The organism is Peptoniphilus lacrimalis DSM 7455, assembly GCF_000378725.1.
Taxonomy (GTDB): domain Bacteria; phylum Bacillota; class Clostridia; order Tissierellales; family Peptoniphilaceae; genus Peptoniphilus_A; species Peptoniphilus_A lacrimalis.
This window is the reverse complement of sequence record NZ_KB900376.1, coordinates 1-57,671: the sequence shown is the minus strand read 5'-3', so window position 1 is coordinate 57,671 and position 57,671 is coordinate 1. Positions and strand designations below refer to the sequence as shown.

Here is a 57,671-nt window from a genome sequence, read left to right as displayed (position 1 = left end):
CACAGTTAAAAACATTGCTAGACAAGGTGCAAAAGTTGTAGCACTTGCTGAATGGGATAAATCAAAAGGAAACTTCGCTCTTTATAACGAAGACGGAATTAACTATGAAGAATTATTTGCTTACAAAAATGAACACCACACAGTATTAGGATTCCCAGGAGCAAAAGAAATTTCTGCTGATGAATTCTGGACTGGAAAATATGATGTTTTAGTACCAGCAGCTCTTGAAAATGTAATCACTTATGATGTTGCTAAAAAACTTAATGTAAAATTAGTTTGTGAAGCAGCTAATGGACCTACAACTCCAGAAGGAGATAAGGGACTTGCAGAAGTTAATATTCCACTAGTACCAGATATCTTAACTAACTCTGGTGGAGTTCTTGTTTCTTACTATGAATGGGTTCAAAATCAATATGGATATTATTGGACTGAAAAAGAAGTTGAAGAAAAACAAGAAGCTGACATGATGAAAGCTATCAATGGAGTATTTGGTATAGCTGATGAATACAAAGTAACTCCAAGAGAAGCTGTTTATATGTATGGTGTTAAATCACTAGCTAAAGCTATGAAATTAAGAGGATGGTATTAATTCCTATTAATTTGAATTTTTAGAGACCGTTTAGGCGGTCTCTTTTTTTATGTTCTAAAAGTTATATATTTTTACTAACAAATTTTTTATGAAATAAACAAGGGCAAAAGTGAAATTGAAAATAATTATATAAAATAATATTATTATAACAAATTTTCTAATATATAGATTTATTTTTTGGGATATGTCCTATGAAATCCATAGAAAAATTTTAAATAAGAAAATAGGATAGATTTTATAGATTTTTTTAAGGGAGAGGAGAAATAAAAATGGGAAAAAAGAACCTGTGGTTAGTAATAACAATTTTAGCATTTATTGCACTCATAGCTTCAATATATATGCCCTATAAAACGGGGAAAACTGAATATGCATGGATCATCGGTTCAATGATTTTTGGTATAGGAAGTGGAGATAAGTATAAAAAGTTAAAAAATAAATAAAATAAGTCAAATTTATCTGACTATTAAAAATTACTGGGACTAACAAAAGATGGATATAAATGTGTTTAACTCAGGATAAAAGAGAAGTAAAATTTAAACAATTCTAGAGATAGGGATGTTTTTTAGTTAGTTGATGGTATCCTATTAAAGGACATATTCAAACATACAAGACTTTTTAGAAATATAAATTTTTATTCATACCGACAGCTAAAGCCATATGTAGAGTGTAGTGCTGATGTCAAAAATAAGATTATAGGTTATAATAGTGTTGAAAATAGTAGCTTTTAGGATTTTTAGAGGGTTTTGTATGAATTTTGAAAAAATTGTAATTAGTTTATTACCTATAGCAGGATTGTTTTTGTCTTTCTTTTATAAGTATAAAGCAAATGGAAATATCAGTAAGTATAGTGGATTTAGAACAGCATTAAGTATGAAATCAAAAGAAAACTGGAATTATGCCCATAAGTATGCAGCTAAACTTTTTCGCATATATACTATATTTTTTATATTACTAAATATTATAATAATATTTAGTAATAGTCTAACCAATACAACTATGACAATCATAGTTGTATTGCAAATGCTATTCTACTTCATCATTGGATATAAAGTTAATAATGCTTTGGCGAAAAAAGAAAATATTTAGAATCTATAAGAATTAAAAAAAGATAAAGTTATGTATATTGAAAATGAAAAAATAAATCGCTAATACAAGGTGACGACATTGAGTCTAGGGGTGTAGGATTAATTCTTATAATTTTAGCTGCTAATGCAATTGTTGTATGAACACAAATGTAAATACAATTATTAATGCTAATGTAATAGTGAAGGTAGCGGTGGATTCAATTACAAATTAACGAATATAAAAGATTATAGTTTATGATGAAAATCTTAAAGTAATATTTAAATCTTCAGTTTAAGTTGAAATAGAAAATTGACAAGAATAAAAACTAAATATTCAATCAAACCAACAGAACCCGACATACCTCTTAAAGCGGTGTAGATCGGGTATTTTGATTGCAAAAAAGCCCCGACATGTATGGTAAGGGCTTCTTCATTAGGAATTATATCATAAAGATTTAAATATAGAATAGTGACAAATACTTGAATAAAAACTGAACAAATACTTGAATGGAAAGGCTAAACACTAATTTAAAAACATGTCCCATATGGAATTATTTCTAAATAGATTTGAATTATATGACCTTACACTTTAAAATATACTTAGATTAAGTTCCAAAACGGAAATAATTCTAAATAGGAAGAGGCGTAGGCGTATGGAAATAAAACGTGATTATTATTTAGATAAATTAATACGAAAAAAAGACAATGGGTTCATTAAGATTATTACAGGAATAAGAAGAAGTGGCAAATCTTATTTGCTTAATAATCTATTTTATAATTATTTGACCCAAAGTGGAGCTGATGAAAACCATATTATAAAATTTGCCTTTGATTCGGCTAGGGATTTATTAAAAATTGGCGAAAATTTAATGGATTTAGATCTACTAAGTGGTGAAAGATTAGTAGATCCTAAAAAGTTTTTAGACTATATTATGAGCCAAACGAATGACAGCGAAAAATTTTATATCCTCTTAGATGAAGTTCAATTGCTTAAATCTTTAGAGCAAGTCTTAAATGGATTTTTGCGTCAAGATAATTTTGATGTTTATGTTACTGGGAGTAATTCTAAATTCTTATCTAAAGATGTCATTACTGAATTTGCAGGTAGGGGTGATGAGATCCATATTATGCCCCTTGTATTTTCTGAATTTCTTCAAACTTATGATGGCGACAAAGAAGATGCTTTTGCTGAATATCAAGTTTACGGCGGTTTACCCGCTGGAGCTTTAATGAAAATAGATGAAGATAAGATGAATTATCTAAAGGAGTAATAGAATTAAGGAGAACACTTAATCACTGTTTTAGTGATATATGTACTTCTTAATTCTTTTTTATTTAAGAAATTAAGAGGAAGGAGGAAAAAGTGAGGAATTTTGAAAAGATAACAGCACTCTATGATAGATTAAGTCGAGATGATGAACTAGAAGGAGAAAGTAACTCAATCGTTAATCAAAAGAAAATCCTTGAAGAATATGCAAGTAAGAATAATTTAACCAACATCATCCATTTTACAGATGACGGAATAAGCGGAACACAGTTTGACAGACCAGGCTTTATGGAAATGATGAATGGAGTAAATACTGGAAATATCGGTTGTATCATCGTAAAGGATATGAGTAGACTCGGCAGAGATTATCTCAAAGTCGGTCAATGTATGGAGATATTAAGACAAAAGGGCGTAAGACTGATTGCTATCAATGACAATGTAGACAGCTTTTACAGAGAAGATGATTTTACCCCTTTTAGAAATATTATGAATGAATGGTATGCAAGAGATACTTCAAGAAAAATACAATCTACATTTAGATCAAAAGGAGAAAGCGGAAAGCATACGGCAAGCACTCCACCTTATGGCTACATCAAAGATGAAAAAGACAAAGATAAGTGGGTTGTAGATGAAAAAGCAGCCGAGATAGTAAGACGAATATTTAACCTGACCATGCAAGGTAATGGTCCGTATCGAATAGCAAAAATATTGGAAGCAGACAAGATAGATATACCCGCTTATCATCAACAGAAATTGGGATATGGACTACATCAAAGCAAAAATTTTGAACATCCTTATCGTTGGTGCAGTTCTACCATTGCAAGTATCTTAAAGAAAAAAGAATACTTAGGTCATACAGTCAACTTCAAAACAAGAAAGCATTTCAAGGATAAGAAAAGTAAATATGTATCCGAAGATAACTGGCTGATATTTGAAAATACCCACGAAGCAATCATAGACCAAGAAACCTTTGATAATGTGCAAAGGATAAGAGGAAATGTAAAAAGGTATCCTGATGGTTGGGGTGAATATCACCCACTGACAGGACTAATGTATTGTGCTGATTGTGGTAGTAAGATGTATGTTCATAGGACAAATAATTACAAGAATATCCCTTATTACAATTGCAGTAATTATAAGAAAGTACCTTGCGGAACGCTATGTCCATCAGCTCATAGGATAAAAGCAGAAGTAGTCATAAACCTTATCCAAGAAATATTAAAAGATATAAAAAATTATCTTGATGAAGATAATGAAGCATTTATTCACTCCATTCAAAATGAAATGGAAGAAAAGGAAAAGGCACATATAGAAAAGAAAAAGATAAGATTAACAGAAAGCCAAAACAGGCTTCAAGAGCTGGAACGATTGATGTGCAGAATTTATGAAGATATGATTTTAAATAAGATACCGAATAATCGCTATGAAATTTTAAATAACCAATATGAAACTGAGCAACTCACGTTAAGTAAAGAGATTAGAGACTTAGAGCTTGTAATATCAAGATATGAAATGGAAACAGATAAGGCAAGAAAATTCATATCCCTTATTAGTCGTTATGAAAACTTTGATAATCTCACAAACACAATGATAAATGAGTTTGTAAAGAAGATAATCATTCATGAAAGAGATAGGAAAGGCAGTCAAACATCAAAGCAAAAGATAGAAATATATTTTAACTTCATAGGAAATTATGAAGTGCCAAAAGAAGAGTTAAGCGAAGAAGAACGATCAAAACTTGAGGAAGAAGAACGAAAAATTAAAGAGAGAAGAGACAGACTTCATCAAAATTATCTAAAGCGTAAAGCAAATGGAAAACAACAGGAGTATGAGGAAAGGTATAAGGAAAGTAGAGAACAGAAAAAACAGGAGAAGCTAAAGAGTTTAAGAAAAGACTATGAAAAAGCATAAAATAACAAGATTAAAATCAATTGACAATTTGTCAGTTTAGATGTATTATATAAATAATAGGAGGTATAAAATGAGAGATGTAAAAGAACCTGAAATACGACGTGCAGAGATTATGGATGCTGCAATGATACTCTTTATGGAGAAAGGATATACTAATACAACAACTCAGGATATAGTTGATAAAGTAAATATATCAAGAGGGTTGTTATATTATCACTTTAAGAATAAAGAGGATATCTTATATTGTCTTGTAGAACAATATTCAGATAGACTACTGAAAGATATTTATATTATTGCTTATGATGAAGATAAAACTGCCATAGAAAAAATCAGATCTTTTATAGATGTCACAATTATATCTTCAGAAAATATTTCAGCAGAGGGTACAGTGCTACAAAAAACAATTGACCTTAAAGAAAATCAATATATGATAGATAAGTTATCCCATAAGCTTGTTGAAAAACTGACAATATATTTTGAAAAGATTATAAATCAAGGAATAATGGAAAGAGTTTTTTCTGTAAAATATCCATTAGAAACAGCAGAGTTGCTTATGACAGCTTATGTTTTTGTTTCAAATAACATAAGTATAAGATATTTAAAGGAAGAACCTGTTGATAACTACTTAAATGCATTTAAGATAATGCTTGAACAAAGCTTAAATACGAAAAAGCTCTTTAGTAATTAAAAAAGAATAGAATGTTTGCAAGGAGAATAATTTGCCGATAGCTACTGATACACAAGTTATCGGTTTTATTTCAAGGAATAACTGACAAATTGTCAATGGAGGTGGAAATTATGTTAGAGATAAAGAATTTTAGTAAATTCTATGGGAACAAAAAGGCTGTTGAAAACTTATCCATTTCAGTACAGTCTGGAGATATTTATGGATTCATTGGTGCAAATGGAGCCGGAAAAACTACAACGATAAAAGCGGTAGTTGGAATTCATGATTTTGAGAATGGAAGTATAACGATTGACGGGCATTCTATTAAAGAAGAGCCTGTTATTTGTAAGAAAATAATGGCATACATTCCGGATAATCCGGATTTATATGAACATCTGACAGGATTTCAGTACATCAATTTTATTGCTGATTTATTTGAAGTTTCTACTGAAATACGCAGAGAAAGAATTCAGAGATACGGCGATTTATTTGAAATGACGAAACATCTTTCGGGAATGATATCTTCGTATTCACATGGCATGAAGCAAAGAACGGCGATTATTTCTGCACTGGTGCATTCTCCAAAGTTACTAATTTTAGATGAACCTTTTGTTGGACTTGATCCGAAAGCAACTTTTCTACTAAAGAAAATAATGCACGAATGCGTATCAGATGGAGGAGCTATTTTCTTTTCAACACATGTATTGGATGTTGCAGAAAAATTATGTAATAAAATTTCAATTATAAAAAATGGAAAGTTAATTGCGAGCGGAAATACAGAAGAAGTCAAAGGCAATAAATCTTTGGAAACTTTTTTCATGGAGGTGCAGGATAATGAGCAAAATTTGGATACTAATTAGAGCACAATTGATAAATTTCTTTCCGATCAACGAAATGAAAGAGCCGGGAAATAAAAAACAAAGTTCAATTGTTATTGCAAGTTTTGGAATAATAACTCTTGCTATATTTTTCTTTGTTTATAATATCATAACAGCCAAAACATTGGTACAACTGGGACAGCAGGAGTTGATACCGGCATATATGGTATCGGTATCAAGCTTTGCAATGTTATTTTTGACAATATTTTATTCGAATGGGATTTTATTTGGCAGTCGTGATATGGAAAATCTTTTGTCATTGCCTGTAAAAAGTTCGGATATTATAAGCAGCAAGTTTATGTTTATGTATTTATTGAATTTTTTAATAGGATTGATGTTTATGCTTCCGGGGGGAATTGTTTGGGTGTTAAACGGAAGTTTAAATGCATTACAGATTATATTGTATTTTACTTCCATAATTTTTGTTCCGTTGATACCTATGTGTATAGCAGCATGTATGGGAATCATTATTGTTGTTGCTTCATCTTTCTTTAAGAGAAAAAATGTTATTGCTTTAATTTTTTCATTTGCAATGATAGGGATAATTGGATATATTGCAGTGTCAGCTATGAAATCAGGTAATGAAAATAGTATTGGGATTATGCTTTCTAAGCAAATTACCGGATTGTACCCGTTATCTAAGCTATTTATGGAATACTATAATTTTCCAATTTACATTGGAGTAGGATTATTTATTGTTCTTTCAATAGTATTTTTTTATATATTTGCCAAAGTGGTTTCATTGAAGTATGGGTTGCTTAATACTCTTGCTAAAACAACAACAAGATATTCTGACAACAAAAATTCGAATAATAGAAAATCAGTATTTTTTGCCCTATATAAAAAAGAAATGGGACTGTTTCTAAATTCATATATGGCAGTATTGAATGCAGGTCTTGGTGTAATACTTTTATGTGTTTTCAGCATATTTCTTCTTTTTAATTCTTTACAACAAATAGGGGAATATTCGGGAATCGAAAATGTTAATGAATATCTTTCAAATTTTGCTCCGATGTGTATTGCTTCAATGTTTTTACTTAGTTGTCCGGCAGCATTTTCCATATCTTTAGAAGGTAAAAATGTTTGGATTTTGCAAAGTTCTCCTATTAGGGTAAAAACGATTTTAAATTCTAAGATTGCAGTAAATCTTACGCTTCATTTAATTGGATATATTGTTTCTATGTTTATATTTTTGCTAAAGCTTGATATGGAAATTATTCAAACCATCAGCTTAATAATTGTTCCTATTTGTTATTCCATTTTTATAACAGTGATTGGAATTTCTTTGAATAAAAAATTCCCTAACTTTGAATGGGAAAGTGAGATGATGATAGTAAAACAGAGTATGCCTGTTATTTTATCTGCAATTATTGGAATGGCTGCATTAGTTATACCAATTCTTTTCCATTGGTTTTTGCATTTTTCTATAGTACCTACATTATTGGGAGTAGCACTTATTTTGCTCGTTATTGCGGGTGGCGTTTATATAAAAACTTGTAGATTAAATTTTTAGTTTAAGGAGGAGATGTTCTATGAAAAAAAGATTTTTAAAAGATGTATTGGTGTTGATAGGGATAATGTTTGTAATATTTATTGTTTGCATATTTCTCCCAGAGAAAATTCCTGTTCATTTCAATGCAAAAGGAATCCCCGATATGTTTGCTAATAAATATTATCTTCTATTTGCTGCGGTTATTCCATATTCTGCATATTGGAAATTCGTACGAGGAAGAAAAAACAGGAAAAGCTAAAGGTTTTGAAAAGAGCAGGGATACCGGGAAAAGAATATGAGCGTATTAGCAATAGCTAATAGTGATCGAATAGTATGTAGGTAATTCGAAAAATTTCAAAATAGAATTGACATTGTTTGCGAAAGGTAGTACAATCTATTTAGAAATAAATCGAAATAGTTTTATGACGAGCATTAAAATAGATTAGAAGAGGTAAATTTAGTGGGATTTCCGAATACATTTAAAGCATTAGCAGATCCTGTGAGGCGTGATATTTTACTTTCCTTAAAGCAAAAATCACTTACAGCGGGAGAAATTGCTGAAAAATATGATTTATCTAACTCAACCATATCTTATCATTTATCCTTACTAAAAAAGGCAGAGTTGGTAACAGAGAGAAAGTACAAGAATTTCATATACTATGACATAAATATATCCGTATTTGAGGAAATGATAATTTGGTTATCACAGTTTCAAGGGGTGGAAAATGAAGAATAAAAAATGGTATGTGGTAATAATACTGCTTAGTTTTTCGGCAAGTATCTATCTATTAACTACTGGAAACCGAGAAATTGGTTTTTATAAGTTGTATATATTACCAATAATAGTTTCAGCATTTAGCATAGGCTTAGACATTATAGGTGGAAGACTTGCGAAAAAGGATAGGCTGCCACATAAATTAATATTGCCAATTGCAATGAGCGTTCCTGTGCTATTTGCCATATCACAATATGGGAAGTATATTCTTGATCAATCGAATGAAAACTATACTCAGGAAATAATGCATGTATTAGTAGCTTTAATTATTATCGCAGTTGGAAATTATTTGCCTAAAACAAAGCCAAGTCGGTTTATAGGTCTAAAATTTTTCTGGCTTTTAGATAAACCTGTACTATGGTTTAAAGTGCATAGGTTGGCAGGTTATTTGTGGATTTTATCTGGAGTTTTGATGCTCTCTTTTGGAGTTTCAAATAAATGGTTTTGGATAGTGGGTTATGCAACGCTGCTATATGTCATTCCGTTGATATATTCCATTGTGTTATTAAAAAAAGAAAAGGAGGAGAAAAATGAAATCATCAAAGATTAAGCACCTGATTATCAGTAGTATTTTATGTTTAGCCACAGTTGGCATTTTCTTGGTATTTGGTAAAAATTTACCTGATGTAGTACCGGTACACTGGGATTCATCTGGAAATGTTAATGGTACGATTGCTAAAACTTATTTAACTTACGGAGCTCCATTTGCATATTTACTTATTAACTTTATTGCATTTGCGAAGTTTCAAGGAAGTGAAAAAGCAACATGGAAATACTATCTTGTACCATTAAGTGTAATAACAATTAGTTTCTTGGTAATATTTTTAGCTTTGAGATAAGAACATAGTGCAGAGTAAAATAGCTCCAGACAGATTATTCTGCTGGGGCTATTTTTAGGAGGAATTATGCTGAAAATAAGTAATTTTTCGAAAACCTATAGTAATGGTTATGTTGCAATTGCTAACTTAAATTTAACAGTAGAAGCGGGTGATATATATGCTTTTATTGGCTCTAATGGTTCAGGTAAGACATCAACTATAAAGGCTATCGTGGGAATCCATGATTTTGATGGTGAAATCATTGTTAACGGTAAAAAAGTAAACAGAAAAAATGAAGTTTATAAAAAAGATATTGCTTATATACCGGATAATCCGGATGTATATGAAAACTTGACAGGATTTCAATATGCCAATTTTGTATCTGATTTATACGAGGTCGAAAAAAATATAAGAGAAGAAAAGTTAGAATATTTCTCAAACTTGTTTGAAATGAAATCCTTTCTAAACAATAGAATTTCATCCTATTCACATGGGATGAAACAAAAAATTGTAATTATCTCAGCATTGATTCATTCCCCTAAGTTATTAGTAATGGATGAGCCTTTTGTGGGATTAGATCCTAAATCATCATATTTACTAAAAGAAGAAATGAGAAAATTAGCGAGAAATGGTGGAGCAATTTTCTTTTCAACACATGTTTTAGAAGTTGCAGAAAAGTTGTGTAATAAGATTGCCATGATAGATAATGGACATTTGATTGTTGAGGGGGAAACAACAGAAATATTAAAAAATTCTGATGGATTAGAGCAATATTTTATGGAGATGATTAAAAAATGAAAAATACTATCATACTTGTAAAAAATCAAGTTATTAATCTCCTTAATATCGGAAACGAAGAGAGAAATAAAAAAGAAACATTGATATATACTTCATTAAGTTTATTTTCTGTATTTTTGTTGGTTTGTTTGTATAATTTTTTTTCAATAAAATCGATTATAGAAATGGGTTTATATAAGTATGCTGTATCATATGGGGTCTCCATATCATTTTTCTTTGTGGTTTTAGCAACGATTTTTAAAAGTAATTCTATTTTCTTTTATAACAAAGACTTTGAAATGCTTAGTTCTTTCCCGATAAAAAAATCTGAAATCATTGCAAGTAAGTTTTTTATACTATATTTAATAGATTTAATTATATGCGAAAGCATATTGTTACCGGATGTGATGTTATTAGTATTTAAACAATACATCTCAATTGAGCTATTTTTTATTTTTTTGGTAACAAGCATAATTATCCCTATCATCCCTATGTGTGTAGCTTCTGGTTTAGCGATTTTAATCGAGATGTTAGGTAGTTTATGTAAAAGAAAAAATATTGTGAATATCATATTATCATTCTTGCTTTTCATGGGATATTTTATAGCTATATCAATGAATCGTGGGGTGAAATATTCAGCGTTAGAAAAAATTATTGAGAATAAGCTTATAAAAATATTTCCTTTAGCAAAGTTATTTTATATAGGAGAAGGTTTATACATTGGACTTGCTATTTTCGTGTTAGCTTCAGCTGTAATATTCGGTTTGTATTGCACTTTGACGATGAAAAATTATGATAAAATACACCTATTTCTAAATAGAAGTTTTCAAGGGAAAAGAGATGCTAACTTAACTATTAAGATAAAGACACCATTTAGAGCATTGTTTGAAAAAGAATTGAGACGGTATTTAGGCTCAAGCAGTTATGTAATAAATACTTCTTTGGGAATTATGGTTTTGTGTTTTGTATCGTCTAGATGTATTCTATTTGGAATTTCTAATATAGAAAATCTGTTTGAAATAAGCTCATTGGAATTAATCCTTACTCAATACGGATCATTGGTCATTGCTTCGTTTCTAATAATGTCATGCACTACATCATCCTCTATATCGTTGGAAGGCAACAACCTATGGATATTGCAATCATCACCAGTGTCTATTGTAAAAGTTGTAAACAGCAAAATAGCAGTAAATATCTTAATACACTTTATAGGATATTTTTTCGCAGTTACAATGATTTTCTTGAAAGTTAAATTAAATGTGATTCAAATGATTTTGGTATTGGTTGTTCCGATATGTTACTCGTTATTTATTTCTGTAGTAGGACTGTATCTTAACATAAGATATATGAAATTAAAATGGAATGATGAGATAAGTGTAATAAAGCATAGTACAGCAGCCATACTAACCAATTTTATTGCAATATTTATGATTGCAGTTCCTGTTATAATGATGATTTTCTTGCATTTGTCATATCAAGTAACGATGCTTATAATATGCACCTTAATGCTAATTGTTTGTCAAAAATTATATAGAGTTACTCTATCTGTAAATTTGTGCAAGTGATGCGAAGAAAATACTCATGACTTAATAGTAAAACTAAATACAGAAATAATTCCAAGAGGACCTTTTACGCCAAAGTGTAGAATTGTACCGAGGGAGAATTACAATAAATAGAAAAAGGAGATGAAAACTATGAAAAAATATCTTGGAATGGCATTAGTTTTAATCACTATTTTGTCATTAACTGCATGTGGTAGTAATAAAAAAATAAATCTACCAAAAGCCGAAGAAATAAAAGAAATTGAAATTATGAAAAACACTTCAGAAGATCGTTTGAAAATTGAGAATCAAGATGAAATAGCAGTCATCATTGCAGACATTGAGGGAAACACCAATGATACCGGTAGGGAAAGTGTTAACGATCAGCCCACAAATATTAATGATTATCTTATCTTTAAATTCCATCACAAAAATGCAGTAGATAGTCCAAGCATAGTGTATTTATATAAAGACAAAAACATTAGCTATATTGAACAGCCATATTCAGGTATTTGGAAATTAAGAGAAGAAATATTTGATAAAATCAGTGGTAACATGATTAAATAATGATAATCAACAAAGCCATGCTTATCGAGCTTTGCAAGTTATGAGTTTCTATTAGATGAAATCCGTAAAACGTCTACTAATACCTTAGAGTTGGAAAAGAGCTTTTCATCTATACTAAAATTAGCTGAAAAAATAGGAAAATCGAAATGAATATGATGAAGTTGTTTAATAAATTGAGGATATTCGTGAGCAAATAAAAAAAGAAATAGCTAAGTTAATAACCACTTATTATGAAATCCTGAAATTGCAAATATGTCATCAATTGAGATACTGGTAACTTTCTTTATATCTCTCACCAAAAGCTCTAGCAATTTTATTTTGAAGAGATTCATCTAGGTAATTATAAAAATAAGATATATTTCCAAAAGTAAGGAAATTTACAAGAACCAAAAGAGGAATAATGTCATGCTTTTTTATATAATGCTTAATAGATTTCTTACCATTTGAATTTTCATTTTCTCTACTTATGGCATTGGATAATGTTCATATATTTTTCAAAACATAATTTAGTTGATGCTTTTATGTAGAATAATTTTCAATTTTTAATTAAGGATATAGTCCATCTCTGTGTAAGTCTGAAAATTACAAGCACAGGATGTTTTCAGAAGTTTCTCAAAACGGGGCATAGAAGAAAAAATCACAATTTTATAAATACTGACAGCTCAAGCTAGCTTGAGCTTATTTTTAATCATTTATTTGAGGCTTTTAATCCCTAAATTTCAACTGTTTAACCGCAATGAAAAAAATTTTTCAAAACCTATTGATTAATTAAATAAAAGGAATATAATCATATTGTTGGCGTAATTTTATTTTAAAGGAAGGGGAGAAGTTTGAAAGAGAGCATAGATAGTATAATTGCCATAGACAATAAGACTAAGGAAATGGTTAACAAAACCAACAAAGAAATCTTTGATCTCAGAGAAGATTTACAAAAAAGGATTATTGATATGGAAAATAAAACTCTTGAACAAGCAAAGGACCTTGCAAAGAGTAAATATAATGAAATCACAAAATCATTTGAAGATAAAGCTTCCTTAATTCTAAGCGAGAACAGAAAGAGGCTTAAAAAAGTTGAAGATGATTACAACAAGGAAGAAAACCATTTAATTGATAAGGCTTTAAAAATTATCTTAGATGAGGATGATTATGAGTAATTTTGTAGCTATTAATGCAAAAATTGATGCTATGTATTCTAAACTTTTAAGCCCTGAGGACTTTGAACCTTTAATTTCAACAAATTCTTTTAAGGATACTGTTGAATTTTTAAAATCGAAGGAACTTTTTAAAGACTTAAATTTTGGAATGAATACTAATGAAGCTGAAAGTGCTTTAGATACGTTTTTGTATGAGCAACTTAAAAGACTTATTTCTTATTTAAGCGGTCCTTATAGGGATTTTCTTAATGAATATATTAGAGTAAAGGAATATAATGACCTTAAGAAAGCTCTTAGATTTCTAGTAAGAGATAGAAACAAGGAAACTTATGAGTTTTCGTTAAATGGTAAGACTTTTGATATTGCCGATATGGATTTAAAAACTTTTGTTGAGAAGTGTAAAAATTCTATTTATTATAGAACTTTAAGAACCTACATTGATGAACCAAGTGATCAAATATTGTTCTATATGGAAATGAACCTTGATAAATTGTATTATACAAGGATTATTGAATGCGTAAAAGCCTTTTCCAAAGAAAACAAAGAAGAGTTTACAGAAATTTTTGGCAGAAAAATAGATATAGCAAATATTATTTGGATTTATAGAGGTTCTGTAAATTACAAATTGTTAGATGAAGAACTGATAAATTTTATAATATTTGGTGGCAAATACTTAAATTTCCAAACTTTAAGGGAATTATCGCATCTCGATAATATTAAGGGTTTTAAATCTATTCTTAGTAAGACACCTTATGATTTTTTATTTAATGAGAATGGAGAAACTATAGCAAATGTTTCTGTTAGCGCCAATAGGCTTTGCTATGACTTTGCGTGCAAAGAATTCAGAAAAACTCACAGTAATTTTGGTCATTTATTGAGTTTTATAGTAGTTTTTGAGGCCCAACTTAGGGATATTAAAATCTTTATGGAAGCCCAAAGACTTGATATTGGCAAAGGTAAAGTTAGTGATTACCTTGTAAATGTAAGGAAGTGAAATTATGGCAGTTGAAAAAATGAGAATGATGAATGCCATGGCACCTTTAGATAATATGGATAATATAATATTGGATATTCTAAAGGTAAAATCGGCTAAATTTGTTTCTTCTCAAGCACAACTAGATGAAAATAATTTTGTATTCAGTCTTGAAGATGAAAGAAATCTTGAAAGGAATATAGAATTAAACTATATAACAACCTTTAAAAGTAATATTAAAAATCAAGAAACTGTAAAAAGAGCCAGAGAAATTATGGAATTTTTGCAAATTGATAAAATTGATGAAGAATTTCTAGATAAAATTGATTTATCTATTGATTTTGAAAAGTTTTATCAAATAATGCGAGAAAAAATGGTTAAATCTACAGAAACTCGTGAAAAGTTAAAGGCTGTTGAAAGTATAGAGGAAAATTATAAATTATTTAAAAATGTTAATTTAGATCTTTCTGAAATCTCCAACATGGAATATTTTACAGTTAGATTCGGGATTTTAGATAAAGATGGAAGGTTAAGGCTAAAAAAATCTTATGATACTATTGTTGCTATGATTTTCCATACAGCAACTATTGACAACAATGAAATCTATCTTGCTATTTATCCTAATGATATGCAAAGCGAAATGGATAGGGTTCTAAAGTCATTAAACTGGAGGGACATTGACCTTTCTGTAAATGAAAAGGGAACAGCTAAAGAAATTCTTCTTAATTTAAAGAAAACTGAAACAGATTTAAAGAAGGAACTTTTTGATATTGAATCTTTTAAGAAAGATTTGTATACAAATAAGAGGGATAAATTGATGGTTACTCTTGCTTCAATGCTTGTTTATGAAAAGATTGAAGAGGTTAAAAAGTATTTAACAAAGAGTAAAAAGTACTTTTATATGTCCTGCTGGGTTGGGGTTTCTGATATAGATAAACTGGCTAATATATTATATGCTTATGATGATGTAAGTGTAGCTTTTATTGAGCCGGAAGACAGTGTAAATCCACCTACTAAATTAAAAAACTTAAATTTTTTTAAACCCTTTGAACTTTTAATAAATATGTATGGAACTCCTAATTATCGTGAAATTGACCCAACACCTTTCTTAGCGATTACTTATATGATACTCTTTGGAGCTATGTTTGGGGACTTAGGTCAAGGGGCTGTGTTTTTTATAGGAGGAATTCTTTTAGCAAGAAAAAGCAAAAACTTTGGAGAACTTTTGATGAGAATGGGTCTTTCATCATGTATATTCGGTATTTTATACGGTTCAGTTTTTGGAAGAGAAGATATATTAAAAGGTTTATGGTTTAAACCTTTTGATAATATAAATAAAACTCTTGTTATTGCCATTTATTTTGGTATAGGTCTTTTATTTATATCTTATATATTGGGAATTGTTAATAGGCTTCTTAGAAAGGAAACTTTTGATGCCATATTTGACAAGGAAGGATTTATGGGAGTCATAATATTCTTTGCTATGATTAATATAGGCATGAATGTTATGGGAGCTCAAGGATTAATTAATAATGGTGTTTCCTTAGCTTTGATAATATTAGCTCTTGTGCTTATGATTTTAAAGAGGGCTATAAAATCTGCGGTAACTAAAGAAATACCTGAAATTTCTGCTGGAGATTACTATATAGAAGGAGCGTTTGGACTTCTTGAAGCACTTTTATCTACAATGAGTGGAATTATTTCTTTCATAAGGGTTGGTGCTTTTGCTATTAACCACGTTGGTTTATTCTTAGCTTTCCAAACTTTAGCTCAAATGATAGGTAAGTTCCCAGGAAATTTATTAATTTTAATTTTAGGTAATATTGTTATAATATGCCTTGAAGGTCTTATTGTATTTATTCAATCTTTAAGACTTGAATATTATGAAATGTTTAGTAAATATTATAAGGGTGATGGATATGAATTCCGCCCAGATTATGTAAATTTAAAAGAAAATTAAAGGAGAGTATTATGGAAAAATTAATGATTTTATCAATTTTAGCCTTAGTTGCTATATTCGCAAGCACAGGTTATGTAATTCTTTCTAAACAAAAGAAGTCACAAAAATTTATTAGAGCTTTTATCAGACTTAACTTGATTATTTTTGTACCAGTAATTGTATTTGGAGTTATCACTTTAGTTCCAGAAATTACTAGAGCAGCAACAAATGCACCTCAACAAGGTAGCGGTTTAGGATTTTTAGCAGCAGGACTTTCAACAGGACTTGCTTCAATTGGTGCTGGTCTTGCAGTATCACAAGTAGGTGCCGCAGCAATTGGTGCTATTTCTGAAGACTCATCAATTTTAGGTAAGACTATGATTTACCTTGGACTAGCTGAAGGTATTGCAATTTACGGACTTATTATTTCTATAATGATTTTAGGTAGACTATAATGAAATCTATACTTCTATCTGACAGCAAAGATATAATAACAGGTCTTAGGTTGGCTGGAGTCAAAGGAGTATATTGCAAGGATAAAGAGGACCTTAAGAAGAATTTATATGCAGCTACTCATGATAATAATATTGGAATAATTATTTTAACACGAGGAGTTGAAGATAAAATCCAAGATGAGCTAATAAAAGTTAAAGAACAAAAAATGCCTCTTGTAGTTACAATTCCGGATTTGAAGAAGGGATTGGAAAAAGATTTTATTCTTAAATATATTAAGGACTCCATAGGAATTAAAATAAGTTGATGAGGTTAATATGATTTTACTAGAAAATAAAATTACAATTTTCACACATATGGTTTATGCCAAAAAAAGTGAAGAATGTAGAAAAAAATTAGAGGATGAAAAGAATTTATATAATCAAAAACTAAAAGAAAAAGAAGATGAGCTTAAAAAAACAGCTTCTGAAATTGTAAAAAGAAGAGTTGATCTAGCTAACAAAAATGGTTATGAATTAGTCTCAAAAGCTCATGAAGAAAATCGTATTGCCGAACTTTTTGAGGCTGAAAGACAATTAGATCAACTTTTGGAAAAGGTAAGGATAAGATTAAAAGATTATACAAAAACAGAAAATTATAGCGAGTATGTCCTTGGCACTTTTGCTAAAGCCTTAGAAGATTTAGATGATGATGAAATCTATGTGTATTTGAGAGATGCTGAGAGCGATGCTTTAAAAGACAAAATATTGGAAGAGGCTAAACGCCATAATATTTCAGTGGAATTTAAAAGATTGCCTGAAAAATTAATTGGTGGATTAATAATTTCTGATAAAAATGGGAACTACGAAATAAATCTGAGTCTATCTGAAAAAATTGAAGATAGTCGTTATAAGATTGGTTCAATGTTACATTTGATAATGAAAGAGGTGGAAGATTGAATACAGCTTATATAAAAAGCGTTGATGGCCCCGTAGTTGTTGGTTACAACATGAAGGATTTTAAAATCCGTGAAATGGTTGTAGTAGGTGAAGAAAAGTTAATTGGGGAAGTTATATCTATAGAAAAAGACTTGGGTACAGTACAAGTTTATGAAGAAACACAAGGCTTAAGAGCTGGAAGTCCAATAGTTTCAACTGGGGCTCCACTATCTGTAAAACTTGGTCCTGGTCTGATATCAAATATTTTTGATGGTATTGAAAGACCTCTTACAAATATTAAAGATAAGCATGGCAATTTTATGCCAGAAGGTATAGGCTTAATTTCTCTTGACACCGAAAAACTTTGGCAAACTCACTTCCTTGTAAAGGTAGGAGATAAGGTTAGTCAAGGTCAAATATTTGCTGAAGTTCCTGAAACAGATATAATCACACATAAAGTTCTTATACCAATTGGAGTTGAGGGAGAAGTTGTTTCAGTAAAAAGTGACGGTAAATACAATATAGAAGAAGAAGTTCTTATAGTTAGGGACAAGGAAGGAAATGAAATTTCTGTAAAAATTAGCCAAGATTGGCCAGTCAGAGTTCCAAGACCATGCTTAGAAAGACTTCCAATAAATAAGCTTTTAGTTACAGGACAAAGAATTTTTGATGTATTTTTCCCTTTAGCTAAGGGTGGTACAACAGCAATACCAGGAGGATTTGGTACAGGTAAAACTATGACCCAACACCAAATTGCAAAATATTGTGATGCTGATATTATTGTTTATATCGGTTGCGGTGAACGTGGTAATGAAATGACAGAAGTTCTTGAAGATTTTCCAAAATTAATGGACCCCAACACTGGTAAACCTTTGATGTCAAGAACAATTTTAATTGCAAATACATCAAATATGCCAGTAGCTGCCCGTGAAGCCAGCATTTATACAGGGGTAACTATCGCTGAATATTTTAGAGATCAAGGATATCACGTTGCTTTAATGGCTGACTCTACATCACGTTGGGCTGAAGCTTTAAGAGAAATTTCTGGACGTTTGGAAGAAATGCCTGCAGAAGAAGGATACCCAGCATATTTACCATCAAGGGTTGCAGAGTTCTATGAAAGAGCTGGTTATGTGGAAAGTTTTTCAGGACATGAAGGTTCAGTAACACTTATTGGTGCTGTATCTCCAGCTGGTGGGGACTTTTCTGAACCAGTTACTGAAAACACAAAAAGATTTGTTAATGTATTTATCGCCTTAGATAAAGACCTTGCCTACGCAAGACACTATCCTGCAATTAACTGGATGAATTCATACTCACAATATAATGATGCACTTAAAAATTACTATGATATAAATCTTGATGGTGATTTACCTAAATTAAAGAATAAATTTTTAGACCTTTTGCATCAAGAAGCTAAATTAAATGAAATTGTAATGCTTGTTGGTGAAGATGTATTACCTAATGAATCAAGGTTAGTGCTTGAAATTTCAAGAGTGGTAAAGGTTGGATTTTTACAACAAAATGCTTTTAATGATACAGATACCTTTGTGCCTTTAACTAAACAATTTGAAATGCTAAAAACAATTGATCTTCTTTATGAAGAAGGTAAAAAAGCATTATCTGAAAATATTCCAATATCCATAATCAGAAATGACGAAATTTATGGCGAAGTAATTAATATGAAATATAATATTGGAAATGACCAAATGGATAAGTTTGTAGAATTAAATAATAAAGTTAGAAGTTTTTATTCCAATCTTATGGTGAAGTATGAGGTGACGGAATGAAAAAAGAATATTTTACACTAGAAAAAATTGAAGGCTCATTGATCGAAGTTACAAATCTCCACCAAGTTTCTTATGGAGAAGTTGTTAAGATTAAATCAAAAACCACAGATGAAACACAAGTTGGTGAAGTCGTAAAAATTGATGACAACAGAGCTCTTGTTCAAGTTTATGGAACAAATATGGGAGTTTCTGGAAATAATACTGGCTTGGAATTTACGGGAGTTCCCTTTGAAGTTCCTCTATCTAAAGAAATATTAGGTCGTGTTTTTAACGGTATTGCAAAACCAATAGACAGAGGTGGAGATATTTATTCAGGTAAATTCTACAATGTTAGTGGTAGACCTATTAATCCAGTAGCCAGAGAATATCCAAGAAACTTTATTCAAACTGGTATTTCTTCAATTGATGGACTTATGACTCTAATTAGAGGTCAAAAACTTCCTATATTTTCAGGATCAGGACTTGACCACAATCAATTAGCAGCGCAAATAGTTAGACAAGCTAAAATTTCAGGAGATAAAAATGAAAATTTTGCCATAGTTTTTGCTGCAATTGGAGTTAAACATGATGAAGCTGATTTTTTCAGAGAAGCTTTTAAAAATGCCGGAGTTAATGAAAGGGTTGTAATGTATATCAATTACGCAGACGATCCTATTATGGAAAGACTTATAACACCAAAATGTGCATTGACTGCTGCTGAATATTTAGCTTACGAAGAAAATACTCATGTGCTTGTTATTATGACAGATATTACATCATATGCTGAAGCGCTTCGTGAAGTTTCATCAGGTAGAGAAGAAGTTCCTTCTCGTAAGGGTTATCCAGGTCACCTTTATTCAGATTTGGCTGCTTTGTATGAAAGAGCAGGAATGATAAAGGGAATTGATGGTTCAGTAACTCTTATACCAATTTTGACAATGCCCTCAGATGATATTACACACCCAATAGCCGACTTGACAGGATATATTACAGAAGGACAAATAGTTCTTTCTCGTGACTTACAAGGAAGCGATATTTATCCACCTATTAATATTCTACCTTCTCTTTCAAGATTAATGAAAGACGGTATAGGTGAAGGATACACAAGAGAAGACCATGCAGATTTATCTGCCCAACTTTTCTCATCTTATTCTAGGGTTCAAGATGTTAGGGCTTTGGCTCAAATTATTGGACAAGATGACTTATCTGATGGAGATAAGAAAGTTTTGGAATTTGGAACAGCTTTTGAAAAGGAATTTTTATCTCAAAAACAAGATGAAAATAGGTCTATTGGTGAAACACTAGATTTAGGTTGGAAATTGCTTAGAATTTTACCACGTGAATATCTGGACAGAATCAGCCCAAAATATGTGGAAAAATATTTAGGTGATGAAAATGGCAACTAAGGTAGTTCCTACAAAGGCTAATCTTTTAGCAATAAAGGCTCAACTTTCTTTTGCAAGAAAAGGTTATGAACTTTTAGACAGAAAAAGAACTGTTCTTATTAAGGAAATAATGGAATTAAATAAAAAGGCCGAAAATTTGCAGGAAGAAATTTCAAAGACTTTTGATAAGACATATGATTCTTTAAAATCAGCAACAGTATCAATGGGTAGTGAGCTTCTTTCTGAAATTTCAAAAGATGTGGCACCTGAAGAAGATTTTGAAATTATTAATCGTTCAGTTATGGGTGTTGATATTCCTGAAATAAAGTTTAATAAGAAAAAAGTTAAAACAGAATATTCTTTCCATGATTCAACTATGGATTTAGATGATACTTCTATAAATATGCAAAATTTATTGTATTTAATTTATGAATTGGCTCAGATTGAATCTTCATGTATAAGACTTGCTGATGAAATTAAGAAAACAGTAAAAAGAGCTAATGCCTTAGACAAAATTCAAATTCCGAGATTTGAAAATACAGTAAAATATATTGAAGATATTTTAGGAGAAAAGGAAAGAGAAGACTTTTTTAGAATGAAGAAAGTTAAGAAAAGAAAAAAAGTAGTACAGAACTAATTTATTAAAACTAAAAGTTATGTTATAATCTATGGCATGCAAGATTTTGCATGCTATTTTTTATAATTTTTTAAGGAGAAGATATATGCTTGATTTAACTAATATTGTTAAAAATATTAATAGTATTTTGTGGGGACCACCTATGATGATAATATTGCTAGGTTTTGGAATTTTCTCCACTATTTATTTAGGATTTCCTCAGTTGAAAAGGTTGCCTATAGGTTTTAAATCGACGTTTGGAGGAATTTTTAATAAGAAAAAAACTAAAAAAGGCTCAATGTCATCTTTTCAAGCCTTGGCAACAGCAGTAGCTGCTCAAGTTGGTACAGGAAATATAGGTGGAGTTGCTGCCGCCATTTCAATGGGAGGTCCTGGAGCAGTTTTTTGGATGTGGATGACAGCAATTTTTGGTATGTCCACAATTTCAGTAGAGGCAATTCTTGCTCAAAAATACAGGAGAAGAAGAAACGGTGATTTAGTAGGTGGGCCTGCTTATTATTTATCACAAGGTCTAAAAAATAAAGGTTTTGAAAATCTAGGAAAGTTTTTAGCAACAACTTTTGCAGTTTTAATTGTTGTTGCCCTAGGCTTTGTTGGTAATATGGTGCAATCTAATTCCATAAGCCTTGCATTAGCAGAAGCTTTTAATATGCCTGCAATTATTATAGGTTTTGTTATTTCTGTTTTTGCTGCATTTATTTTTATAGGTGGAATGGGAAGAATTGCAAAGTTTGCAGAAACAGTCGTGCCATTTATGGCTGTAATTTATTTATTAGGTTCAATAGTTGTAATGGTAAGATTTTCAAATATGATTGGTCCTACTTTTAAAGCAATTTTTGAAGGTGCTTTTTCATCTAAGGCACTTTTAGGTGGAGCTACAGGTATTGCTGTTAAAACTGCCATAAGATATGGGATTGCAAGAGGACTTTTTTCCAATGAAGCTGGTATGGGTTCAACACCAAATTCTCATGCGGTTGCCCATGTTGATCATCCAGTAATACAAGGCTGCGTTGCAATGATTGGAGTTTTTGTTGACACTATGCTTGTATGTACTGCAACATCAGTGGTTGTAATTGCAACAAAGACTTATCAAATAGACAGCCTTCAATCTGTAATGATTACAATGGAAGCTTTTAAAATTGCTTTTGGAAAAGTTGGTTCATCTTTCTTGGCAATTTCTTTAACATTCTTTGCCTTCACCACTCTTGTAGGTTGGTATTATTTTGGAGAATCAAACATTAAATTTTTATTCAAGAAAAAAGTTTATTTGAGAATTTATCAATTTTTGGTACTTTTATTTATAATTTTAGGCTCAGTATTAAAAATTGAATTAGTTTGGGAAATGGCGGACATGTTTAATGGTCTTATGGTAATACCAAATATAATAGGTTTATTTATTTTATTAAAAGAAGTTAAAAAGATATATAGAGATTTTGACATAAGAAATAACAATGGAGAGATTTTATCATATAATTATTTATATGAAGATTAATTATCTGTAAATATTGATTTTATAGGAATTTGTAAAATAATATTGAAGTTTCTATTAATTTATTATATAATATTTCTGATGCCGAGAGGCGACTCTTTTCTATGAGAGGAGGGATATTTTGTCAGAAATTAGGGTTGGAGAAAATGAATCTTTAGACAATGCTCTTAAAAGATTTAAGAGACAATGCGCCAATAGTGGAGTTTTAAAAGAAGTTAGAAAAAGAGAACATTACGAAAAACCAAGCGTAAGAAGAAAGAAAAAATCTGAAGAAGCGCGTCGTAAAAAGCATAGATTCTAAAGAGGGTGAATTATGTCTATAAAAGACAAGTTAATGGCAGACCTTAAAGATGCAATGAAGAGCCATAACAAATTAAGAAAAGATGTTATAACTCTAATACGCTCAGCCATTAAACAAAGAGAAGTTGATGAACGTATTGAGCTTACTGACGAAGATATTCTCACAATTATATCAAAGCAGTTAAAAGAGAAAAAATCATCAATTGAAGATTTCAAAAAAGGAAATAGGGAAGATTTAGTAAAACAAACTGAAGACGAAATGAAAATTCTGTTGGAATATTTACCAAAACAGCTTTCCCAAGAAGATTTAAAAGAAATTGTAAAAGATGCAATTGATAAAGAAAATATTTCCTCAATGAAAGACATTGGAAAATTGATGAAAGCTGTCATGCCGCAAGTAAAAGGAAAGGCTGACGGTAACGCTGTTAATAAAATAGCAAGAGAATTATTAAATTAACCTAGGAAAATATCCTAGGTTTTTTTATTATAAGTATTAATCTATTGGTGTTATTGCTTCTAATATATTTCCGTCTGGGTCATAAAAATATAAGGCTTTACTTTTTCCCATACCATACTTTGTAGAATCAAATTCTTGAGGACTAGACATAGTTTTTACGTTTTTTGCTTTGAGCATTTCATAAAATTTTTCTATATCCCAAACTTCAAAACATAACTCTGAAATTGAAGTTTCAAATAAACTAGGACTTCTTTTTGTAATTGGAGTTCCAACAAACTCAATAAGCTCTATATCGGCTGGAGAATTTTCTTTTGAATAAGAAAGATATCCTACTTTTGCGTAAATATTTTTCTTTTGGAAAAGCTCATCTGAAGAAGCTCCCTCCATCACCATTTGACCCTTGTAGTATAAACCTAATATATCTCTATAAAATTCTATAGACCTTTGTAAATTTGTAACTGTAAGACCTATATGACTGACTTTTCTAATATACATAAGTAACCTCCTTATACGCTTATATTATAGTTTATAGATAATGATAATTGTTAAAAAACTTAATATATTTTAAAGTAAATTGATAAATTTTGGATTTTCAAATTGCCCTTGGAATTAAAATAAATTTATTACATATATGATTGTCTTATATTAAGGGGAAATATAGTGGTAGGAATATTAGATAATATTTTTAATTTAATATGGATTTTTCAAAACTATAGATACTTTTTTTATTATTTACACATTGTAACAAGAAAATAATATATAATATCTATTAGAATAAAAATTTCTTAGAAGGTATTTTTTATGGGTATAAATAAATAGGAGGTTTATATGAAGAAGTTTATAGCAATTATTTTAATGCTAATTTTTGCAGTTTCTTTTTCAAATGTTTTTGCCCAAGAAATTTTTGACAAGGATAGATCTTATACCTTATCTTATGTAAGCTCAAAAAATTATAGTGATCTTAGTTCTTCAAATAGAAATAATGAAGATAATTCTTTAGCAAACACTTTAGAGAAGCTACTGCTAAATAGAAATGTTCATAGAATTTTACTAACTATTGCCATGATGGCTATTGTCTTTGAAATTTTTAGTCCAGGGTTTGGTCTAGGTGGACTCATTTCAATAATAAGTATATTCCTATTCTTTTTAGGTACCTTTTCGGCAGGAAGTGCTAGTATAAGCAGTTTTGTTATGTTTATGGTTGGTATCATCCTTATCTTTATAGAACTTTTAGTCCCTGGTTTTGGTCTACCCGGTATTTCAGGTATGATTCTTTTAGCCTTAGGTTTAATTAATTCAATGGGAGATTTTACCTTTGCCCTAGTATCTTTGGCTATAGCTTTGATAATTTCCTTAATTCTTGGATTTATACTTTTTAAATTGGGTTATAATTTGAAAATTTTAGACAAATTTTTACTAAAAAAAGAATCTTCAAGCGAACAAGGTTATTTAAGCGTTGATAGTCCTTGTGTAAAAGTTGGAGATATTCTTTTAACTATAAGCCCTTTAAGACCTGTAGGAAAGGCAAGACTTATAAATAATAAGGAAGATGAAAGATGTAAGGGAGAATTTGAGGTTATTTCTTCAAATTCTTATATAGATAAAGATGAAAAAGTTGTTATAATAAAAATTAGTGGTTCAAAAATTTTTGTTGAAAAAAATTGATTAAAGGAGTGTATATGACTAATATTTTTCAAGTTGGTTCTTTAGGAATCATAATCTTAGTGTTCGTATTTTTAATAATGTTTTTTTCTTTTGTACCTGTGGGACTTTGGATTACGGCATTTTTCTCAGGTGTAAGAATTAAAATTTCTGATCTTGTGGGTATGAAGTTAAGACGTGTAAGACCATCAAGGATTGTAAATCCATCCATAAAGGCTACAAAAGCAGGTCTTAACCTTGATATTTCTGGTCTTGAAGCCCACTACTTAGCAGGAGGAAATGTAAATACTCTTGTAGATGCCTTAATTGCTGCCCAAAGAGCAAACATACCTCTTCAATTTGAAAGAGCTGCAGCTATAGATTTGGCTGGTAGAAATGTTTTGGAAGCTGTGCAAGTTTCTGTAAATCCAAAAGTTATAGAAACTCCAAATATTTCAGCGGTTGCTCAAGATGGTATTGAAGTTATTGTAAAAGCAAAAGTTACAGTAAGGGCAAACATTGATAGACTTGTCGGTGGAGCTGGAGAAGAAACTATAATAGCTAGAGTTGGTGAAGGTATTGTAACAACTGTAGGTTCTTCTAAATCTTATAAATCAGTTTTGGAAAATCCAGACACAATTTCAAAAGTAGTTTTAGAAAAGGGACTTGATTCTGGAACAGCTTATGAAATTTTATCAATTGATATTGCAGATGTAGATGTAGCTAGAAATATAGGTGCTAGGCTTCAAACAGACCAAGCTGAAGCTGATAAGAGAATTGCTGAAGCAAAGGCTAGCGAAAGACGTGCCATGGCTCTTGCTCGTGAACAAGAAATGAAGGCTGAAGTTGAAGCTATGAGAGCTAAGGTTGTTGAAGCAGAATCAGAAGTTCCTATTGCAATGGCACAAGCTTTAAAATCTGGAAATTTAGGAGCTATAGATTATTATAAGATTAAAAATTTAAATTCAGATACAGATATGAGAAATTCTATCTCTAAGACCAGTGATAAAACTAAAAAGGAAAATAAATAATGCCAAAAATTTCAATTTTTTTAATTATTGTTGCTTACGCTTTTTCTTTGTCTAACATTTTAAAGAAGTCGAAGGCGAGAGGAAGAGTAAAAACATCTTCTAAGGAAACAGAATATTCCAAAAAACTTAAAGAAAATAAAGAAAGAGAAATAAAATTCTCATCTGAAAGTGCTAAAAGAAATAGGGAGATTATAAAGAGCATTTCTAAAAATCCTATTCTTACAAATAAAAAACTTCAAAAAGAACCACGAAGTCCAGAATATAATAGTGCATTTCAAGAGTTGAAGGACATCTTATCTCATGGAGTTGATTCAAATAGAGAAATGGCACATGATTTTGTTAAAAATTTATTTGAAAAGAAGGAAAACAGTAATGTAAAAAAATTTGACAATAAGGAATATTTGAGAAAGGCCCAAGAGGAAAAAAATCAGATAAAGGCATACTATGACCAGTTAGAAAAAAAAGAAGAAGCTTACAAAATGGAAATCAAAAAAGCTTCTGATGACGTTGAAGTTAGTGGAAAAGATAGTGAAAAAACTGATTCAAGGGAATTTGATTTGCATTTTTTGGATTCAGACCTGGCCAATGCTGTTATTATAAAAGAAATTTTAGACAAGCCTTTGTCTTTGAGATAATTTGATACAAATTTCTGATTAAATAAGTTTATTTGGCGGACTTTTCTTTAGGACAACCCTTGAAAAAAATAATTAATTTAATTTTCTATTTAAAAAAAGTAGCAGTTTCATATTGCTACTTTTTTCTTTAATTAATTATCTATTTATGATTTTTTAAAAAACGCCTTATATCTTTTATTAGATATAAACTTCCACACCACAATATTAAATCTTTTTTAGAGGAGAGCTCTAGAGTTTTATTAACTGCTTTTTCTATATCAGTTTCCATATAAATTTTCTTATCAGTATAAGATTTAAAAATGTTATATAAATCATTTATATCTGATTTTCTATCAGAATCAATGTCTGTTAAAACAACTGTATCTGCATATTTTGCCAATTTTTTTATTATTTTTTCTCTTTCTTTATCCCTTAATATTGAAAAGCCAAGAATTAATTTTTCATAATTAAATTTATTTAAGTTTGATATCAGAGAATTTATAGATTCTTCGTTGTGAGAGCCATCCATTAAAATCAAAGGTTTATCTGATATGATTTCTAACCTTGCTGGGTTTGTTGTCTTATAAATTCCTTGCCTTATTTTTTCATCATCAAGTACAAAAAAATTTTTTAAATAGCTAAGTATTGATAGGGCAAGAGATGCATTGTAGACTTGATGTCGACCAATTAATGATGTCCTAACATTTTTATATTCTCTAAAAGAAAATTCATTTCCATTTATATCCTCATTTATAATATTAATTTCTGAAAAATCAAACTTGTAAATTTCAGAATTATTTTCATCGGCAATTTCTTTTAACTCTTTGTAAACTTCTTCTTTTTGGGGGTACAAAAAAGTTGGTCTAGATTTTTTTATTATTCCTCCCTTATTCCATGCAATTTCTTTTAAAGTTTTTCCTAAGAGATTTGCATGGTCAAGGGATATGCTTGTAAAAGCACTAAGTAGAGGTGATTTCATAACATTTGTTGCATCAAATCGTCCACCCATGCCAACCTCAATAATTGCAACATCAACTTTTTTTTCATAGAAATAAAGAAAAGCTGCTGCAACTTGTATTTCAAATCCTGTTACATACTTATTAATTTTATCCATTTCTAAAACAATTGGATAAATTTTTGCCAATACATTTTCATAATCTTCATTTGAAATTTTTTGTCCATTTATCTCAATAGAATCATTAATATCTGTCATATAAGGAGATGTAAAAGTTCCTACCTTATAATTATTAAGAAAAAGAGCATTTTCAAGGTAAAATACTAATGAGCCTTTGCCATTAGTACCACTTATATGGATAGTTTTAATCCTATCTTGAGGCTTATTTAATTTTTCTAGAAGAAAGGCTACATTTTCAACAGTAAAATCCACCATAGGTGTTTTTCTTTCTATTAACCATTTTATATATGTCATATTAACCTCTTTTACTTGTTTTAATTTTTAGTTTATTCTATAATGGATATTAACAGAGTAGGTAAAGAGCGTCAAGTGCTAAGAGATGGGTAGTTGCTCTTAGACGAAAAGCAGAGTCTTATGATTCTTTATTGCGACCGCTGTTTAGCTCTGTCTTATTTTTAAGAAAGGAGCTTTTTTTATGCAAAGACAAGTCATGTCTACAAAAACTTTAACAAGATCAGCTATTTTAGTTGCTCTTGCAATTATTTTAACTAGGTTTTTGTCTGTGATGCTTACAGAAAATTTGAGATTAGGAATAGGTTGGATGCCAATTGTTCTTACAGGTACTTTATACGGTCCCTTTGTCGGAGCTATTTGTGGTGTAGTTGAAGATTTATTAGGGATTATTATTAATTCTCAAGGAACAGTGCATTTTGGTTTTACTTTATCCGCAATGCTTACAGGCTTAATTCCAGGACTTATTTCCTACTATTTCATGAAGAATAAGTCAGATAATCTAGTTATTGCAGTTTCGTGCATAGCAGTAGCTATAATTGTTCATTGTCTATTAAATACCTTATGGTTATCACAATTATATGGCAATGGATTTTTAGTCTTGCTACCAACAAGGGTAGTAAAGGTTGCTATTGAAACATTTTTGGTTATTGTTACTGGACAAATTACAAACAGATTATTAAAAAAAATATATTGATTTATATTAAAATAATAAGTGGGTGGCTCTTGTCACCCTTCTTTTTATATCTTTTTATCAAATTGTGAATATCATAGCTTTGGCATAGGATATTTAATTTTTTATCAGAGTATTTTTATATATAAGCTTTATAATTTTCTTTTACAAAAATTTAATTTAATAATTATGTAAATTTCTGTTTCTTTTTTTTCATTTTAAGTATATATTAGATAACAGGGAGTTTTATTGAATGAAAAATAAATTGTTTAAAATTTTTAAAGCTATTATTAAAAGATGGGTGAAAAAGCCAGAACTTATTATATCCCTATCTTTTTTAATTTTAATTTTAATAGGTGCGATTCTTTTGGCATTACCTATTGCATCCAAAAATGGAAAATCAATAGGCTTTATTAATGCCCTATTTACATCAGCATCCGCATCTTGTGTTACAGGGCTTGTTGTAGTTAATACAACTTCGTATTGGTCAGTTTTTGGAAAGTTTGTAATTATTTTACTTATTCAAATGGGCGGTCTTGGAACAATGCTTATCATTTCTTTAGTATCTTTGATGTTAGGAAGAAAGATAGGACTTACTGAAAGACTTCTTATTAAAGAAGGGGCAGGACTGGATTCTTATAGCGGCATAGTTAAATTATCAAAAAATATCATTATATTTTCTTTAGTGGTAGAATTTATGGGAGCTTCAGTTTTATATATAAGACTTAATCAAATTTATGGTGCTTTTACAGGCTTAATATATTCTTTATTCCATTCTATCTCAGCTTTTTGTAATGCTGGCTTTGATATTTTTGGAAATTCCTTAGTAGACTTTAAGGGAGATCTGGTAATTAATTTAAGTATTGCATTTCTAATAATCATTGGAGGTTTGGGATATTCAGTTTTTTATGATGTATATAAGTCTAGAAGATTTAGAAAATTAGCCCTACATTCTAAAGTGGCTTTAACTATTACAGCATTTTTGATATTATTCGGGACAATTTCATTTTATCTATTGGAATATAAAGAACCATCTATGCATGGATTCACACAAAAAGAAAAAATTTTGTCTTCGTTTTTTATGTCGGTAACTTCAAGAACGGCTGGTTTTAATTCTCTTAATATAGGATTAATGAAAGGTTCATCAGTTGTTTTAACAATTTTACTAATGTTTATTGGTGCTTCACCGGCATCAACTGGAGGAGGTATTAAGACAACAACTTTTGGGGTTTTAGTTATGAGTACTTTCTCGGTTTTAAGAGGAGATGAAGAGGTTTCAATTTTCAAAAAGAGAATACCAATGGAAGTAATTTTAAGATCCATTACAATATTCTTTTTAGCTTCAGGTATTGTTTTATTTGTATCAATGGTTATAACTCTTATAGAGGGTGAAAAATTTTTCTTCCTTGATATACTTTATGAAACTGTTTCAGCCTTTGGTACTGTCGGTATTACAAGGGGGATAACTCCATTTCTTTCAAATATTTCAAAAATAATATTGACGTTTTTAATGTTTATAGGTAGAGTTGGTCCAACTACTGTAGCCTTGGGAGTATTGAAGAGAAAAAATAAAAAATTAACAAAATATGCAAAAGGAAAAATTATAGTGGGGTAAAATATGAGAAATTTTGTAGTAATAGGCTGTGGAAGATTTGGTTCCACAGTTGCTAAAAGATTATATGAATTAGGGCAAGATGTAATGGCAGTTGATAAGGATGAAGAATTAATCAATAGAATTGCGCCTAATGTTACAACAGCAGTTGTCTGTGACGTTACAGATGAAAATGCTGTAAAAGAATTGGGACTTTCCAATTTTGATGTGGCGATAGTTAGTGTTGCCCAAAATTTAGAGGCAGAAATCCTAGCAGTTTTATCTTGTAAAGAGGCTAACATAAAAAAGATTGTTGCAAAAGCATCTAATAACAGGGCTGGTGAAATCTTATCCCGTGTAGGTGCAGATAAAATAATAGAGCCAGAAAAAGAAATGGGGCATAGGTTAGCGGATATTTTATCTGGAGAAAATATTATTGATTCTATAGAATTTTCTAAAGATTATTCTATTGTTGAAGTTGAAGTTGATAAAAATTGGATTGGAAAAAAATTAATGGATCTGAAGTTTAGGGAAAAATATAAATGTTCTATACTTTTTATTCAAAGAGAAAAAGAAATGTTTGTTAATCCATCCTTTGACTTCGTTATAGAGGGTGATGATTTAATTACCGTTTTAGGTGAAAATAAATATATAAACAAAATCAAGAAAACCTACTAAAAAATCAATTTAGTGGCTTTATTACCTTGAAATATCTTTAGAAAAGGGTTAAAATAACCCTTATACATTTTACTTACTGAATAAATTTTATAAAGGAGGAGATTATGATTAAAGGGAGAATGACTAAAATCTTAGTCATTGGTTTTGCACTTTTCGCCATGTTTTTTGGGGCTGGAAATTTAATTTTCCCACCTTATCTTGGCTTCATAAGTGGTAGTAAATGGGGACTTTCTACCCTAGGATTTAGCATCGCTGATGCGGGCTTTGGTCTTATTGGTATTATAGCCCTGGCTAATTTTGATGGTGATATAATTAAACTTGGTTCAAGAGTTAATAGAAAATTTGCGGTGGCAGTATCTTTAGCAATAATTCTTTGTATTGGACCTTTTCTTGCAATGCCAAGAACAGCAGCGACATCTTATGAAATTGCAATAATTCCAATATTTGGTGATTCTTTTTCTAAATATCTTTTTTCCTTTATTTTCTTTTTGGTATGTATTTTATTAACAATAAGAGCAAATAGAGTTGTAGATATTGTAGGGAAATTTTTAACTCCAGCTTTACTTGTTTCTGTAGGAATTTTAATTATAAAAGCTTTCATTCATCCTGTTGGACCAATAGCTGATAAGGCTCTTGTAGATGGTGTAATAAGAAAGGGCCTTCGTGACGGCTATCAAACTATGGATGCACTTGCAAGCTGTATGTTTTCCCTTGTAGTTATCGGTGAAGTTAAAACTTTAAAATTAAATGACAAAAATAAAGAATTTAAAATGACAATTTTATCCGGTCTAACTGCAACTATTTGTCTAGCTCTTGTATATGGAGGTCTTGCTCATATCGGTGCAACTTATTCAGGAAATATGCTTGTGCCTATTGATATAGATAATACAAAATTATTAGTAGATATTACTAACAGAGTTTTGGGTACAGTTGGCGTTTATGTAATTGCAATAATTGTTCTTCTTGCTTGTTTAACTACAGCAATAGGACTTGTATCAGCCACTGCTTCTTATTTTACTAATCTATTAAATGGAAGATTTTCTTATAGGCAATTAGTTGTAGTTGCAGCAGTTGTTAGTGGATTCATATCAGTTTTGGGAGTTTCTGAAATTATAAAAATTTCTGCACCAATTCTTGAAGTAATATATCCTTGTATTACAACTCTTATAATTCTTGGTATGTTTAACAAGTGGATAAAATATGATTTAGTTTATCAAATTCCAGTATATATTAATTTAATTTTGGGATTTTTGGCAGTTCTTGTTGAACGTGGAATTTCAAGCCCCTTGCAAAAACTTTTTGACATATTACCTTTAACAAAACTCGGTTTATATTGGGTTGTGCCAATGATAGTCGGTGTATTAATAGCTCTTATAATTTCAAAATTTAAAGAAGGCAAAGCAGAAGAAGCTTAAAAATCAAATATAAATATCAACGGCTGGTCTATAAAAGACTCAGCCGTTTTTTTAAAATTCTAAAAATTCTCCTATATTATTTTTTATAGCTTTTTTATATATCTTTTCTCCAACAACAAGGTCTAAAACTGCAGTTCCTACTGCTTTAAACCAAGTTATTTCATCATCATTTTCTCTAGGTTTTTTATTTCCTTTTATGAGTTGACCTATTTCACCAGTAATTTTATCTTTAGAAAATTCTCCCTTATTTATAGGAATAATAACATCACCAGATTCAGATAAAACAGCATCATAAGAATCAAAATAGATTTTTGAAGATTTTTTTAGAACTTCTACAGGAGTTTCCTGAGCATCAGGTGTATAGGAGCCTATAGAATTTATGTGAGTTCCTTTTTTTATTAGCTTGCCATCAAAGCTAGGGGTTTTTGAAGTAGTTACAGTCGTAATTATATCGGCTTTAGGTACAATATCGTTAGGAGATTTTATAGGCATTATTTTTACATCAAATTTATCTTTGAATTTTTCTTGCATTTCAAAAGAAAATTCTTGAGCACGTTTGAAATTAGTATCAGATACATAAACTTCTTCAATTTGACGGACTGTCAAGACAGCTTCAAGTTGGGATTGAGCCTGACCGCCTGTACCTATAAGTAAAAATATTTTTGAATCTTTTCTTGAAAGATATTTTGATGCAACTCCAGACATTGCCCCTGTTCTTAATCTTGTAAGTATAGTTCCATCAATAATTGCTTTTACAAAACCTGTTTGTGCATCTAAAAGAATCATAGTTGAAGGAGCCGAAGGTAAGTTTTTATTAATATTTTCAGGATAAATTGAAATAATTTTTTGACCAGAAATCTCTTCTTCAGGTATATAACCAGGCATATATAAGGCTTGACCTTTGTATTTTTTTATATCAACATTTGTCCTTAAGGGAATATTTGCATTTTTATCTGAAGTGATAACAAAAGCTTTTTCGTCTTCTTCTATAACTTCTTTCATGGAAATAGCCCTAAGAATATAATCTTTATTTAAAAATAATATTTTCATATTTCCCTCCTTAGTATTATAATAACTAAAGAAGGGAAAATTGTAAAATTTTTCTTGATACTTTTGGCTATTTATGCTATTATACTTAAATGTAACCGCACAGAAAAGGTCAAAAATTTTACCTTTATGGCGAGTCTTGTAATGAGGAGGTGCTACAATGTACGCAGTAATTGAAACAGGTGGTAAACAATATAGAGTTTGTCAAGGTGATAAGATTAAGGTTGAAAAACTTGATATCAAAGAAGGAGAAAAAGTAACTTTTGATAAAGTTTTAGTTATTTCTGATAATGGTATTAAGGTTGGAAAGCCATACCTTGAAGGAGCAAAAGTAGAAGGCAAAGTTCTTTTACAAGCAAAAGATAAGAAAGTTGTTGTTTACAAATATAAAGCTAAGAAGAATCAAAGAAGTAAGAAAGGACATCGTCAACCTTTCAGCCTAGTTGAAATCGAAAATATAGGTTAATGACTAAGATAAAATTTTTCAAAGAAAAAGATTATTATTACGGCTTTAAAGCTAGTGGTCATGCTGATGGTGGAGAGTATGAAAGAATAGTTTGTGCAGGAATATCTGCCCTTACTGAAACTTTTTACTTTTCCTTAATAGAGCTTTTAGGTTTTCGTGATGAGGACATAAAAGAAGAAGTCAGCGACGGTTTTTTAAGCATAAAAATTTGTGAAAATTATATAGATGATAAGGTTCAATTTGCTTTTAAGTATTTAATTTTAGGACTTAAGAAGATAGATGAAACTTATCCCCGTTATTTAAAATTGGAGGTGTGATATGATAAAGTTTAATTTGGAACTTTTCTCTTCTAAAAAGGGAGTTGGTTCTTCTAAGAATGGTCGTGATTCTAATGCTAAAAGACTTGGTGTTAAGAAGGGTGACGGTTCTTATGTGCTTGCAGGCTCTATCCTTGTAAGACAAAGAGGAACAAAAATAAACCCAGGAGAAAATGTTGGACGTGGTGGAGATGACACACTTTTTGCTAAGGTTGATGGAAAAGTTTCTTTCGTAACTAAAGGTAAGGGCGGAAAGAAATATGTCAATGTTTTTCAAGAAGATGTTGAACTTGCATAAACATTCAATATAATATATGAAATATTTAGTTAAATTAGTATTAGGGGTTGTCAAAAGGCGACCTCTTTTTTTCACTAATATTTAACAGGTCTTTCACAGTTTAGAAATGGTATTGTTGTATACTTATATAAATTAGAAGGAGTCATAAATGTTTATAGATAGTGCAAAAATAAGATTAAAGGCAGGACGAGGCGGAGATGGAGCCGTAGCTTGGAGACGTGAAAAGTATGAACCTGCAGGAGGACCTCATGGAGGAGATGGAGGACGAGGCGGAGATGTAATAATTAAAGCTGACGAAGGCCTTCATACCCTAATGGATTTTAGATATAAAAGAGAGTATAAGGCCCAAAATGGGGAAAACGGAATGAACAAGTTAAAATATGGTAAGGCTGGAGAAGACATTATCTTAAAAGTACCTGTTGGAACTTTGGTTAAGGATGAAGAAACAGGTGGAGTTATTTATGACTTTAAAAATAAGGATGATGAATTTGTAATTTGTCACGGTGGTCGTGGAGGTCATGGTAATGCTAAATATAAAACTTCTACTAGACGTTCACCGAATTTTGCTCAAGCTGGAACCAAGGGTGAAGAAAGATCAGTTATTTTAGAACTAAAACTTCTAGCTGATGTTGGTCTTGTAGGTTTTCCTAATGTTGGAAAGTCTACGCTTTTATCCCAAGTTAGTAAAGCAAGACCAAAAATTTCAAATTATCATTTCACAACTCTTACACCTAATTTAGGTCTTGTCAGCTTAGGACCTGACGAATCTTTTGTTCTAGCAGATATACCGGGTTTAATTGAAGGAGCAAGCCAAGGTATTGGCTTAGGAGATGAATTTTTGAAACATATAGAAAGGACAGGAGTTTTAATTCATGTTTTAGATGTTTCGGGCTCTGAAAATAGAGATCCTTTAGAAGACTTTTACAAAATCAATGAAGAATTATATAATTATAATGAAAAACTTAGAGATAAGACTCAAATTATATTTGCAAATAAGATGGATATACCATCAAGTAAGGAAAATTTAGAAAAATTAAAAAAAGCCTTATCATCTAAGTATCAAATAATAGAAGGTTCTGCTGCAACGGGAGAAAATGTAAAATTATTAATGCAAAAGGCCTACCAATTGGTTCAAGAAAAGGGAATTGATTATAAGACCTATGATAAAGCTTATGTAGAAAATAAAGTAAGAGAAGAAGCAATTACAGTTAGAAAAGAAAATGATGATTATATCGTTGAAGGACCATATATTGATAAATTAATGAGATCTACCAATTTTAATGATTACGAATCTTTGAAATATTTTCAAGAAAATTTAAGAAAAAATAATGTTATTGAAAAACTGAAAAGTCTTGGTATAGAAGAAGGTCAATCAGTAAATATTGGTGGCTATGAATTTGAATTTTTTAACTAGGAGATGTATATGTTAAGAGGCAAAGATAGGTCTTATTTAAAATCTTTAGCAAATAATTTGGACCCTCTAGTTCAAATAGGAAAATTTGGGCTTTCTGAAAGCCTTTTTGATCAGTTAGATAAGTCTTTAGAAGATCATGAGCTTGTAAAGATAAAAGTTTTAAAAAATTCTCCAGTAGAAGCTAAGGAGATTGTGCAAGAAATACTTGAAAAAACAGGTGCTGAATTTGTTCAACAAATCGGTTCAAAATTAACAATTTATAGGCAATCAAAAGAAAATAAAAAGATTGAATTTGGAGAATAAAATGGAAAAGATAGGTATTTTAGGTGGTTCATTTAATCCTATTCATTATGGACACTTAATGATAAGTGAATATTTAAGGGATGAATTAAATCTCGATAAAGTGATTTATGTGCCTACAGGATATTCACCCCATAAAATAAACAGTATAAGCGCAGACATTAGATATAAAATGGTAGAAATAGCAATAAAAAATAATGAAAATTTTCAAATATCTGATGTTGAAGCTAAAAGTGGGGAAATTTCTTATTCTGTAAATACAGTCAAGAAATTAAAAGAAAATCATCCTGGAGAATATTTTTTTCTTATAGGTTCAGATACGATTTTTCAACTAAAAACTTGGAGAAAATTAGAAGAGCTTTCCAAGGAAGTTCACTTTGTTGCTGCCTTAAGACCTGAATACCTAGAAAGAGATAAAATTGATGAAGAAATTAAATTTTTGAAAAAAAATTTCAACACCCAAATTACCATTATAAATGGACCCTTGTATCAAGTTTCTTCTACAGAATTAAGGGATAGGATGAAAACTAAAAAATCTGTAAGGTATCTAATTCCTGATGAAGTAATAAGATTTATTAGGGAAAATAATTTATATAGAGATGAGTAAATTGGATTATAAAAAATACGAGAACAATATATTAGAAAGAGTTGGAGAAAAACGCTACAAACATATGCTTAGAGTTGCACAAAGTGCAAAAATGCTTGCTCAAATCCACAAAGAAGATGTAGAAAAAGCTGAGTTGGCTGGATATTTGCATGACTGTGCAAAGTTAAAAAATAAGGAAGATTATCCACGACTTTGCCAAGAATTTGGTCTATCATTAAGTCAAGATATGAAAAAAGCTCCTGCTATAATACATGGATTTTTAGGAGCAAAACTTGCAGAAAAATTATATGAAATCAAAGATATAGATGTATTAAATGCAATTTCTTACCATACAACAGGAAGAGAAAATATGTCGACTTTGGAGAAAATAATATTTTTAGCAGACTATATAGAGCCAAAAAGAGATTTTCCTCAAGCAAAGCAAGCAAGAGAAATTGCCAAGGTTAATCTTGATAAGGCTATGTTTTATGTTTTAGATGAAAACATAAAGAATTTAATCGAATTAAAAAACTATATTGCTTTAGATACAATAAAAGCAAGAAATTATTATTTGGAGAAGAATGAATGAAAAGTTTTTTTAAAGCTTTCTTTACTACTATTTTTATAGTAGTAATTTTAGGAGCTGGTCTGATAGGTCTGTATTTATACAGTTTAAGTAAAAATGAGGATGCAAAAAATTTAAATGATTTTCAATTTTTGGTATTAGGTGTTGATTCCTTGGATTCAAAAAAGGCCGAGAATACAAGGTCAGATACGATAATGGTTGTAAATTTTAATTTGGAGAATAATTTTCTAAATATAATTTCTATACCTAGAGATACTTATGCTGAAATTCAAGGATATAAAAAACAAAAAATAAATCACTCCTATGCTTATGGTGGAAGTGAATTGACACTAGATTCTGTAAATAAACTTTTAGGCACAGATATAAAATATTATATGACAATAGATTATAAATTTGTTATGGATATAGTAAATGCCATGGGAGGAGTTGAGGTTAATGTACCATTAGATATGGACTACGATGACCCTACAGCTGATCCACCTTTATCAATTCATATTAAAGAAGGACAACAAGTTTTAAAAGGTCAAGATGCAGTAGGTTTTTTAAGATTTCGTAAGGGGTATAAATCAGGTAGTGACTTGGAAAGATTAGGAAGTCAACAAGCTTTCTTGGCAGCCTTATTTTCTCAAATGAAAAATCCTAAAACTCTAGTTAAAGCTCCACTTTTATATAAAGCATATTTAAGTGACACTCAAAATAATATACCGAAAAGTTTATTATTAAAACTTGCAGTTTCAGGTTCAAGACTTTCAATGGAAAATGTAAAAGCAACAACACTTCCAGGTTATCCTAAATATATAAATAGAACATCTTATTTTATTATGGATGAAAATCAAGCCCATGAACTTTTAAAAGCGACAAATTTCAAATAATAAGGAGGCTAACTTGAAGGTAGAAGATAAGTTAAGAATTATTAAAGATTCTTGTAAGGAAAAAAAGGGAATAGATATAAAAGTTTTAGACATCAAGGGACTTTCTTCAATTGCTGATTATTTTGTAATAGTTTCAGGTAATTCAGTAAGGCAAGTTTCTGCCTTAGCCGATGAAATCGAAGAAAAAATGGATGAAAAAGGAATAAATCTTGAAAATATTGACGGAAAGACTACATCAAGATGGATACTCCTTGATTATGGCGATATAATCGTTCATGTTTTCCATAAAGATGAAAGAGAATATTATGACATCGAAAGACTTTGGTCTAAAGATGAAGAAGAAAATGGAAATTTCAAATTAAAAGAAAAAGAGGATAAGTAAAATGAAAGTAATTCAAACACAAAAAGCTCCAGCAGCAGTTGGACCATACTCACAAGCAATTGAAGTTAATGGACTAATTTTCACATCAGGACAACTTCCAATAATTCCTGAAAGTGGAGAATTGATTAATGATGACATTAAAAAAGCAACAGCAAGGTCTTTAGAAAACATAAAAGAAATATTACAAGAAGCTGGTTCATCCCTTGATAAAGTTGTTAAAGTAAATATTTTCTTAAAAGATATGAATGACTTTTCAAGTGTAAATGAAGTTTATTCAAAATATTTCACTACAAACAAACCTGCAAGATCATGCGTTGAAGTTTCAAAACTTCCAAAAGACGGCATAATCGAAATAGAAGCAGTAGCTGAAAAATAATTAGACTCCTAAGGAGTCTATTTTTTGTGGAAAATCGAAGAATAAAAGTTAAAAATATAGTAGAGTAAAGTGGTAAAAAAACATTTGACAAATCAATATAAAAGTGGTACATTTTTAATAAGCATATAGGTTAATATCTGAATGCAAGGGAAGCGTTTGTATATAATTATTTGGTGTATATAATTGAAGACTAATTAAAGTGTATATTATATCTACAAATTACGGTGTAATATTTTGGGGTATGTAATGGGAAAAGTTTATCTAAGAACAGAATTAAGTAATAGCAATTCAATAGTACCTATAAACGGCATATATATATATATATATATGAGTTCTTATGCTCAAAATCAATATTGGAAATATTTTAGCTCAGCATTATTGTGTAAAAAAATAATAATGCTGAGCTTTTTATATACAAAAGGAATAATATTAGGATTAATAGGGGTGAGGAAATGGAAAAATTGAAAAAAATGTTCTCCTTTATCCTAGCAATAGTTTTAGTGGGACAAGTTTTTATTGAACCTGTTGCAGGATATGAAAGAGATGATAAAGACGTACATATGGAAAAAAACTTTACATACCTTTTGGAGATGAATAATAAAAAGATTGTAGAGGCAAGGGAAGGTGTTTATAAAGTTGATCTTAAAAGAATTAATTATGATTCAGGTTATAATTATGCTCTTTTAATTTCTTGGATAGTAAATAAAAACACTGCACCGGGTCAAGTATTTTCTATTAGCCTACCAAATGATTTAGAGCTTAATTTAAATGGCAAGGCTCAAGATGAAAGAGGAACTTTTTTAGGACAAGTTGTTGATGGAGAAAAAGCAATTATTAATCTTTATTATAATAATGACAAAATCAACTTCTACCTTACCGAAGAAGGCTATGAAGCTTCCAAGATAAGAGAGCTTTTCGGCACGGATATTTTGCTTAACATAAATGCAAGAAAAGAAATAGATAAAACTGAACTTATATATGAAGTGGAGTCAAAAGAAGGGTTTTACTATGAGTCAAGCGATTTGGTTGATGAGATAGAATATGATAAACTTTTTTCAACAGAAGACCAAGTAATCATAGAAGAACCTCAAGGTGTTGAAATTATAGAACCTCAAGAATCCACAATGAAAATTGAAGTTAAGGATGAAAATAATGAGAATACAATAGAGGAAAAACCTAAATTTAGTATTTTTACAAAAAATAAAAAAGATTATAAAAATTCTAAAGATGTTTCAGATAACTCACAGGAATTAAAAACCAGTTCACTTTTAGAACCTAAAAAAGAAAAAGTAATAGATTCGATAATAGATAATAGTGAAGAAGTAAAAAACGAGTCTTTAATAGAAGACAAAAAAGTTTCAGACTCCATAATAAGTAAAGAAGAAGCTAGTGAGAGTATTGTAGATTCTTCAGATTCCATAATACAACAAGGAGTTTCTGAAGATAAAAATAAAATTCTTAATTCTGAAAAGTCTTCTGACGAGCTTGTAATAGAGTCAAATTCTAAACCTATTACAAGGAATAGAAATCTTGATAATGAGTCTTTAGATATTGAAGAAAGACCGATTAAATTTGAAGATGCACATAAAAATGAGCCTAAAAATTATAAAAATTCCTTAGATAGAAATGATTCAAAAGATTTAGAAGACTTTAATGTAACTGCTGAAGAGCAAAATCAACAAAACAATTTACAAGAGAAAGAAAATAAGGAAGAGATATCAAAACAAGATACAGAAAGCTTACAAATAAAAAATTCAACAGATATTGTTCCCTCACCAAGAAAAGATTTGTTGCTTATAACAAGAGATGCAAGAGACAATCTTCTCGGTGTTTCTGAATTGGCTAAAAAAAGATATATATACACCCTAAGAAAAACTGTGGATATACTTGATGTTAAAGGAATGACAAGAAGTGAAGATAGAATAGTTGGAAACTATCTTACAGACGATGAGGGTAAATTAGTATTTCCAGATTTATCCGATGGACGTTACACCTTTATTAAAGAAGGAGAGGGTCCGTTTGGGAAAAATTTCACAGTAAAAAATGGTTTAGTATATTACGATGGTAAAAATTTAGCTGAAAGTATAATTGATATATCTCCTAAATCAAAAGCTTTTCAAAAGATTGAGGAAGAACAAAAAGATTATAAAGCTAAAGGGGGTTTTTCCACTATTGAAATTGAGCTTGTTGGGAAAAATGGCAAGGTTATTGATCCAACCGGAGCGGTTTATTCGCTTTATAAAGTAGGAGCAGATGTAGAGGAAAAAATTGATACTTTAACTTGGAGTACACCAGCTAAAATTTTAGACCCTAAAGATATTTTAAATAAGGCGATAAATCCTCTACAAATAATAGAAGAACCTAAAGTCGAAATAGACAGAGAAAATAATTCAGAGGTAACAGAGACTTATAATACAGATGCTAAACTTCTAAAATCAGAAGATAGTACAAGTGTAGATACTCTTGAGCCTGTAGAGGATGAAATTAAAACCAATACTAAAGAAGTTATACAAGTAACTGAAGGGATTTATATTCTAAAAGAAGATAATCCACCCTTGGGATATGAAAAAACTCGAGGTTCTGTAGAGCTCAGAGTAAGTAAGGAAGCCATTGATGTTAATAATCTTATGGAAACAGAAGATTCATCAGCTGAACCTAAAGAAGAATTATATCTTGATAAAAATATAGAAGAAAACAAAATACAAGAAGTAGAAGAAAATACAAAAGATAAAAATAAGGAAGCTTCAAATTTAATAGTTGAAAAAACGAATAGGCAAATTGAAACTTCGACTAAAAAATCTGATGAGGAACTTGTTTTATCAAATGAAAAGATAAAGGAATATTCATCGAAAGAAGAAATTGTTTCAGAAAATTCGACTGTGGAAGTTTCTCATAATGAAAAGGAAGATATAAATCAAGAATCAGAAACACATAATTCAATAGAAGAAAAAATAAACTTAGAAAAGACTCAACCGAAAAAAATAATAAAGAGAGAAAGATTCACCTTAGATACAAAAGTTTTGGAAGAGGCTACAAAACTAAGCTCAAAAGTTATAAAATCAGAATCTGAAAAAAATCCAGCAGAATTAGAAATTGTTTATCAAGCTGAGCCAAAGCTCAGTACAGGAACTTTAAAAATTGAAACGGTAGACAAAGCAGGGAACAAGCTTTTCTATGGTGGAACATCAAGTGCCGAAATAGGAAATCTTCGTGACGCAGCACTAAACCACGATGCAACCTATGGAGTTTATAAGAAAAACGACCAAACAGTAAACTATGAACCGTTAAATATTTACAACAAAATGGTTTATGACCCTAACCTTAAAAAAGAAGTGCCGGCAACGGAAAATGGTCAACCTGTAATGGTTAACTATAAAAACGGTAAATTCGGAGTTATAAGCTTAGATAATTTGCCTGAGGGTGAATATGTAGTTAAAGAAATAAAATCAGTATTCCAATACGCCTTTAAAAATACAGCCATGAAGTTTACGGTTGGGGCAGACGGTAAAATTACAAACTTTAAAGATGCAACGGTTGATCTTGCGGACTATGAACAAAATCAAACTATTCCAAGCACCGGAGAGGTTAACAGAGTTAAATTAACATATAACCAAAAAATGGACTTGGACAGTAAGAGATTAATTGCTGAAACAGAAGTACATGAAGTGGAAAATGCTAATATAAACGAAGTAAGTGAAAATCAAACTACAAAAACTGTAGCTGCCACTTACCACAAGGGAAATCTTAGAGTAAAAAAAATTGACAAGAATGGCAAGCCAATTGAAGGAGTAACCCTTGAACTTCACGGACACGATGCCAACAGAATTTTGAGAATCTATCGTGTTACAACAGATGCTAACGGTATAGCTGAATTTAGTGATCTTAACGTGCCGTCCTACCACTTGCTTAAAGAAGTTGCAGCACCGAAAGGGTATGCACTACCTAACCATCAATGGATGATTTACTTTGGTGAAGGAACTTGGGTAGAGTTTGACAAAAATCATAAGCCTATAACAGAACATATACCGCTTCAAATTTCTAACAACCAGGTATATGCGACAAAGGTTCAGTTAAAGCCTATTATAAAACTGAATCCTCAAGAAACGCGACAAGTTGTGGAAAATGATAAGTACAGACCTTTAATTGATGGAGTAACAGGAGCTTCAATTGCACCAAAAAACTGGTTCCAATTCTTAGGTATCAACAATCCTACAGGAGCACCTACAGAAGGAACACCTGAGGCTGAAACTTATTGGTCTGCAAATTGGAATGATCCTAATTACTTTACCGACGGCAACTATGAAAAGAGTTTTAATGCTTCCAAGGACCAATTATTCTATAACACGAGAGAAGCTTTGACAAAATCAACAGAAGATGTAAATGTTTATAACTTTACAATTACCAATAAACCTAGAGCCAAAGTTACAGTTAATAAGAAAGATGAAAAGGGAAAAATTTTACCGGGCGCAACCTTTGCTATTTATAAGGTAAATGAAGACGGAAGCCAAACACCTATGAAGAAAGGACTGAACGACTGGACTGAAGTGTCAGGGCTTGACGGCAAGGCGATTTTTGACAACATTCCTGAGGGCAACTATGTAATAAAAGAAACGAAATCTCCGGGAGGCTATAGTGGAGATGCTAGAGAATACAAAATCACTGTAGACGGAGATGCCAATATAACATTTAAAGATATTGTTACTGAAGAGGAGACTATTTATAGTGGAGTTGAAGGATTTGCAGATTATATAGAGAAGAATATTTTTGGAGGGGTAAAAGTTCAAGATAGATTCTTATTATCTTCCAAGATTGTTTCTGTAGACAAAGATAATAAAAAATTCACAGAAATATTTTATCTTTCAGCAAAGGACATGTTAAAAAATGAAAAAGATATAAGTTTAGGCGACTACAATGATTCTCCGAGATTTTCTGCATGGCCCTATATTGCCTATAATACAGGTTCAATTGATAGCAACCACTTAGGCCAAACTAATACATCTGCAACATCTATAGATAACTTTACAAGTTATAAGATTCTAGCCGATGCAACAAATCCTATGCCTGAGGATTTTAATATTGATTTGTCGGATCGAACTAAGTATGAAAAAATTAATGATTATGGTCCACAAGATAGCATTACATTTAAAGGTATTGATAGTCCTAAAGGATTCATTGTAAAGATTGAAGGCAGTTATGACGGTGATAAACCTATTTTGACACAAGGGGCACTTAGTTATGGGGAAAATACCAGTGCGTACTCTCATGCAGGTGTCAAGATTAATAAAAAAGAAGAAGATCAGACCCGACAATCACAACTTGATTTTGATGTAACCAACACAAGAGATACAGCAACACCATTAGATAACAAGGGTGTCATTAAGCTTAGTAAAATCGAAGCCGGAACAAGCAACCTTGTTGGAGGAGCGGAATTCGGTTTATATGTAGGCAAGTGGGATCAAATTGGAGAAAGAGATGAGCCTTTTGCAAAAGCCAGAACAAAAGATGCACAAATAGGTAATGAAACACTCAATGACGGAAAACTTGTTAACTTGAAGTTTCAAGATATACCGCCGGGAACCTACACCTTAAAGGAATTACGTGCACCTTACGGCTATGAAAAGACCCTGCATACATGGACTGTGAGAGTATTCCCTTCAGGTCTTACATTAATAAGTTTAAATCCGACCTTTGAGGAAGACCCGACTCTTGAAGAACCAGTTAATGTAAATGACAAGATTACAGTATCAGACTTCAAGATTAAGGTTGATAGTACCAGACCTCGTACAACTATTTATCCGAATATTAACGAGTTTTTTGAAATGACCTTTAAAACAAAAATGGCCAATGGAATTAGAAGAGGAAACTATTTTACCATTGACTTAGATGAAAAACTTTCTCTTGAAGGTACCTTGGCACAAGTTGATCTTCCTGATATGACCTTAAATGGATATGTACTTGCAACGGGAGAAAAACTTCCGGGAACCAATACAGTTAAATATACCTTTACCGAGGCTGTTGAAAATATAGGAGATGTAACTTCCGACTTTACCGTTGCTTTATCACCTAACAGAAAGGTGGTTTTAAATGATACAAAGACAACATTCACTGTAAATGTTGCAGGAAAGTCCTTTACAACTCCCGACACCTTCGGCATCGACTATTCGGGTGGTTATCCGCAACAATTTGGTGGATTTTATTGGTTACCTGACTTTAACGGAAGTTATCCGGGAACGATGACTTCTCTTAGTACTGCATTTATCAATAAAATAGACAACGAAAATGCAGAAATTCAAAACATATTTTACAGTAGACCCGTTAAGAATCAGGTTACTGCCAGAACCTTTTACTTTACCAGAGGAAAAGGGGTTTTAGGACCGAACAGTAAAACTTCTTATGAGCTTTATGTTGTGAATAATCCGAATTTTGTGCCAAATCATGATATTACATCAGCTGATGCTAACAACAGCGATATGTCACAAACTATGCCAAGATCCTTTGCAGCTGATTTGGATGATACTGCCAACTATACTCTTATCGGTTCGGGAACTATGCCTGCTGACGGCACAATTCCCATTCCGGCTCAGTATGCAAATTCTCACCTGATTTTGAAGACGGTATCACCCTATGATTTGAAACAAGAAAGAGCTTATATTTCTGTACAAAACGTAGGTTTGTATGGGGGAACTTATCAATATACTCAAACTGTTACCACCAATATAGTAACAAAACCAAGTAAAATCTTCTCTCAAACAGACTTAACTGAAGGTGAAGTACTGGCATTTAACAAGAAAAAGGATCCCATGTACTTTAATCTGTGGAAAAGGGATACCAAAAAGGAAATGATCAATAAGGGACAAGTAAAATTCAAAATGGAGGTAGCCAACGACTATCCGGACTCAACTCCAGTACCTGATGATTTAAAGGAAATCACCTTTGATTTATCTAATCAAACCTTAGATCCTCTAAGTCCTTTAAAGATTGAAATTCCCGCAGGTATGACTGGAGAATATAATCTTACAGAAACCACTGCTCCTAAAGGCTATGTAGTTAATGGACTAAGCTACAGAATAAAAGTTGATTCTAAAAAAAGAACCGTAGAGCTTATAAGTGTAAAAGATTCTCAAGGGAAACCTGTGGAATATAAATTTAAGCTTACGGGAGCCGCAACAGAATCATCACTTACAGCTACAAACCCGGCACCACTATATAGGGAGCAGGTAGATGCAAGTGGAATAATTAAAGTAGATACTCAAATCGTTTCAATAGATGTCTTTGATCCTCAAGGTGAATTTCCAAGATCCGGAGGATTTGGAACCACGCTATTTTATATCGGGGGTATAGGACTTATGACTCTTGCCATGATATTTATAGATAAAAGAAAGAAGTTAAATGAATACATGGGAAAGGGGGGATACTGATGGTTTACAAATCCTTCCTTTACAAGGGAGTAATGTATGTGAAGATTGAATAGCTGCATATAAGTCAAGAAGATTTGATGCAAGACTTAAAATCTTCGAATGAGTTAAGTTAAATAGCTTGGCAATAGCCACGCATTTATAAAATTTTTAAAAATAAGAATGGAGGAAGACAATGAAAAATACTAAGAAACTTTTATCACTAATATTGACTTTAGTGATGATAATTGGTGTAGTAGCACCTTTAAGTGCATACGCAATTGGTAATAATAATAATACCATAGGTACAATAGCAAAAGACGATTATCAAAAAACTAAACCGGAAGGAAAGACTAAGGTAACAGTACACAAATTGCAAGCTGACAACTACAAAGTTCCTGAAGAAGGATTTGGTCATAATGGCGGAAAGCTTGAAAAAGAACAACTTGAAGGCTTAGGAACTAACGTAAAAGAACTTGACGGTGTAACTTTTACTTACTATAAGCTAAAGGATGCTGCACAACTTGAATTATTTAAAAAAACACCTAAGCAATACGACACAAATGAAAAAGTTGAAGCGGTAGCAGATGTAACTAAAGTTGGAACTATTACTACTGCAAACGGACAAGGTGCCGAAGTTGATTTAGAAGAAGGATACTACTGGTTTGTAGAATCAGGTAAACCTACTACTGTATCATCATCAATTGCAGTACCTTTCGGTATTTCAATTCCTGTAATGAACCAAACTGAAATTGGCGAAGGCGATGACCTTATACCTGCCGGAACAGTTTACCTAAATAAAGTTCACGTTTATCCTAAGAACGTAACAGGGGACGAAGTTATTCCTAAGAAGACTGTAGGAAACGAAGTAAACTTAAATGAAACTCACAATGTAGGAGATGTTCAAACTTGGTTCTTACAAGCTAATATCCCCGGAAATATCAAAGATTATGAAAAATTTGTAATGAGCGATGTATTCTTCAAAGGCTTAACTTACAAGGGAAATGTTAAAGTATACATGGGTTATGACGGCGCACAAGACGCTCAAAAAGTAGAGCTTGAAAAAGGTGTAGACTATAACCTTGTAGAACCTGCTGCAGATACTAAGTTTACAACTGTAGAACCGAATCCTCTTGATGCTACAACAGTACTTACTGCACCAGCAGGTCAAGAATTCAGCGTAACTTTAACTGAAGCAGGTCTTAAAAAACTTGCAGATAATTATCAAACAGTTAAACAAAATGCAGGAGAAGGTAAACAAGTAAAAATTTATGCAACAGTTGATACGGTTATCAACGAAGATGCAAAAATGGGTACACCTATCAAGAATACTTATGATCTAAAAATTAAAATTAAAGGTCAAGATGAAAAGAGCAAGAGACCTAACGATACTCCGGAAGTAGAAACAGGCGGAAAGAAATTTGTTAAGGTTTCTGAAACAGAAGTTACTAAGAAGTTGGCTGGAGCAGTATTTGCACTTTATGACGGAGATAAACAAATCGTTTGGACTCAAGCTTTAATAGATGCAAATAAAGATGCGATAGATAATGGTAAGTTCTGTAAAGATGAAAATGGAACAGTATTTGCTACCGGCACTCCTGAAATTGGAAAGCCGATTTATCTACAATCAGATGTAAATGGTTTATTTGAAATCAAAGGTCTTGAATACTCAAAATGGGAAAAGACAGAATTAGACGGAAATAAAACAGAAATTACGCATAATTACAAACTAAAGGAAGTTAAATTCCCTGAAGGTTATGCAGGAAATAAAGATACTGAAATTCCATTTACAGTCAATAAAACGTCTTATAAGGATAACGCAGAAGGATATCCTGAAAACACTCATGACGCACAAGGTAATATGCTTGTAAAGAATAAAGACCTTACTATACCTCCAACAGGTGGTATCGGTACTGTAATCTTTGCAGTAGCAGGTATTGCTTTAATGGGCGGTGCTTTTATAGCTATTAAGAAAAGATCAGCTGAAGAATAATAAGAAAGAGGGTGGACCATGCTAAAGTTCAAAAATAAAATATTTAAAATGCTATTTGTCCTTGTATTATTTAGCATGGTTATTTTCTCAAACAGTGTTTATGCCAAGAGTATGACCTTGAACTTTTATGGCATAGGCGATAAAAAAGAAGACATAGCAAATAGAAATTTAAACATTTGGAAGATAAGCGATAAGGTTTATACCGATGAGGAAAAGCAAAAGCTTGCGAAGGATTTGGAAAATAAGTCCATCGATAGCCTTAAAGTTTATTCTAAGACAAGCTTTAAAACCGATGAAGATGGTAAATTGATTTATGATTTTTCCGAGGGAACATATTATGTAAGAGTTGTGTTCAAAGAAGGAGCAAAAAATATTTATCCTTTTGTCTTTGTTGTAGATGAGATTCATGATGGGGATATAATTTATCCCAAAGGTCATGGGGATACTCCACCGGGGAATGTGGAACTTTTGAAACTGTCTAAGGACAGAAAGGTTCTTCCCGGTGCTGTATTTAGACTCTACAAAATAGTTGACGGAAAGGAGATACCTATAAAGTCTTCAACGAATTTTTACGACTTTGTAACTGACTCTCAAGGTAAGATTCATGTGAATAATTTGGAGCCCGGAGAGTATATGTTTAAGGAAATAGAGCCTCCTGTAGGCTATAAGATTAGGCAAGAAAAGACCTACTTTTATGTTTCATCTTCAAAGACCACCTATGTGGAGGTTTATAATTATAAGGATGATGAAGGAGGAAAAAGATTTAAAAAAATTTCTTCCGATACTGAAGAGGGGCTTGCAGGAGCAGAGTTTGTCGTAACAAGAAAAAATGATTTATATTATGAGAGGATTAAAGTGGACGGGAAAGATTTGGTTTTGTTTTCAGGTAGGGATGGATTTTTCAATGTGGAGAATTTACCTTATGGAGAATACTATTTGTGGGAAACTAAACCTCCTGTGGGTTATGAGGAATTATCTGATAATGTGAAGTTTGTTATTGATGATTTATCATATGAGAAGGACTTATACATTAAAAACAAACCGGCACAGAAAAAATCTATACATCCACCGACTCCTACACCTGATCAACCCAGTCCTCAAGATAAAACTCCCGTTAAGATTCCAAAGACTGGTGATATTACCCTTATAGTGATGGTTGTAGCAGGATTTATTAGTTTTATTTTGGGAATTAAGATGGTTAAGGAAAAAGAATAGTTTGAGATTTTAATCAACAACCTTTTTGATCTCCTATGATTACTTTGTAATGATAGGAGATTTTTACATAAGACTTAGGAGAGAAACTTTGAAGAAAAAGAAAAGAACATGGCCTTTTAAATTGATTTTTGTTTTGGGATTTTTAATTTTAATTTACCCTCAAGTTTCAAGGATTTATTACAGAGTGGAATCAACACAAGAGGTTTCAAACTTTGATAAGGAAAAGGAAAATTTAACAGACGAAGAAGTAAAGAGAAGAATAGATTTGGCACAGGCTTTTAACGATTCTTTGGTTAATCAAGTTACAGAGGACCCTTATGCTAAAAAAAGGCATGACAAGGGCAGGGCTGAGTATGCTAGAATGTTAGAATTACACGAGCAGATAGGACACATTCAAATTCCATCTATTGATGTTAATATTCCCATCAGGGCGGGTACATCGGAAGAGGTTTTGCAAACATCTGCAGGTCATTTGGAGGGGACGAGTCTGCCTATAGGAGGAAATTCCAGTCATACCGTCATAACAGCTCATTCAGGGCTTCCTACTGCAAAACTTTTTTCTGATCTCAGAAAGGTTAAGCTGGGAGATAGGTTTTATATTCACAATTTAAAAGAAACTATTGTTTATGAAGTTGACCAAATTCTAACAGTTGTGCCAGATGATTTTTCCAACCTTTTAATTGTGCCTGGACATGACTATGCAACTCTTTTAACTTGTACTCCTATCATGATAAACTCACACAGGCTCTTGGTAAGAGGTCATAGAGTTCCATACAGTGAATCTATTGACGATAATTTTATTTTATCCAGTCAAAGGGAATTCATGTACAAGTATATGTTTATAGGAATAGTTTTCTTTATAGTTCTGATGTTGATATTAATAAGGTATTATAGGAAAAAGTCTAACTTGCTACTTAAAGAGATAATAGCATTGGAGAAGGTAGAAGATGAGGTGTATCATGGGAAAAACTGAAATTAAGAAAAAAAGAATATGGCCCTTTATTCTTTTGTTTGTTTTAGGATTTTTTATTATGATGTATCCGTTGGTTAGTCAATATTACTATAAAATTGAAGCAGGCAATGAAGTTATGGAATTTCAGGATAAGACTAAGGAGTTGGATAAGAACGAAATTTTAAGGAGAATGAATTTGGCTGAAGGTTATAATTCTTCTCTAGACCCTTCTAAACTTGCTGACCCCTATACTGAAAAGGAAAAGGCAGGTAGAGCTGAATATGCCAGAATGATTGAAGTGGCTGAAAAAATCGGATTTGTTGAGATACCGAAAATTGATGAAGTCTTACCTATCTATGCAGGCACAGGAGAAAATGTTTTGCAAAAGGGTGTAGGTCATTTGGAAGGTACTAGCCTTCCTATAGGAGGATTAAGTAGTCATACTGTCTTAACTGCTCATAGAGGGCTACCCACGGCAAAACTTTTTAGAGATTTGGATAAGTTGAAACTCAAAGATGTGTTTTATATTCATAATATTGAAACGGTACTTGCTTATGAAGTGGATCAGATTCTTACTGTAGAACCTTCGGATTTTGAGCAAGTTTTGGTAGTTGAAGGACAGGATTACGCTACTCTTTTGACTTGTACACCCTATATGATTAATTCCCACAGGTTATTGGTGCGCGGGCATAGGATTGACTATGTACCACCTGTAAAGGAAGAGTCCAAACCCCTTAATTTTGTTAACTTAAATTATAAAGATGCATTAACCTTTGCTTTTCCTCTTGCAGTTTTGGTATTTATTTTTATGATATACTTCAATAATGACTACAGAAAGAAAAAAAAGAAACTTAAAAAGCTTAATTATTTTAAAAAATTTAAGGACAGATATAATGAAGAATAGAAGAATTGTTTTTGGTTATATTTTAATCATCACAGGGATACTATTACCACTTTACGGATTTTTTGGACTAAGTAGGGGGATAGTTCTTGACAAAAGAGAGTATAGAAAGTTTATGGAGAGTGAAGTTGACCCGAAATTGGAAGATAAAGTGGAAGGATATAATAATTCTATTGGAAAAGAAAGTGTTATTGTAGACCCATTTGCCACCGAAGAGTATACTTCAAACTATTCTTTTATGGAAGATCCCGATGCTATTTTCTGTTACTTGAAGATTCCAAAGCTTGACCTTGTTCAGCCTGTGTATATGGATGCATCTAATAAGCATATGGCAATGGGAGTGGCTCATATTGAGGGAACGGACTTACCTGGAGTGAAAAAGGGAATTCGTTCGGTAATAGCGGGACACAGAGGCTATTATGATGCTATAATGTTTTTACACTTGGATGAGCTTTTTGAGGGAGATAAAATTTATCTAGAATGGCAGGATAGGACCTTGGAGTATAAAGTAACATCAAAGGAAATTATAAGCCCATGGGAATGGGATAAACTAGTTCCAGTGGAGGGTAAAAATATTTTGACTCTTTTAACTTGTGATCCGCTCTTGCCACCAAGACCAAAAAGACTTCTTGTGAATGCGGAACTTTTGGAAGAAGAGGAAGAATCTGATCTTATAAAAGATGACACTAAAGTATCTTCTAATGTAAAAAGACTCAACAATTCTATATTATTTGTTACAGGGGTTCTTATCATTTCTTTGTGCATAAGTTTAATCAAGTTTGCAATTTATTTGAGAAAAAGTAAATAGATTTATTATGTCGACATTTTGGAAATTATATCAAATACATGAAGGCTCGTTAATTCGAGTCTTTCTTTTTGTGTGGAAGTCAATATATGTATTATAATAAAAATAAAGTAAAAAAGGCTATAAGCATTGAGCCTATAGTCTTAGTTTTATATCTAAAAAATTTATTAAATTTATTTAAAAATAGTTTTAAGTGTTTTATTTCATCTTGTCTTTTTCATTAATTGAATTATTTTTACCATAAGTGTTCCGAAAACTACATTTGCACAGGCTGTAGGAAATACTACGGCAACAAACATTGGTATTAATCCGCCTTGGAATATTTGAATTACTTCTGATAAACCTAACAATCTTCCCATCAGTAGACACACTGTTAAAAATACACTTCCTGAAAACATAGTTCCCAAGAAAAACAATATGCCATAATGATAAAATTTTAATTCCCCTCTTTTTTGCAAAGCTCTAAGAAATATACCAAAAACAATTGTTGTTAAAGCTTTATCTACTAAATTAGGTATTTGTCCAGCAGGAAATCCTGTTGTCATTGCAGTTATTATTCCTGCTACAATTCCTATAACAGCCATTTCCTTATTGGTGTTTGTAAGTATGAGAGATACAAACATACAAGCCAGCATAAAATCTGGTTTAATTCCCACTGAAGGGATAATTGTGTGTAGGACTGTTCCCAAAGCCATAAGAATTGCGCTAGTCACTAATACTTTTGTTGAAGATTTACTTGTTGTCATCATAATTTTCTCCTATCTTATTTATAAATTAGTAAAAATTTGATTTAAGATTTAACGAAGGCAATAAAAAAACCATTTACTCCTAATATAGGAGCAAATGGTGAATTCGCGGTGCCATCCTATTTCTATAAAAATATAGACCTCTTTCAGATACATTAATATCCTATCTCTGTAACGGGAGAAACCCGTCTCGGCTACTATAATTCGCCTTGCACTCATAGACCCATTCACTAAAAGCATCATAACAATTTTCACCAACCATTGTCTCTCTAAAAATCAACTTAAAGCTACTATTTTCTAATCAACATTTTTTACTTACATACATTTTACCTTATTATTTCAAAATGTCAATATATTTTTATGAGAAATTAATTTTTTTAACTGTTTAAGTCCCCTTATTGGAAAAAAATTCTTATAAAAAATATTGACAAAAAAATATAGAGGTGTATATTGGACTTGATAATTTATTAGTGTACTGTTATGTATAAAAAATTATTATTTCCAAGTATATAATTTTGCATCTGATTTTTTAGATGATGCCTATATAATTATTCAAAAAGGTAAGTACATTTGGATTAAGTTATGATAAAAGGTTTTCAAAAATATTAAAAATATAATGGATCATTAAAAACATTTTATTCTTAGCAAGAGATAGACTAAAAATTTAATAAATGATTAAATAGCAAATAATATTTATAAAACAATTTCAAAAAAAATATTTATTATTTATAAAAAAAGAGGGATTTATATGACTTACTTATGCCATGATATATTTATGATCAGAACACCAGCACTCCCACTAAGTGTAGCTGAAAATTTATATACTGTAGATAAAAAAGAAGTATGGAATTATAAAAAAATTAGGTCTTGATGAGTATATGCTTGAGGCACTTTATATATCTAGTCCATCTTTATATCATGCAATTTTAAAAATAGGACAAGATGATAAAAAAGATCAAGCAACTTTTATAAGCCTTTATAAATATCTAATACGTGCTTCTTCTAGAACGACTTCTTTTGGGTTAATGGCGAATGTAGCTTTAGGTAGTTTTTCTTCTGATGACAAATCTTGCATTGAAAAGTTAAATAGTCCAGATAAAAAATATTAGTTAGTTATTCTTGGATATATAAATTAGTAGATGAACTTCAAAGAGATCAGAATGTATTAGATAGAATTTATGTTGTATGGAATAAAAGCACCTATGTTACATCTAGTAGAATTCGAAATCCTAATTTTGTTAATCAGGGTGTAAATAGATTAAATGAACACAAAAATACAAGTATAAGATTTACAAAACTTATTCAAATTATAAAGATAATACTGTGAGTTTTGAAAAATACTCTAAATTGATAGGTATTGTTGATAACTATTATAAAAACGTTCCCAGAGAAAAAATCATTGATACAATAAATCTATTAATTGAAAAGGAATACTTACAGAGCTTAGGATTCCAGCGTATTGTGAAAATCCTATTTTATATATACTTTCAGTTTTAAAAAAAATAATTTAAACGAAGATTTGCAAGCTAAATTATTAGAAATTATCAATGAAATTAAAAACTATGAAAAGTTTGGGGGAGGGATAAATTTTCTTAAAAAAATAACTAATATTATGAAGAAAATTTATAAGAATGAATTATATCTAAATGTGAATACTGGTATGAATTTGAAAAGTTGTGAACTTCCTATTTCAATAAAAAACAAACTGGAAAATTTTGTCGAAGTAATTAGAAGTTTTAGTGTAGAATCAAGAACATTTTCGTTACTTAAAGATTTTAAGAATAGATTTCAAGAAGAATATGGGACAGTTGTAGAAGTTCCACTTATTCAACTTTTAGATCCTGCTGGTTTTAACGGGTTGTCATACTATTTAGAAAATCAATACAATCCAAGTTCTCAAGACACAAAAATAACAAATATAGTAGATAATAAAGTGCAAGAAGCTTTATTTAATGGAGAAAAAAGAGTTTATCTTTATAAAGATGATTTTAAAAATCTTGTATTAAATGAACAAGCTAACTTTTCGAAATCTTTTGATATGAACATAATGATTTATAAAGATGATGAAATTAAAATGAAAATAGGTGCGAATTTTGGTGCTAATGAAGCAGGGAAATCTTTCCAACGTTTTTCTGGAGTTTTTAAAGAAGATAAATTTAAGAAATATAATAAAATATATGAATATGCAAAAGGTGATGATTATTTATATGTAGATTTAATAGAAATGCCAAGTAAAGGAAGATTCACAAATCTTTTAAATAGTCAAAGAAATTACCCTTATACTTTAGCGCTTAGTATGCCCTTCAATAACAACTCAGAGTATATACTTCTGGCTGATTTAGTATGTGGAATGACAGAAAACAATAGAATGTATCTTAAATCAATTTCAAAAAACAAATTATGCAAAATGATAACGGATAATATGCTTAATCCACAGATAAATAGTAAGTTATTTAATTTAATTAAAGATATATCAAATGATGAAAATGAGTTAGGAATTGTAAATAGATTGGCACTTTTATCAATGAATAAATATACATATACTCCTGAAATATTTGTTGAAGATATAAAAATCTCATCTGAAAAATGGTTATTTAGAGAAAATCTATCAGATGAAATAAGTTACATGGATTTTGTAAATAGTTTTAAACAATTTTCTAAACGCTATAATTTACCAGAATATTTTTATATGTGTAAAAATGATAATCTATTACTTTTAAAAGCAAATAAAGATATTACTATGGAAATCCTTTATAAGGAATATAAAAAAACAAGAATTTTGGAATTATCTGCTATAGAGGCTGATCTGTTTAATAATAAAATTGCTAGAGATATATATGGAAATTCTTACGCATTAGAATGTATATTTTCATTTTATAGTACAGAAAAAAATTATAAAAATAAAGATAAGATTGAACAAATTATCCTTAAAGAAAATATAGGTATTCAAAATAAAAATAGGATACTAGCACCATTTGAAGATGGTTGGGTATATTTAAAAATATATACTCCAGAAGAAATGGAAAACGATTTTTTAATCATGTTAGAGAATGAAAAAAGAAAACTATTTATTGATAAATTCTTTTTTATTAGATATTTTGATGAAACAGGTAGACATATCAGGTTAAGAATTAAGTATAAAAATGCAAAGCAAGCATTTGATAAATTCTCATATGTAAAAGACTGGCTTTCAAAAGTTAAGAATATTGATATTTTAAGAACTTATACAATTAATGAATATCATAGAGAGAATAATAGATATGGTGGAGCAGATTTAATAGAATTTATTGAAAATATATTTTTTGAAAATAGTGAGTTTGTAATTAGAACTATAGCTAATAATGACATGACTGATTCTAAAGTAGTTAAAAAAGTATATTTTTTAGTAGTATCCTATTTTTTAGGACAGTTAGTCAAAGATAAAAATGAAATGTATGAACTTCTTGATAATGTAACAAATAAGAATAGTTATCGAAAAGAATACAAAGTGAAAAGGAAAGAATATATGAAAATTCTTGATGGCATTTTAGAAAGTGTTCAAAGAAGTAGCATAGTTGATAGTGCGATGTCTGAACTTTCTAGTAAGAGAAATTTAACAAATGATATAAGCGATATTAGGTTAAGTTTACTTCATATGTGCTGTAACAGATTGAATGGTACAAGTGAATTTGAATCATACACATATGGAGTATTAAGACACACTTTGTATGATTGCATGCAAAGGGATAAAAAGTTGAAAATAATAAATTCGGAGCAGAGCGAATAATAAGGAGGAAATTATGAATAAATATGAAGATTTTGATCTAGATATGAAAGTTACAGGTGAAAAAATTATGGAAGATAAAATTGAATTTTCAGCAGATGGTAGAGATATATGTCGTTTTTTGACAGTAGTTTTTATTTTAACTCTGATTATAGGAATTGCTACAGTCTATGGATATTATATAGGTTTAAGTATACAGGCGTTAGCTTCTGCTATGATGTTGATACCGACTTTATCCGTTGTTCTTACCGTTAAGTTGAACAAAACAAAAGTATATCCTAAAAAAATATTTGATTTTTATCAAATAACAGCATTTTTAATTTTTCTGTATGTGGTAATATCGATTTTTATGGGAATTGATTTACCTTCT

General features: G+C 30.8%; 59 protein-coding genes, 1 pseudogene, 1 riboswitch and 1 other annotated feature (1 of these 62 running past the window's edge). Of the genes and pseudogenes, 55 read left to right on the top strand and 5 right to left on the bottom strand.

What is annotated here, in order from left to right; genetic code table 11:
• The 15 genes from F594_RS0108120 to F594_RS0108050 all read left to right on the top strand — a co-directional run.
• On the top strand, positions 1-589 hold the end of the coding sequence (locus tag F594_RS0108120; RefSeq protein WP_009345600.1) for a Glu/Leu/Phe/Val family dehydrogenase. 677 nt of this gene lie to the left of the window's left edge; 589 of the gene's 1,266 nt are visible here — the last part of the coding sequence; its start codon lies off the left edge, out of view; the stop codon is at positions 587-589.
• A gap of 269 nt (positions 590-858) precedes the next feature.
• Positions 859-1,029: a hypothetical protein gene (locus tag F594_RS09775; protein ID WP_019035221.1), complete on the top strand. Its 171-nt coding sequence runs from the start codon at positions 859-861 to the stop codon at positions 1,027-1,029.
• A gap of 307 nt (positions 1,030-1,336) precedes the next feature.
• On the top strand, positions 1,337-1,675 hold the full coding sequence (locus F594_RS0108110; protein ID WP_019035220.1) for an SdpI family protein: 339 nt from the start codon (positions 1,337-1,339) through the stop codon (positions 1,673-1,675).
• A gap of 631 nt (positions 1,676-2,306) precedes the next feature.
• Positions 2,307-2,924 (top strand): ATP-binding protein, encoded by a 618-nt coding sequence (locus F594_RS09330; protein WP_019035219.1) that lies wholly within the window; start codon positions 2,307-2,309, stop codon positions 2,922-2,924.
• Between the two features lie 92 nt (positions 2,925-3,016).
• On the top strand, positions 3,017-4,831 hold the full coding sequence (locus F594_RS0108100) for a recombinase family protein (RefSeq protein ID WP_019035218.1): 1,815 nt from the start codon (positions 3,017-3,019) through the stop codon (positions 4,829-4,831).
• Positions 4,832-4,901: 70 nt separating this feature from the next.
• On the top strand, positions 4,902-5,519 hold the full coding sequence (locus F594_RS0108095; protein ID WP_002838505.1) for a TetR/AcrR family transcriptional regulator: 618 nt from the start codon (positions 4,902-4,904) through the stop codon (positions 5,517-5,519).
• Positions 5,520-5,629: 110 nt separating this feature from the next.
• A complete protein-coding gene (locus F594_RS0108090; protein WP_019035217.1) occupies positions 5,630-6,358 on the top strand; it encodes an ABC transporter ATP-binding protein in 729 nt (242 codons plus the stop codon).
• Positions 6,333-7,889: a hypothetical protein gene (locus tag F594_RS0108085; protein WP_019035216.1), complete on the top strand. Its 1,557-nt coding sequence runs from the start codon at positions 6,333-6,335 to the stop codon at positions 7,887-7,889. The genes F594_RS0108090 and F594_RS0108085 overlap by 26 nt, the downstream gene beginning before the upstream one ends.
• A 19-nt stretch (positions 7,890-7,908) precedes the next feature.
• The gene (locus F594_RS0108080) at positions 7,909-8,127 is read left to right on the top strand and encodes a DUF1648 domain-containing protein (RefSeq protein ID WP_019035215.1); all 219 of its coding nucleotides are present in this window, start codon (positions 7,909-7,911) and stop codon (positions 8,125-8,127) included.
• Between the two features lie 201 nt (positions 8,128-8,328).
• On the top strand, positions 8,329-8,604 hold the full coding sequence (locus F594_RS0108075; protein ID WP_004825167.1) for an autorepressor SdpR family transcription factor: 276 nt from the start codon (positions 8,329-8,331) through the stop codon (positions 8,602-8,604).
• Positions 8,594-9,193 carry an SdpI family protein gene (locus tag F594_RS0108070; RefSeq protein WP_019035214.1) on the top strand — a complete coding sequence of 200 codons (600 nt, stop codon included), beginning with the start codon at positions 8,594-8,596 and terminating at the stop codon, positions 9,191-9,193. The genes F594_RS0108075 and F594_RS0108070 overlap by 11 nt, the downstream gene beginning before the upstream one ends.
• Entirely contained in the window at positions 9,174-9,482 is a 309-nt protein-coding gene (locus tag F594_RS0108065; protein ID WP_019035213.1) for a DUF1648 domain-containing protein, read from the top strand. Before F594_RS0108070 ends, F594_RS0108065 begins: the two co-directional genes overlap by 20 nt.
• A gap of 66 nt (positions 9,483-9,548) precedes the next feature.
• Positions 9,549-10,259, top strand: coding sequence for an ABC transporter ATP-binding protein (locus F594_RS0108060; protein ID WP_009345518.1), 711 nt, complete (start codon positions 9,549-9,551; stop codon positions 10,257-10,259).
• On the top strand, positions 10,256-11,803 hold the full coding sequence (locus F594_RS0108055) for an ABC transporter permease (RefSeq protein ID WP_019035212.1): 1,548 nt from the start codon (positions 10,256-10,258) through the stop codon (positions 11,801-11,803). The genes F594_RS0108060 and F594_RS0108055 overlap by 4 nt, the downstream gene beginning before the upstream one ends.
• 129 nt (positions 11,804-11,932) lie before the next feature.
• Positions 11,933-12,346 (top strand): DUF5301 domain-containing protein, encoded by a 414-nt coding sequence (locus tag F594_RS0108050; protein ID WP_019035211.1) that lies wholly within the window; start codon positions 11,933-11,935, stop codon positions 12,344-12,346.
• A gap of 258 nt (positions 12,347-12,604) precedes the next feature.
• On the opposite strand, the gene F594_RS09915 is transcribed toward F594_RS0108050, so the two are convergent.
• Complete coding sequence (locus F594_RS09915; RefSeq protein ID WP_233428304.1) at positions 12,605-12,763, bottom strand: Abi family protein; 159 nt, start codon at positions 12,761-12,763, stop codon at positions 12,605-12,607.
• A gap of 413 nt (positions 12,764-13,176) precedes the next feature.
• Here F594_RS09915 and F594_RS0108045 point away from each other — a divergent pair, with 413 nt between their 5' ends.
• The 12 genes from F594_RS0108045 (at position 13,177) to F594_RS0107990 (ending at position 23,819) form a co-directional block, all read left to right on the top strand.
• Positions 13,177-13,500 (top strand): hypothetical protein, encoded by a 324-nt coding sequence (locus tag F594_RS0108045; RefSeq protein ID WP_019035210.1) that lies wholly within the window; start codon positions 13,177-13,179, stop codon positions 13,498-13,500.
• Entirely contained in the window at positions 13,493-14,494 is a 1,002-nt protein-coding gene (locus F594_RS0108040; protein WP_009345496.1) for a V-type ATPase subunit, read from the top strand. The genes F594_RS0108045 and F594_RS0108040 overlap by 8 nt, the downstream gene beginning before the upstream one ends.
• Before the next feature lie 4 nt (positions 14,495-14,498).
• The gene (locus tag F594_RS0108035) at positions 14,499-16,433 is read left to right on the top strand and encodes a V-type ATP synthase subunit I (RefSeq protein ID WP_019035209.1); all 1,935 of its coding nucleotides are present in this window, start codon (positions 14,499-14,501) and stop codon (positions 16,431-16,433) included.
• A gap of 11 nt (positions 16,434-16,444) precedes the next feature.
• The gene (locus F594_RS0108030; RefSeq protein ID WP_009345532.1) at positions 16,445-16,867 is read left to right on the top strand and encodes an ATP synthase subunit C; all 423 of its coding nucleotides are present in this window, start codon (positions 16,445-16,447) and stop codon (positions 16,865-16,867) included.
• Complete coding sequence (locus tag F594_RS0108025) at positions 16,867-17,172, top strand: V-type ATP synthase subunit F (RefSeq protein ID WP_004825552.1); 306 nt, start codon at positions 16,867-16,869, stop codon at positions 17,170-17,172. The genes F594_RS0108030 and F594_RS0108025 overlap by 1 nt, the downstream gene beginning before the upstream one ends.
• 10 nt (positions 17,173-17,182) lie before the next feature.
• Positions 17,183-17,803: a V-type ATP synthase subunit E gene (locus tag F594_RS0108020; RefSeq protein ID WP_019035208.1), complete on the top strand. Its 621-nt coding sequence runs from the start codon at positions 17,183-17,185 to the stop codon at positions 17,801-17,803.
• On the top strand, positions 17,800-19,572 hold the full coding sequence (locus tag F594_RS0108015; protein ID WP_019035207.1) for a V-type ATP synthase subunit A: 1,773 nt from the start codon (positions 17,800-17,802) through the stop codon (positions 19,570-19,572). Before F594_RS0108020 ends, F594_RS0108015 begins: the two co-directional genes overlap by 4 nt.
• A complete protein-coding gene (locus F594_RS0108010; protein ID WP_019035206.1) occupies positions 19,569-20,957 on the top strand; it encodes a V-type ATP synthase subunit B in 1,389 nt (462 codons plus the stop codon). The genes F594_RS0108015 and F594_RS0108010 overlap by 4 nt, the downstream gene beginning before the upstream one ends.
• A complete protein-coding gene (locus tag F594_RS0108005; RefSeq protein WP_019035205.1) occupies positions 20,947-21,573 on the top strand; it encodes a V-type ATP synthase subunit D in 627 nt (208 codons plus the stop codon). Before F594_RS0108010 ends, F594_RS0108005 begins: the two co-directional genes overlap by 11 nt.
• Positions 21,574-21,658: 85 nt before the next feature.
• Complete coding sequence (locus tag F594_RS0108000; RefSeq protein ID WP_019035204.1) at positions 21,659-23,065, top strand: alanine/glycine:cation symporter family protein; 1,407 nt, start codon at positions 21,659-21,661, stop codon at positions 23,063-23,065.
• 118 nt (positions 23,066-23,183) lie between these two features.
• Positions 23,184-23,363, top strand: coding sequence for a 30S ribosomal protein S21 (rpsU, locus tag F594_RS0107995; protein WP_004825452.1), 180 nt, complete (start codon positions 23,184-23,186; stop codon positions 23,361-23,363).
• A 12-nt stretch (positions 23,364-23,375) separates the two neighbouring features.
• Positions 23,376-23,819 carry a GatB/YqeY domain-containing protein gene (locus F594_RS0107990; protein WP_009345559.1) on the top strand — a complete coding sequence of 148 codons (444 nt, stop codon included), beginning with the start codon at positions 23,376-23,378 and terminating at the stop codon, positions 23,817-23,819.
• 36 nt (positions 23,820-23,855) lie between these two features.
• Here F594_RS0107990 and F594_RS0107985 read toward each other — a convergent pair whose 3' ends face one another.
• Entirely contained in the window at positions 23,856-24,314 is a 459-nt protein-coding gene (locus F594_RS0107985) for a VOC family protein (RefSeq protein ID WP_019035203.1), read from the bottom strand.
• Positions 24,315-24,647: 333 nt separating this feature from the next.
• Between F594_RS0107985 and F594_RS0107980 the strand changes: the two genes are divergently transcribed.
• From F594_RS0107980 to F594_RS0107970, 3 genes are read left to right on the top strand one after another with little or no spacing between them, the layout of a single operon-like run.
• Positions 24,648-25,484 (top strand): NfeD family protein, encoded by an 837-nt coding sequence (locus F594_RS0107980; protein ID WP_019035202.1) that lies wholly within the window; start codon positions 24,648-24,650, stop codon positions 25,482-25,484.
• 14 nt (positions 25,485-25,498) lie between these two features.
• A complete protein-coding gene (gene floA, locus F594_RS0107975; RefSeq protein ID WP_019035201.1) occupies positions 25,499-26,491 on the top strand; it encodes a flotillin-like protein FloA in 993 nt (330 codons plus the stop codon).
• Positions 26,491-27,126, top strand: coding sequence for a hypothetical protein (locus F594_RS0107970; RefSeq protein ID WP_019035200.1), 636 nt, complete (start codon positions 26,491-26,493; stop codon positions 27,124-27,126). The genes floA and F594_RS0107970 overlap by 1 nt, the downstream gene beginning before the upstream one ends.
• 139 nt (positions 27,127-27,265) lie before the next feature.
• Here the strand turns inward: F594_RS0107970 and F594_RS0107965 are convergent, their stop codons facing one another.
• Positions 27,266-28,534 carry a bifunctional folylpolyglutamate synthase/dihydrofolate synthase gene (locus tag F594_RS0107965; protein WP_019035199.1) on the bottom strand — a complete coding sequence of 423 codons (1,269 nt, stop codon included), beginning with the start codon at positions 28,532-28,534 and terminating at the stop codon, positions 27,266-27,268.
• A gap of 51 nt (positions 28,535-28,585) precedes the next feature.
• Positions 28,586-28,679: riboswitch (THF riboswitch) on the top strand.
• Positions 28,680-28,715: 36 nt separating this feature from the next.
• Between F594_RS0107965 and F594_RS0107960 the strand changes: the two genes are divergently transcribed.
• The 4 genes from F594_RS0107960 to brnQ all read left to right on the top strand — a co-directional run bounded on the left by F594_RS0107960 (position 28,716) and on the right by brnQ (position 32,888).
• On the top strand, positions 28,716-29,228 hold the full coding sequence (locus tag F594_RS0107960) for a folate family ECF transporter S component (protein WP_009345611.1): 513 nt from the start codon (positions 28,716-28,718) through the stop codon (positions 29,226-29,228).
• A gap of 229 nt (positions 29,229-29,457) precedes the next feature.
• Positions 29,458-30,819, top strand: coding sequence for a TrkH family potassium uptake protein (locus F594_RS0107955; protein ID WP_019035198.1), 1,362 nt, complete (start codon positions 29,458-29,460; stop codon positions 30,817-30,819).
• A gap of 3 nt (positions 30,820-30,822) precedes the next feature.
• Positions 30,823-31,473 (top strand): potassium channel family protein, encoded by a 651-nt coding sequence (locus F594_RS0107950; protein ID WP_009345602.1) that lies wholly within the window; start codon positions 30,823-30,825, stop codon positions 31,471-31,473.
• Positions 31,474-31,577: 104 nt separating this feature from the next.
• Positions 31,578-32,888: a branched-chain amino acid transport system II carrier protein gene (brnQ, locus tag F594_RS0107945; RefSeq protein WP_019035197.1), complete on the top strand. Its 1,311-nt coding sequence runs from the start codon at positions 31,578-31,580 to the stop codon at positions 32,886-32,888.
• Positions 32,889-32,939: 51 nt separating this feature from the next.
• Here brnQ and F594_RS0107940 read toward each other — a convergent pair whose 3' ends face one another.
• Positions 32,940-33,938, bottom strand: coding sequence for an ornithine cyclodeaminase (locus F594_RS0107940; RefSeq protein ID WP_019035196.1), 999 nt, complete (start codon positions 33,936-33,938; stop codon positions 32,940-32,942).
• Between the two features lie 157 nt (positions 33,939-34,095).
• Here F594_RS0107940 and rplU point away from each other — a divergent pair, with 157 nt between their 5' ends.
• The 16 genes from rplU (at position 34,096) to F594_RS0107855 (ending at position 52,795) form a co-directional block, all read left to right on the top strand.
• Positions 34,096-34,401: a 50S ribosomal protein L21 gene (rplU, locus tag F594_RS0107935; RefSeq protein WP_009345513.1), complete on the top strand. Its 306-nt coding sequence runs from the start codon at positions 34,096-34,098 to the stop codon at positions 34,399-34,401.
• A complete protein-coding gene (locus F594_RS0107930) occupies positions 34,401-34,718 on the top strand; it encodes a ribosomal-processing cysteine protease Prp (protein ID WP_004825649.1) in 318 nt (105 codons plus the stop codon). The genes rplU and F594_RS0107930 overlap by 1 nt, the downstream gene beginning before the upstream one ends.
• A gap of 1 nt (position 34,719) precedes the next feature.
• Positions 34,720-35,016 carry a 50S ribosomal protein L27 gene (rpmA, locus tag F594_RS0107925; RefSeq protein ID WP_004825429.1) on the top strand — a complete coding sequence of 99 codons (297 nt, stop codon included), beginning with the start codon at positions 34,720-34,722 and terminating at the stop codon, positions 35,014-35,016.
• Positions 35,017-35,164: 148 nt separating this feature from the next.
• Positions 35,165-36,430 carry a GTPase ObgE gene (gene obgE / locus F594_RS0107920; RefSeq protein ID WP_019035195.1) on the top strand — a complete coding sequence of 422 codons (1,266 nt, stop codon included), beginning with the start codon at positions 35,165-35,167 and terminating at the stop codon, positions 36,428-36,430.
• Positions 36,431-36,439: 9 nt separating this feature from the next.
• Positions 36,440-36,733 carry a ribosome assembly RNA-binding protein YhbY gene (gene yhbY, locus F594_RS0107915; RefSeq protein ID WP_004825470.1) on the top strand — a complete coding sequence of 98 codons (294 nt, stop codon included), beginning with the start codon at positions 36,440-36,442 and terminating at the stop codon, positions 36,731-36,733.
• Position 36,734: 1 nt separating this feature from the next.
• Positions 36,735-37,337, top strand: coding sequence for a nicotinate-nucleotide adenylyltransferase (nadD, locus tag F594_RS0107910; RefSeq protein WP_019035194.1), 603 nt, complete (start codon positions 36,735-36,737; stop codon positions 37,335-37,337).
• A 1-nt stretch (position 37,338) separates the two neighbouring features.
• Positions 37,339-37,905, top strand: a complete 567-nt coding sequence (gene yqeK / locus F594_RS0107905; RefSeq protein WP_019035193.1) for a bis(5'-nucleosyl)-tetraphosphatase (symmetrical) YqeK — start codon at positions 37,339-37,341, stop codon at positions 37,903-37,905.
• Positions 37,902-38,774: an LCP family protein gene (locus F594_RS0107900; protein ID WP_019035192.1), complete on the top strand. Its 873-nt coding sequence runs from the start codon at positions 37,902-37,904 to the stop codon at positions 38,772-38,774. Before yqeK ends, F594_RS0107900 begins: the two co-directional genes overlap by 4 nt.
• A 13-nt stretch (positions 38,775-38,787) precedes the next feature.
• Positions 38,788-39,156: a ribosome silencing factor gene (gene rsfS, locus F594_RS0107895; RefSeq protein ID WP_004825478.1), complete on the top strand. Its 369-nt coding sequence runs from the start codon at positions 38,788-38,790 to the stop codon at positions 39,154-39,156.
• Position 39,157: 1 nt separating this feature from the next.
• On the top strand, positions 39,158-39,532 hold the full coding sequence (locus tag F594_RS0107890; RefSeq protein WP_019035191.1) for a RidA family protein: 375 nt from the start codon (positions 39,158-39,160) through the stop codon (positions 39,530-39,532).
• A gap of 452 nt (positions 39,533-39,984) precedes the next feature.
• Entirely contained in the window at positions 39,985-46,950 is a 6,966-nt protein-coding gene (locus F594_RS0107880) for a SpaA isopeptide-forming pilin-related protein (protein ID WP_019035189.1), read from the top strand.
• Between the two features lie 172 nt (positions 46,951-47,122).
• Positions 47,123-48,919: a SpaH/EbpB family LPXTG-anchored major pilin gene (locus tag F594_RS0107875; protein ID WP_019035188.1), complete on the top strand. Its 1,797-nt coding sequence runs from the start codon at positions 47,123-47,125 to the stop codon at positions 48,917-48,919.
• Positions 48,920-48,937: 18 nt separating this feature from the next.
• The gene (locus tag F594_RS0107870) at positions 48,938-50,134 is read left to right on the top strand and encodes an MSCRAMM family protein (RefSeq protein ID WP_019035187.1); all 1,197 of its coding nucleotides are present in this window, start codon (positions 48,938-48,940) and stop codon (positions 50,132-50,134) included.
• 88 nt (positions 50,135-50,222) lie between these two features.
• Positions 50,223-51,107 (top strand): class C sortase, encoded by an 885-nt coding sequence (locus F594_RS0107865; protein ID WP_019035186.1) that lies wholly within the window; start codon positions 50,223-50,225, stop codon positions 51,105-51,107.
• A complete protein-coding gene (locus F594_RS09325; RefSeq protein WP_019035185.1) occupies positions 51,094-51,990 on the top strand; it encodes a class C sortase in 897 nt (298 codons plus the stop codon). Before F594_RS0107865 ends, F594_RS09325 begins: the two co-directional genes overlap by 14 nt.
• Positions 51,980-52,795 (top strand): class C sortase, encoded by an 816-nt coding sequence (locus tag F594_RS0107855; protein WP_036746356.1) that lies wholly within the window; start codon positions 51,980-51,982, stop codon positions 52,793-52,795. The genes F594_RS09325 and F594_RS0107855 overlap by 11 nt, the downstream gene beginning before the upstream one ends.
• Positions 52,796-52,995: 200 nt before the next feature.
• Here F594_RS0107855 and F594_RS0107850 read toward each other — a convergent pair whose 3' ends face one another.
• Positions 52,996-53,541 carry a tryptophan transporter gene (locus F594_RS0107850; protein WP_019035183.1) on the bottom strand — a complete coding sequence of 182 codons (546 nt, stop codon included), beginning with the start codon at positions 53,539-53,541 and terminating at the stop codon, positions 52,996-52,998.
• 83 nt (positions 53,542-53,624) lie between these two features.
• Positions 53,625-53,852, bottom strand: a binding site (T-box leader).
• Between the two features lie 434 nt (positions 53,853-54,286).
• On the opposite strand from F594_RS0107850, the gene F594_RS09965 reads away from it, so the two are divergent.
• The 5 genes and pseudogenes from F594_RS09965 to F594_RS09320 all read left to right on the top strand — a co-directional run.
• On the top strand, positions 54,287-54,409 hold the full coding sequence (locus F594_RS09965) for a hypothetical protein (RefSeq protein WP_009345489.1): 123 nt from the start codon (positions 54,287-54,289) through the stop codon (positions 54,407-54,409).
• 7 nt (positions 54,410-54,416) lie between these two features.
• Positions 54,417-54,647 carry a lantibiotic dehydratase gene (locus F594_RS09960; protein WP_009345567.1) on the top strand — a complete coding sequence of 77 codons (231 nt, stop codon included), beginning with the start codon at positions 54,417-54,419 and terminating at the stop codon, positions 54,645-54,647.
• Complete coding sequence (locus F594_RS10060; protein ID WP_115354508.1) at positions 54,641-54,865, top strand: lantibiotic dehydratase; 225 nt, start codon at positions 54,641-54,643, stop codon at positions 54,863-54,865. Before F594_RS09960 ends, F594_RS10060 begins: the two co-directional genes overlap by 7 nt.
• 192 nt (positions 54,866-55,057) lie before the next feature.
• The gene (locus F594_RS0107835) at positions 55,058-57,304 is read left to right on the top strand and encodes a lantibiotic dehydratase (protein WP_233428291.1); all 2,247 of its coding nucleotides are present in this window, start codon (positions 55,058-55,060) and stop codon (positions 57,302-57,304) included.
• A 13-nt stretch (positions 57,305-57,317) separates the two neighbouring features.
• A pseudogene (locus tag F594_RS09320) lies at positions 57,318-57,671 on the top strand (CPBP family intramembrane glutamic endopeptidase); the annotation flags it as partial.

Bases quoted from the DNA above. Each gene is read 5' to 3' on its own strand.
- F594_RS0108040 (WP_009345496.1), top strand. From the start codon at position 13,493: ATGAGTAATTTTGTAGCTATTAATGCAAAAATTGATGCTATGTATTCT.
- F594_RS0107890 (WP_019035191.1), top strand. From the start codon at position 39,158: ATGAAAGTAATTCAAACACAAAAAGCTCCAGCAGCAGTTGGACCATAC.
- F594_RS0108060 (WP_009345518.1), top strand. From the start codon at position 9,549: ATGCTGAAAATAAGTAATTTTTCGAAAACCTATAGTAATGGTTATGTT.
- F594_RS0107955 (WP_019035198.1), top strand. From the start codon at position 29,458: ATGAAAAATAAATTGTTTAAAATTTTTAAAGCTATTATTAAAAGATGG.
- F594_RS09330 (WP_019035219.1), top strand. From the start codon at position 2,307: ATGGAAATAAAACGTGATTATTATTTAGATAAATTAATACGAAAAAAA.
- obgE (WP_019035195.1), top strand. From the start codon at position 35,165: ATGTTTATAGATAGTGCAAAAATAAGATTAAAGGCAGGACGAGGCGGA.
- F594_RS0108035 (WP_019035209.1), top strand. From the start codon at position 14,499: ATGGCAGTTGAAAAAATGAGAATGATGAATGCCATGGCACCTTTAGAT.
- F594_RS09960 (WP_009345567.1), top strand. From the start codon at position 54,417: ATGCTTGAGGCACTTTATATATCTAGTCCATCTTTATATCATGCAATT.
- F594_RS09965 (WP_009345489.1), top strand. From the start codon at position 54,287: ATGACTTACTTATGCCATGATATATTTATGATCAGAACACCAGCACTC.
- F594_RS0108020 (WP_019035208.1), top strand. From the start codon at position 17,183: ATGATTTTACTAGAAAATAAAATTACAATTTTCACACATATGGTTTAT.
- F594_RS0108010 (WP_019035206.1), top strand. From the start codon at position 19,569: ATGAAAAAAGAATATTTTACACTAGAAAAAATTGAAGGCTCATTGATC.
- F594_RS0107855 (WP_036746356.1), top strand. From the start codon at position 51,980: ATGAAGAATAGAAGAATTGTTTTTGGTTATATTTTAATCATCACAGGG.
- yhbY (WP_004825470.1), top strand. From the start codon at position 36,440: ATGTTAAGAGGCAAAGATAGGTCTTATTTAAAATCTTTAGCAAATAAT.
- F594_RS0108050 (WP_019035211.1), top strand. From the start codon at position 11,933: ATGAAAAAATATCTTGGAATGGCATTAGTTTTAATCACTATTTTGTCA.
- F594_RS0107990 (WP_009345559.1), top strand. From the start codon at position 23,376: ATGTCTATAAAAGACAAGTTAATGGCAGACCTTAAAGATGCAATGAAG.
- F594_RS0107870 (WP_019035187.1), top strand. From the start codon at position 48,938: ATGCTAAAGTTCAAAAATAAAATATTTAAAATGCTATTTGTCCTTGTA.
- F594_RS0107960 (WP_009345611.1), top strand. From the start codon at position 28,716: ATGCAAAGACAAGTCATGTCTACAAAAACTTTAACAAGATCAGCTATT.
- F594_RS0108080 (WP_019035215.1), top strand. From the start codon at position 7,909: ATGAAAAAAAGATTTTTAAAAGATGTATTGGTGTTGATAGGGATAATG.
- F594_RS0107850 (WP_019035183.1), bottom strand. From the start codon at position 53,541: ATGATGACAACAAGTAAATCTTCAACAAAAGTATTAGTGACTAGCGCA.
- F594_RS0107900 (WP_019035192.1), top strand. From the start codon at position 37,902: ATGAAAAGTTTTTTTAAAGCTTTCTTTACTACTATTTTTATAGTAGTA.
- F594_RS0107940 (WP_019035196.1), bottom strand. From the start codon at position 33,938: ATGAAAATATTATTTTTAAATAAAGATTATATTCTTAGGGCTATTTCC.
- F594_RS09775 (WP_019035221.1), top strand. From the start codon at position 859: ATGGGAAAAAAGAACCTGTGGTTAGTAATAACAATTTTAGCATTTATT.
- F594_RS0107965 (WP_019035199.1), bottom strand. From the start codon at position 28,534: ATGACATATATAAAATGGTTAATAGAAAGAAAAACACCTATGGTGGAT.
- F594_RS0108085 (WP_019035216.1), top strand. From the start codon at position 6,333: ATGAGCAAAATTTGGATACTAATTAGAGCACAATTGATAAATTTCTTT.
- F594_RS0108005 (WP_019035205.1), top strand. From the start codon at position 20,947: ATGGCAACTAAGGTAGTTCCTACAAAGGCTAATCTTTTAGCAATAAAG.
- F594_RS0107875 (WP_019035188.1), top strand. From the start codon at position 47,123: ATGAAAAATACTAAGAAACTTTTATCACTAATATTGACTTTAGTGATG.
- F594_RS0107950 (WP_009345602.1), top strand. From the start codon at position 30,823: ATGAGAAATTTTGTAGTAATAGGCTGTGGAAGATTTGGTTCCACAGTT.
- F594_RS0108055 (WP_019035212.1), top strand. From the start codon at position 10,256: ATGAAAAATACTATCATACTTGTAAAAAATCAAGTTATTAATCTCCTT.
- F594_RS0107970 (WP_019035200.1), top strand. From the start codon at position 26,491: ATGCCAAAAATTTCAATTTTTTTAATTATTGTTGCTTACGCTTTTTCT.
- F594_RS0108030 (WP_009345532.1), top strand. From the start codon at position 16,445: ATGGAAAAATTAATGATTTTATCAATTTTAGCCTTAGTTGCTATATTC.
- floA (WP_019035201.1), top strand. From the start codon at position 25,499: ATGACTAATATTTTTCAAGTTGGTTCTTTAGGAATCATAATCTTAGTG.
- rpmA (WP_004825429.1), top strand. From the start codon at position 34,720: ATGATAAAGTTTAATTTGGAACTTTTCTCTTCTAAAAAGGGAGTTGGT.
- F594_RS0107985 (WP_019035203.1), bottom strand. From the start codon at position 24,314: ATGTATATTAGAAAAGTCAGTCATATAGGTCTTACAGTTACAAATTTA.
- F594_RS0108095 (WP_002838505.1), top strand. From the start codon at position 4,902: ATGAGAGATGTAAAAGAACCTGAAATACGACGTGCAGAGATTATGGAT.
- brnQ (WP_019035197.1), top strand. From the start codon at position 31,578: ATGATTAAAGGGAGAATGACTAAAATCTTAGTCATTGGTTTTGCACTT.
- rplU (WP_009345513.1), top strand. From the start codon at position 34,096: ATGTACGCAGTAATTGAAACAGGTGGTAAACAATATAGAGTTTGTCAA.
- F594_RS0108090 (WP_019035217.1), top strand. From the start codon at position 5,630: ATGTTAGAGATAAAGAATTTTAGTAAATTCTATGGGAACAAAAAGGCT.
- F594_RS0108025 (WP_004825552.1), top strand. From the start codon at position 16,867: ATGAAATCTATACTTCTATCTGACAGCAAAGATATAATAACAGGTCTT.
- F594_RS0108070 (WP_019035214.1), top strand. From the start codon at position 8,594: ATGAAGAATAAAAAATGGTATGTGGTAATAATACTGCTTAGTTTTTCG.
- F594_RS0108065 (WP_019035213.1), top strand. From the start codon at position 9,174: ATGAAATCATCAAAGATTAAGCACCTGATTATCAGTAGTATTTTATGT.
- nadD (WP_019035194.1), top strand. From the start codon at position 36,735: ATGGAAAAGATAGGTATTTTAGGTGGTTCATTTAATCCTATTCATTAT.
- F594_RS0107980 (WP_019035202.1), top strand. From the start codon at position 24,648: ATGAAGAAGTTTATAGCAATTATTTTAATGCTAATTTTTGCAGTTTCT.
- F594_RS0107880 (WP_019035189.1), top strand. From the start codon at position 39,985: ATGGAAAAATTGAAAAAAATGTTCTCCTTTATCCTAGCAATAGTTTTA.
- F594_RS09325 (WP_019035185.1), top strand. From the start codon at position 51,094: ATGGGAAAAACTGAAATTAAGAAAAAAAGAATATGGCCCTTTATTCTT.
- F594_RS0108110 (WP_019035220.1), top strand. From the start codon at position 1,337: ATGAATTTTGAAAAAATTGTAATTAGTTTATTACCTATAGCAGGATTG.
- F594_RS0108000 (WP_019035204.1), top strand. From the start codon at position 21,659: ATGCTTGATTTAACTAATATTGTTAAAAATATTAATAGTATTTTGTGG.
- F594_RS0107930 (WP_004825649.1), top strand. From the start codon at position 34,401: ATGACTAAGATAAAATTTTTCAAAGAAAAAGATTATTATTACGGCTTT.